The organism is Aestuariimicrobium sp. p3-SID1156, from assembly GCF_025144225.1.
In the GTDB taxonomy this organism is placed as follows: Bacteria; Actinomycetota; Actinomycetes; order Propionibacteriales; family Propionibacteriaceae; genus Aestuariimicrobium.
Genome location: NZ_JALXXB010000014.1, coordinates 1 through 46,297, shown reverse-complemented (window position 1 = coordinate 46,297; position 46,297 = coordinate 1). Strand labels below are relative to the sequence as shown.

Here is a 46,297-nt window from a genome sequence, read left to right as displayed (position 1 = left end):
CCCCCCCCCCCCCCCCGGGCCCCCCCCCGCTCCATGTCTGCTGGGGTCAGGACGCCTGCAGTCCCTGCATGATCTCCCGCATCAGCGCGGCGGTCTCGCTGGGAGAACGTCCAACCAGGACGCCGGCAGCCTCCAGCGCCTCCTTCTTCGCCTGCGCAGTTCCGGCCGAACCCGAGACGATGGCGCCTGCGTGCCCCATGGTCTTGCCCTCTGGCGCGGTGAACCCGGCCACATAGCCGACCACCGGCTTGGTGACGTGGTGCGCGATGTATTCGGCCGCCCGCTCCTCGGCGTCCCCCCCGATCTCACCGATCATGACGATGGCGTCGGTCTCGGGATCGTTCTGGAAGAGCTCCAGACAGTCGATGTGGCTGGTTCCCACGATCGGGTCACCGCCGATGCCGACCGCGGTCGAGAAGCCGAAGTCACGCAGCTCGTACATCATTTGGTAGGTCAGCGTGCCCGACTTGGAGACCAGGCCGATGCGTCCGGGGCCGGTGATGTTGGCCGGGATGATGCCCGCATTGGACTTCCCCGGGGAGATCAGCCCGGGACAGTTGGGCCCGATCAGGCGCGACCCGGACTCGGACACCTCGGCGAAGAACTCGGCGGTGTCACCGACCGGGATGCCCTCGGTGATGCAGACGATCAGCTCGATCTCTGCACGGAGCGCCTCCAGGACGGCCTGGCGGGTGTGGGCGGCCGGGACGAAGATCACCGACACGTTCGCCCCGGTGGCCTCCCGACCCTCCGCGACGGTGTTGAACACCGGCACCGGGTCCTCCTCGAAGAGGACCGACTGGCCACCCTTGCCGGGGGTGACGCCGCCCACGATGCGCGAGCCGGACATGATCATGCGCTGGGTGTGCTTGCGCCCCTCGGAGCCGGTCATGCCCTGGACGAGGATCTTGGACTTGGAGTCAAGCAGGATCGCCATCTCAGGCCCCCTTCTGCTCGGTCTGGTTCTGCGGGTCTTCGGACGAGGAGGCGGCGCTGGCCAGTTCGGCGGCCCTGCGTGCAGCATGATCCATGGTGTCGACCACGGTGACCAGCGGGTGGTCGAACTCATGCAGGATCTGGCGGCCGATCTCCACCGCGTTCCCGTCCAGACGAACGACCAACGGCTTGGTGGCACGCTCGCCGAGCATTTTCATGGCGGCGACGATGCCATTGGCCACCTCGTTGCAGGCGGTGATGCCACCGAAGACATTCACGAAGACCGACTCCACCTGCGGGTCGGAGAGGATGATCTCCAGACCGTTGGCCATCACCTGGGCGGAGGCACCGCCGCCGATGTCGAGGAAATTGGCCGGCCTGGGCGTTCCTGGCAGGTCCTCACCGGCCTTGGCGACCACGTCCAGGGTGCTCATCACCAGACCGGCGCCATTGCCGATGACTCCCACCGAACCGTCGAGCTTGACGTAGTTGAGGCCCTTCTCCTGGGCGCGGGCCTCCAGCGGATCGGCGCTGGAGGCGTCCTCGAAGGCGGCGTGTTCGGGGTGGCGGAAGCGGGCATTGTCGTCGAGGGTGACCTTGCCGTCGAGGGCGAGGATGTCGCCCTGCTTCGTCTTCACCAGGGGGTTCACCTCGACCAGGGTTGCGTCCTCGTCGATGAAGACCCGTCCCAGGGTGCCCAGCACGCGGGCGACCCGACGGCGGTCCTCCTCGGCGAACCCGGCAGCAGCCACAATCTCGTCGGCCTTGGCCCAGTCGATGCCAGTCCGCGGATCGACGGGGATACGGGCCAGGGCTTCTGGACGCTCCTCGGCGAGCGTCTCGATGTCCATGCCGCCCTCGACCGAGCACATCGCCAGGTAGGTGCGGCTGGCGCGGTCGAGCAGCAGGGAGAAGTAGTACTCCTCGGCGATGTCGGCGCCCTCGGCGACCATCACCTGCTCGACGACGTGTCCCTTGATGTCGAGCCCGAGGATCTCCCGTGCTCGATCTGCTGCTTCCTGGGGGTTGCGCGCCAGCTTCACGCCGCCCGCCTTGCCGCGTCCGCCCGTCTTCACCTGTGCCTTGACGACTACCACCGGGGTGCCCAGCTGCTCCATTGCTGCGGCCGCCTCCTCCGGTGTACGGGCAACCAGGCCCCGCAGGACCGGCACCCCCCGCCGTTCGAACAGGTCACGGGCCTGGTACTCGTAGAGATCCACCCTGATGTCCATTCGTGTTGTTGAGGTCTGAAACCTGCACCACGGTAGCAACATCGGAGCCCACCCAGGTGACCTTGCGCACATGGCCCTCGGACCGTCTGTGGGATGGACCCTGACCAGGCATGATGACCGGTTGTGCGATCGCTGTGCACAGATCTCGACCTGAAGTTTGAATCCTTCCTGAGAATTGCTAAGGTTTAGTCCGTTGCTTGGAACCTGAAGGGTTCCTGAGAGAACAGCCAGCCATCGAGGAGCACCGTGGACGAGACCACTGCACGACTTGCACTGCGTCGAACCTTTCGCACGAGGTCGGCCTCCTCGGTGACAGATTTTGAGAGCGCCAGCGAGTCGCGAAGCGTCGTCCGCCCCGCCCTGGTGGCCTTCGTGGTGAGCTCCCTGGGCATCCTGGGGGCCGGCGGCGTCGCCGTGGCCGCAGCTGCCAGCTCCACCGAACAGGCCAAGACGTCCCTCGTGACCGACAAGGACACCCCGGACACCTCCCAGGCCGCTCCTGAGGACATCAGCCTGGACGCCAACCAGAAGGCGGCGGCCGCACAGGGCTCCGACCACTCCGCTGGCCAGGACCAGGGCGGCCTACAGCAGTTCGGCCAGCGTGGCACCACCCCGAACCGCAATGGAGTGCGTTCCGCGCTCAACTCCCAGCTCGCGCACACCAAGAGCGCCCAGCGCAGCCAGAGCCTGCAGCAGACCAATATGTCCGTCGCGTCCGCCCAGGCCAAGGCTGAGGCCGCCGAACGCGAGCGCCTGATGGCGAAGGACGTTGCCAAGGTCAAGGCCGAGGCTGCCCGCATCAAGGAGGAGAAGCGCAAGGCCGCCGAGGCCCTGAAGAAGCTCCAGGAAGAGGCCAAGCGTCGCGCCGCTGCGCAGGCACGGTCCAAGCAGGCGTCCTCCCAGGGAGCCCAGGCTCCTGCTGCGGAGTCAGAGCCCGCTCCTGCTGACGGCGGCGCAGGCACCAAGCTCAACACTCAGGACCTCCAGTCCATCGCCAAGGGCGGCTCTGCGCTGCCGCTGCGCCCCGGCACGTACTCCACCGGCGCCTACTTCGGCAAGACGGGCTCCTGGGCCCGCTACCACACCGGCCAGGACTTCCCGGCGCCCACCGGCACCCCCGTCTACGCCGCCTCCTCCGGCATCGTCGGTGGAGACATGTCCGCTGCCGGCTGGGCCGGCGCCTACTACGTGACCATCCACCACTCCGGCGGCGGCTCCACTCTGTACGCCCACCTAAGTGCCCGTGTCGTGAGCGCCGGACAGGCCGTCAAGGCCGGCCAGCTCATCGGCTACGTCGGCAATGAGGGACGCTCCTTCGGCGCCCACCTGCACTTCGAGTACTACCCGGCCGGCACCACCCCCGGCGACGTGTACTCGGCCTCCGACCCGATGGCTTGGCTGCGCAGCCTGGGGCTGAACGCCTGATCCTTCTCCCTTCAGGCCCCAGAACTGGCCCCCGCTGAACTCCCCACAACGCCCCGCACCGCATGGTTGCGGGGCGTTGCGGTCTTCCGGGGCCTGACCAGCCCTCAGAGCTTCTCGATCGGCGCGTGCTTCAGCATGAAGCGCTTCACCCCCGCCGATCCGAAGTCGACATCGGCCTTGGCGTCCTGCCCCGCCCCACTGGCCGAGACCACGGTTCCCAGCCCGAAGGTGGTGTGCATCACGCGATCACCGGGGGCCAGTGCGGGGATCGGCTTCGTCGCCCGAGCCGCCGGCAGGGTTGGCATCCGACCATTCCCGGCCCCGAAGGCAGATCCCCCGCCGGAGCCGAACTCCTCGCGTCCCAGGCTCTGGCGGCTCTGCCAGTTGCGGGTCGCCGAGGAGGCCGCCCAGCTGGTGATGCTGGAGCCCAGTCGGCGCCAGTCGAGCAGGTGGGCCGGGATCTCGTCGAGGAAGCGGCTGGCCGGATTGTAGCTGGGCGTCCCATAGGCAGACCGCACGGCAGCACGGGAGAGGTAGAGCCGCTTGCGGGCACGCGTCAGGCCGACATAGGCCAGACGGCGCTCCTCAGCCAGTTCCGCAGGGTCGGCCAGAGCCCGCTGGTGGGGGAAGATACCCTCCTCGAAACCGGTCAGGAAGACGGTGTCGAATTCCAGGCCCTTGGCAGTGTGCAGGGTCATCAACGTCACCACCCCCTGCCCCTCGGCATCGGGGATCTGGTCGGCATCGGCCACCAGGGCAATTCGCTCCAGGAAGGCGCTCAGCGAGGGGTCCGCCTCCGGGCTCCCGGCGGCGAGGTCGAGACCATCGGCCGGGGTGTCGTCCTCAGTGATGTCCAGCGTGGAGGCCTGCGCCACGAACTCGCTCGCGATCGAGGTGAACTCGACCAGGTTCTCCACCCGGGTCTCGTCCTGCGGATCGCTGGAGCTCTCCAGCTCGGCCAGGTAACCCGACTCGCGAAGGATCGAGGTCAGGACCTCGTCGGCGCTGAAGTCGGCCACCACCATCTCGCGGTGACGCTCCATCACTGCCACGAAGGCCTCAATCTGGTTCCGGGACCGGGTCGCCAGCCCCGGTGCCTCCGAGGCGCGCTGCAATGCCTCGTAGAAAGGAATGCCGTGCTGGGCGGCGAGCATCTCGATCACTGCCTCGGCGCGGTCCCCGATCCCCCGCTTGGGGACGTTGAGGATGCGCCGCACCGACACGTCATCGGCGGGGTTCGCGATCGCCCTCAGGTACGCGATCGCGTCGCGGATCTCCTTGCGCTCGTAGAAGCGCAACCCACCGACGACCTTGTAGGGCAGTCCGGTGCGGATGAAGACGTCCTCGAAGGCACGCGATTGGGCATTGGTGCGGTAGAAGACGGCCACATCGGAGTACGTGTGGGAGCCTGCGTCCGCCAGCCGGTCGATCTCCTCGACGACGAACTGCGCCTCGTCGTGCTCGGTGTCGGCGACGTAGCCCGTGATCAGGTCACCGTCGCCGGCCTCGGTCCACAGCTTCTTCTCGGGACGCCCGGAGTTGCGCTGGATCACCGCATTCGCGGCGCTCAGGATGTTCTGTGTCGAGCGATAGTTCTGCTCGAGCAGGATGGTGCGGGCTCCCGGGAAGTCCGACTCGAAGTCGAGGATGTTGCGGATCGTGGCGCCCCGGAAGGCGTAGATCGACTGGTCGGAATCGCCCACCACCATCAGCTCGGGGGCTTCGACGACCGGGGTGCCCTCGACAAGCCCCGAATCAGCCGACCATTCCCCACAGAGCATCTGGATGAGCATGTACTGGGCGACATTCGTGTCCTGGTACTCGTCGACCAGCACATGGCGGAAGCGGCGCCGGTACTGCTCACGCAGGTCGGGGAAAGCCTGGAAGAGGGTGACGGTCAGCATGATCAGGTCGTCGAAGTCCATCGCATTGGCCGCGGTCAGGCGCTGCTGGTAGGTCTCATAGGCGGTGGCGTAGACCTGCTCGTTGCCATTGGCCGCCTCGGCCTTGGCCCGCTCGTGGTCGATGCACTCGTTCTTGCGGTCGGAGACCCAGTTCATCACCGCCCGCACCGGGTACTTCTTGGGATCGACGTTCATCTCCTTGAGCACCAGGCCCATCAGGCGCTTGGCGTCGGTGTCGTCGTAGATCGAGAAGGTCTTGCGCATGCCGAGCCGATCGACGTCGGCCCGGAGGATGCGCACACAGGCGGAGTGGAAGGTGGAGACCCACATCAACCTGGCGCGGTTGCCGACCACCTCCGACACGCGCGAACGCATCTCGGCGGCGGCCTTGTTGGTGAAGGTGATCGCCAGGATGGAGCCGGGGTGCACGTCGCGCTGGCTCACCAGCCAGGCGATGCGTCGGGTAAGCACCCTGGTCTTGCCCGAGCCTGCGCCTGCGACCACCAGGACCGGGGACCCCGCATGGAGGACCGCCTCGCGCTGAGGCGGGTTCAGCCCTTCCAGGAGCTCACCGGGGTCTGCCAGGCGTACCTGCCCCTCCATCGGGCGCGAGGCGTTGCCGTCGTCGGTGCTCTTCCTGACCGGGCGCTGGGGCGGGTCGGGGGCGAAGAAGGAGAACAGGTCAGGTTCGCTGGTCATGGCCCCTCAAGCCTAGTCGCCACGGTGCGGCTGCCCGCCCACGCTGGTCGGGCCACCACGGAGTGGGTAGTGTTCGCTCATGCGGATTCGGGAGTTCATGGCGAAAGTGCGCCGGAGCGTGCAGCTGGTGGCCACAGCCCTGGTGGGAAGCCAGGTGGCCGTCATGATCGGACTGACCGTCAACGACGTGGTCCGACGTCAGAACCGCAAGCTCTCCGCCTTCCCCGTGACCCCGCCAGCGCCCATCCGGGTCGGGGACGATCTTGTCACCGTGTACACCTTCGGCCGCGACCTCTACGCCGACATGCTGGCCTCCATCGATGCCGCTCGAGAGCGGATCTGCTTCGAGACCTTCATCTGGAAGGACGACGAGGTCGGCCACCAGTTCAAGGACGCCCTGGAGGCCGCGGCCGATCGCGGGGTGGAGGTGTACGTGGTCCACGACGTGTTCGCCAACCTGGTCGTGGACCAGTCCTTCTTCACCTTCCCCGACAGCATCCATGTCCGTCGGCACCCGCTGGTCGCCTCGCTGTGGCCCAGTATTCGCAATACCGGGCGTGACCACCGCAAGCTGCTCATCGTGGATGGCCATGACTCCTACATCGGCGGCTACAACATCGGTGACACCTACGCCGATCGTTGGCGCGACACCCATGCCCGCGTCCAGGGGCCGGCCGCGGCCGAACTGGAGAACGCGTTCGTGGACTACTGGAACATGCGCCCGATGGGTCTGCTCGTGCGCAGCCATGACCTGCCCGAACTCGCGCCGCCCCAGCGTCAGGGCTGGGAGTCCGCGATCACAGTGCACAGGAACATGCCGCGCTGGCGCATGTACCCGATCCGGGCTATGTACCTGGAGGCCATCGATCGCGCCACCCACCACATCTACCTCACCCAGGCCTACCTGATCCCTGACGACGACCTCATCCAGGCGCTCTTCCAGGCCGCCAAGCGGGGCGTGGACGTCCGGATCATCGTGCCGGCACAGTCCAACCACGTCGTCGCTGACTGGTTGAGCCGCGGCTTCTACGAGGAGATGCTCACCAAGGGCGTGCGGCTCTTCCTCTACCAGGGCGCGATGGTGCACTCCAAGACCGCGACCATCGATGGAGCCTGGTCCACCGTCGGCACCGCGAACCTGGACAGGCTCTCCCTGGCCGGCAACTACGAGGTCAATGCCGAGTTCACCAGCCCCGAGATGGCTGCGAAGATGGAGGAAGTGTTCGCCACGGACCTGAGAAATTGTTTAGAGCTGGATCTCACGAGGTGGCGCAGCCGATCCCCCGTGGCGAAGTTCACCGAGATCCTCCTGACTCCTTGGCGACCTCTGTTCTGACCATCATCTGGGCTGGTCAGCGGGGTTTACAGCCGGCGGATCCGGAAGGCTGGGATGGGTGACCCCGACCGCGTCGGGGCGTCGGCACCCTTCCTGAGAGAGCCCACCCTTTTGGGCGCTCACTCCGCATGGGATGCGCTGAATCTGCACATTCGGGAGCCAAGGCTGCGATTCTGGAGACATGGGTATTCTTGCTTGGATTCTTCTGGGGCTCATTGCCGGAGCCATCGCCAAGGCCATCCTCCCGGGTGAGCAGGGCGGCGGCTGGCTGGCCACCATCATCCTGGGCATCGTCGGCGCAATGGTCGGCGGTTTCCTTGGATCCGTTCTCTTCGACGTTGACCTCAACAAGGGCTTCTTCAACCTCAGCACCTGGATCTCCGCCATTGGCGGCTCGCTGATCGTCCTGCTGATCTGGGGCTTCATCCGCTCCCGCACCTCGCGCGTCTGATCCTGACGCGTCGCACATCGACCCGGGCACCGTGCCCGCAGGGGGCTGGCTTCGGCCAGCCCCTTTTTCATGCCCAGGAGTGCTCGAGGCAGGTGGGTCGAGGCTCAGACCAGCTTGCGGTCTGTGGCCCATTTGGTCAGCTGGTGACGATTCGACAACTGCAGCTTCCGCAGGACGCTGGACACATGCGTCTCCACGGTCTTGATGCTGATGTACAACTCACGCGCAACCTCCTTGTAGGCGTAGCCTCGGGCAATGAGCTTCATCACCTCGCGTTCCCGGGGCGAGAGGCGGTCCAGGTCCTCGTCGATACTGGCCACGTCGATCGCGCCGGAGAAGGCGTCGAGCACGAAGCCGGCCAGACGCGGGGAAAAGACCGCATCGCCGGTCGACACGCGTCCCACGGCCTCGACCAGCTCCTCGGAGCCGATGGACTTGGTCACGTAACCTCGAGCTCCGGCTCGGATCACGCCGATGACGTCCTCGGCGGCATCCGAGACCGACAGGGCCAGGAACCTGCTGCGGGTCGCCGGGTCCTCACCGGCCTCGACGGCGAGTCGTTCGCACTGCCGGATCACCTCGGCCCCACCCCCACCGGGCAGGTGTACATCGAGCAGAACCACCGCGGGGTGGGCCTGTCGGATGGCGCGCACGGACGTCTCCACGTCCTCGCCCTCCCCCACCACCTCAATGCGGTCGGCGAAGCGGGCCAGTTCATGTCGGACACCGGCACGGAACATGGCGTGGTCATCGACCAGCACCACGCGCACTGGCCAGTCGGGGGTTGCCCCGGGCGTCGGGTTCTCACTCACAGGTCCATCTCCAGTTTGATGTCGGTTCCCTCGCCGGGGGCGGAGCGGACGCGAGCCCGTCCACCGTGGCGTTCCATTCTGGCCAGGATCGAACCGCGCACACCCTGGCGGTCCTCCTCGACATCCTCGATGAGGAAACCACGCCCACGGTCACGGACGAACACTTCCACGTGGCCGTCCTCCACCTCGCCGTACACGTCGATCCTATCGGCGCCTGAATGCTTGGCAGCATTGACCATGGCTTCTCGTGCGGCACTGACCAGCGCGCAGAGGTCCGGATCCAGCTCGGCGTCCCCGACACAGACCACCTCGATCGGGATCCCCCGCTCGTCCTCGACCTCCTGGGCTGCGCGCGTGAGGGCTGCAGCCAGGTGGGTCTCCTCCGATCCACCAGCATGTCCACCGGCGTCACCGTAGAGCCAGGTCCGCAGCTCCCGTTCCTGGCGCCGGGCGAGATTGGACACCGCGCGTGGGTCACCGGCCTGCCGCTGGATCAGGGCCAATGTCTGCAGCACTGAGTCGTGCAGGTGGGCGGCCATGTCGGCTCGGGCATCGGCCAGGATCTTGTCCTCGCGGGCCTGGTCCATCTCCTGGCGCCAGCGATGGATCCAAGGGGCAGCCATGATGCCCACGCCGCCCACGATCACACCGCTGAGCAGCAGCAGGGGCGGGAGTTCCGACAGGCCAACCTGGCCGGCCACCACCGAGGAGGCCGCCATCACGACCATGCCTGCGCCGACCACGATTCGTGTGATGCCGGACCACCCGTGGGTGTTCACCAGAGGGGCCAACCACCGATTGGTTCCCTTGGCCGGCTTCGGGTCGGCGTCGGCCTGGCGCCAGATCAGGGCCAGACCCACAGCGCCGAACGCAAGGGGCCAGAACCAGTTGAGCGGAATGCCCAGACCGGCAACCTGGGTGAACCAGACGATCCCCACGCCCAGAACTGCCAGGGCGGTGGCCATCCCCGCGTCCCGCTTGCTCTCGGGCAGAGGTGGGCGCATGTTCGTGCGGGCAGCGGCCTCGAGCCCGGGCGCCTCGGACCCCTTGGGCCGTACCGGCATCAGGACCCACAGCAACCCGTAGACGACCGCGCCGATGAAGTTGACGAAGGTCAGCATCACGAAGCCGGTGCGCACGGCATTGATCGGCCAGCCCAGGTGGTTGGCGATGCCTCGCGCGACCCCGGCGAGCCAGGCTCCTTCGGTGTCCCGATGGGCCCGACGAACGGCGGCCGGAGGCTGCGTGGGTGCCGGTACGCCATTCTCGTTCGGCACCGCAGCCGAGGTCGGGTCCACCGGAGGCGCGGCGGCGTGCATCGGCTCTGCCGGGGCACCCCCGGGGGGCCCCTCGGCCGGGGACACACTGTTCTCGCGCACGACATCCATGGTCCCCCAAGCGTCACACGGCCAGGCCGGGGGGCCAAGCCCCACAATCTCAAGTCAGGCCCATCTCAGGGTCGACCCCCATGTCCCTGCGCGCAGAAAACAGCAAGGATGGAGCCATGAGCTCCCCGCGTCGCGATCTGCCGGGCTGGTCCACACAGGCGACCGGCCCCACGTCGTCGACTCCACCGATGCTCGCCCACCCCTTGCAGGATCCACCCCGTGAGGGTGCCCCTGATGGGCTTTTCACGATCGTTCGCGACCCGCGGGGCCCACTGGCCGGTGTCTGTGAGGGCATCGCCCGTCGCTTCCAGGTGGACCCGCTGCTGGTGAGGGTGGCCTTCGCGCTGCTTGCCCTCTCGATGGGGGTCGGCCTGGCCCTCTACACCATGCTTGCCCTGTTCATGCCCACCGCCGATGGTGAACGCCTGGCATACCGCTGGATGCCGGGAACCAGGAGCTGGAACTCCAGCCTGATCTGGTGGGTCACCGTGGGGCTCTGCATCGCCGGGATCCCGGTCTTTGGATCGGTCTCCCCCCACGGACCACTGCCGGCGATCGTGCTCGCAGTGGTGTGGTTGTACTCACGACGCTGGCAACGTCGCCAGCGATCACGACGACTGGACCGACACTGGACGGGCACGACGGAACTTGACGCGGCCTCGCGGGCCTGGCAGGCACGCCTGCACGAAGTGTACGAGCACACCAACCCCGCACCGACACCGGCACCCCCGACCGTTGGGCGCCCCGCCCCCGTGTACCACTCGTCGGCGGCCCCCTCCACTGTTCCCTTCCAGCCGAGCCACACCAGCCTCCCGGGCTCGGCGAGCGCCCCTGCCCCGAGGCCTGCTGCCCGCAGGGACGGACCGAGCTGGGCGGCGACCGGTGTCATGATCCTGATGCTGACCACAGCGACGATCCTCACCACGATCTGGGCACCGAACTCGCTCACCCTCCAGGCAGGTGTCCTGCTGGCCGTGGTGGCGGGGTGCCTCGTGGTGGGAGCGTTCTGGCGCCGACCGCGCCTGGCAGTGCCCATCGGCCTGGTCCTGGCCCTGCTCATGGGCGGCTCGATCGTGTTCCCGAACCTGTCTCCCGAGGGGCCCTCGGGCACCCAGGTGTACTCGGCCAGCCGGCCGATCCCCGATGACCTCACCATCACGATGCGCCAGACCACCCTGGACCTGGGTGGCCTCCCCCTCGACTCCGACCGCACCATCCGCGTGAACGTCACTGCCAGCGAGGTCCGCATCCCGCTGCCGGACAACGCCATCGTGGAATACACCCTGCATGCGGGCAGTCTGGTCACCCCCAGTGGGGAGACGACCGCGGAGTCTGGCACCTACCGGTCCCTCAGGCGCCCGGGCGAACCGGTACTCACCCTGCAGGTCACCGTGACCGCCGCGGAGGTGACGCTGCAGTGAGACGCCACCTCGACATCGCGTCCCTGATCTGGGGACTGCTCTTCGCGACCATGGCCGGCCTGGGCATCGCGGACGCCACCGGCTCCCCCATCAGCTGGCAGACCGTCGGCCTGCTCGCTCCTGCTGTGCTCATCGCACTGGGCGCTCTCGGCCTGGTGCTCCACCGGACATTTCCCCAGGAGAAACCATGACCCACGACCCCCTCCAGACCCCTACCCCCTACGGAGGAAACACCATGCCCCCCAGCAACGAGAGCTTCGTCCGCGACACCCAGAACAAGGCGGTCGCCGGAATCTGCTCGGCCCTGGCCCGCCGCACCGGCTGGGACCTCAACCTGATTCGCGCGGCCGTCGCCCTGGGTGCCGTCCTCACCAGTGGCACCGTCGCCCTCATCTACCTGGTCCTGTGGGCCGTGGTCCCGGCAGAGGGCGCCGACAAGACCGCCTTCAGTGAGGTAATGAAGGAGAGCCGCAAGTTCTACGACTCCCAGAAGGCCACCAGGGACGCCGGCCAGTCGAGTGCCGCTCCCGGGCCGGCGCCGCAGACCCCACGTCCCCAGGCTGCTGACCCGGACCCCTTCAACCTCTACAGGGACTGATCCCCACCCACCCCCAGAAAGGCAGATGCCCCCGAGGATGTCGGGGGCATCTGCCTTCTGTCACTCCCACTCGATGGTGCCCGGCGGCTTGGAGGTCACGTCCAGGACCACGCGATTCACCTCGCGCACCTCATTGGTGATGCGGGTGGAGATCTTCTCCAACACGTCATAGGGAAGTCGGGACCAGTCGGCGGTCATGGCGTCCTCCGAGCTGACCGGACGCAGCACGATCGGGTGACCGTAGGTGCGTCCATCACCCTGCACACCCACCGAGCGGACGTCAGCCAGCAAGACCACCGGGCACTGCCAGATCTCGCGGTCAAGCCCGGCCAGGGTGAGCTCCTCGCGGGCGATGGCGTCCGCGGCGCGCAGGGTCTCGAGGCGCTCGGCAGTGACCTCACCGATGATGCGGATTCCCAGACCGGGGCCCGGGAAGGGCTGGCGCCAGATCATGTGCTCGGGCAGGCCCAACTCCAGGCCGACGGCACGCACCTCGTCCTTGAAGAGGGTCCGCAGCGGCTCGATGAGGGTGAACTGCAGGTCGTCGGGCAGACCGCCCACATTGTGGTGGCTCTTGATGTTGGCCGCGCCCTCGCCGCCTCCGGACTCCACGACGTCGGGGTAGAGGGTGCCCTGGACCAGGAAGTCGATGTCGCGGTCGTTGTTGAGTTCGCGGGCGGTGGCCTCGAAGGTGCGGATGAACTCTCGGCCGATTGCCTTGCGCTTGGCCTCCGGGTCGGTGACGCCGGCCAGGGCGGTGAGGAAGCGCTCGCGCTCATCGGCGACGACCAGGTCCACCCCGGTCGCGGCGACGAAGTCGGTCTTGACCTGCTCGGCCTCCCCCTGCCGGAGCAGCCCGTGGTCCACGAAGACGCAGGTGAGCTGGTCCCCGACCGCGCGCTGCACCAGTGCGGCGGCAACGGCCGAATCCACGCCTCCGGAGAGGGCGCAGAGCACTCGCTTGTCGCCGACTGCCCCACGGATCAGGGCGACCTGCTCCTCGACGATGCTGGCGGAGTCCCAGTTCGGCTCCAGACCTGCCAGTCCGTGCAGGAAAGAGGTCAGGACCTCCTGTCCGTGCTCGGAGTGCAGCACCTCCGGGTGCCACTGGACGCCGGCGAAGCGCCGCTCCGGATCCTCGAAGGCCGCGACGGGTGCGCCGGCGGAGTGGGCCAGGACGGTGAAGCCATGGGGCGCCTTCGACACTGCGTCCCCATGGCTCATCCAGACATTGCCGGTCGATGACATCGAGGCCAACAGGCACCCGGGCTCGTCGACCGACACCGGGGTCCGTCCGAACTCGCTCAGACCGGTCTTGGCGACCACGCCGCCCAGAGCCTGGGTCATGGCCTGGAAGCCATAGCAGATGCCGAAGACCGGGATGCCGGCATCGAAGAGCGCGGGGTCGATCTGGGGCGCTCCGTCGGCGTAGACCGACTGTGGGCCACCGGAGAGGATGATGGCGGCGGGGTTGCGGGCCAGGATCTTCTCCACCGGCGCAGTGTGCGGCATGATCTCGGAGTACAGGTTGGCCTCGCGCACGCGGCGACAGATCAGCTGTGCATACTGGGCACCGAAGTCGATGACGATGACCGGCGCGTGCAGCGCCTCGCCACCGGTGGGGACCTGGGGGGTGTCGGGCATGTTCGCATCCTAGTGAGTTCACCAGAACGGGGCACCTTCACCCCTGCCAGCCCCGAGGAGGCCCGCCGGGCGGTGTGAGGGGCATCCCGCTCATCCCGCGTGTCCACTATGTGAGCACCGGGAACAAAGCCCAGCTACGCGATGTTGGCTCGAGTATGACCATCTTCAAGGACGTCACAGATCTCGTTGGACGCACCCCGCTGGTGCGCGTGAACCGACTGGCCGGCCAGAATGCGAATGTCGTTGCCAAGCTGGAGTTCTACAACCCGGCCAATTCCGTCAAGGACCGCATCGGCGTCGCCATGGTCGATGCCGCCGAAGCCAGTGGGCAGCTCCAGCCCGGGGGCACCATCGTCGAGGCGACCAGCGGAAATACCGGGATCGCGCTGGCCATGGTGGGTGCTGCTCGTGGCTACAAGGTGAAGCTTGCCATGCCCGACACCATGTCCAAGGAGCGTCGCGCCCTGCTGCGCGCCTTTGGCGCCGAGCTGGTGCTGACCCCGGGTGCAGAGGGCATGAAGGGCGCTGTCGCCAAGGCTGAGGAGATCGGTTCCGAGGAGGGCGCGGTCCTGGTACGCCAGTTCGACAACGAGGCGAACCGCAAGATCCATTACGACACCACCGGCCCCGAGATCTGGGCTGATACCGAGGGCAAGGTCGACATCCTCGTTGCCGGTGTGGGTACCGGCGGCACCGTGTCGGGTGCGGGACGCTACCTCAAGGAGCAGAACCCCGAGGTCAAGGTCGTCGCCGTGGAGCCCGCCGAGTCTGCGATCCTGTCCGGCGGTAAGCCCGGCCCCCACAAGATCCAGGGAATCGGCGCCAACTTCGTGCCCAGCATCCTGGACCGTGAGGTCATCGACGAGGTCATCCCGGTCAGCAGTGAGGACGCCATCAACACGGCCCGCGCCGCCGCCACCGACGAGGGACTGCTGGTCGGCATCTCGTCCGGTGCTGCCCTCAAGGCGGCCACCGACCTGGCAGCCCGTGAGGAGAACCAGGGCAAGACCATCGTGGTGGTCATCCCCAGCTTCGGGGAGCGCTACCTCTCCAGCGTGCTCTACTCTCACCTGCAGGACTGAGCCCCGCGAGGGGTGGCGAAGGGGGCCCGATGAGCAGGTTCACACGCGAGTTGCGTGAGGTGTTCCACCTCATCAGCGAGGATCTCGATGCGGCCATGGCCAATGATCCGGCTGCACGGGCCCGCCTTGAGGTGGCGCTGCTCTACTCCGGCGTCCACGCCGTGTGGGGCTACCGCATCGCCAACCACCTGTGGAACTACTCCCTGCTCACCAAGCCCCTGGGCAGGGCCCTCAGCCAGCTGGTGAGGGCCCTGACGCAGGTGGAGATCCACCCGGGTGCCACCATCGGGCGTCGCTTCTTCATCGACCACGGAAGCGGTGTCGTGATTGGCGAAACCGCGATCGTCGGCGATGACGTGCTGATGTACCACCAGGTGACTCTCGGTGGGCGTTCACTCGGCAGGGAGAAACGCCACCCCACCATTGGCAATCGCGTCCTGCTGGGCGCGGGAGCGAAGATCATCGGCGACATCACCATCGGTGATGACTGCAAGATCGGCGCCAACGCCCTGGTCGTGAAGGACCTCGAACCCGGCAAGGTCGTCGTCGGAGTGGTAGGCGTGGAGAAGGACGGGCCGGTCGTCGCCTGAGCGAGTCTCAGACCTGCTGCTCGCGAGCGATCTGCTCGTGGTGGCGGACTACCTCGGTGACGATGAAGGTCAGAAACTTCTCGGCGAACTCCGGGTCCAGGTTGGCATCTGCCGCCAGGGCCCGGAGTCGTTCGATCTGGCGCTGCTCACGCTCCGGGTCGGCTGGCGGCAGCCCGCCCTTCGCCTTGAGTTCCCCCACGGTGCGGGTGACCTTGAAGCGCTCGGCGAGCAGGTGCACCAGCGCGGCGTCGAGGTTGTCGATGCTGCCGCGCAGCTGCATCAGCCGTTCCAGGACGGCCGGGTCGGCTGCTGCCTTCTCCTGCTCGGTCATCAGTGCACCACGATCTCGATGCGCTGGAAGCTCTTCACGTCGGTGTAGCCCGTGGTGGCCATTGCCCGGCGCAGGGCGCCGACCAGGTTCATGGTGCCATCGCTGGTGCGCGAGGGGCCGATGATGATCTCCTCCAGTGATCCGACCGGCTGGAATCGCACCCGCGCACCACGAGGAAGGGACTCATGCCAGGCCTCGGCACCCCAGTGCCACCCACGACCGGGGGCCTCGGTGGCACGGGCCAGCGGCGTCCCCACCATGACGGCGTCGGCACCGCAGGCAATCGCGCGGGAAATGTCACCCGAGCGCCCAATGGAACCGTCGGCGATGACCTGAACGTAGCGGCCACCGGACTCGTCCATGTAGTCACGACGCGCCTCGGCGACGTCGGCGATCGCGGTGGCCATCGGCACCTCGATGCCCAGCACGTTGAGGCTGGCGTTGGCGGCAGCGCCTCCGAAACCGACCAGGACGCCGGCAGCCCCGGTGCGCATCAGGTGCAGCGCGGTGAGGTAGTTGGCGCAACCACCGACGATGACGGGGGTGTCGATCTGGTGGATGAACTGCTTGAGGTTCAGCGGCTCAGCCGTGTCCGAGACGTGCTCGGCCGAGACGGTGGTGCCGCGGATCACGAAGAAGTCGGGCTGGCTGGCCACGACATGCTCGGCGAACTCCTGGGTGTTCTGAGGCGACAGCGAGCCCGCCACCGGAACACCCGCCTCACGGATCTGGTCCATGCGCGCCCGGATCAGCTCCGGCTTGATCGGCTCGGAGTAGACCTGCTGGAGTCTGGCATTCGAGTCCGGCTCCGAGCAGTCCGCGAGCTCTTCCAGGATGGGCTTGGGGTCCTCGTAGCGAGTCCACAGGCCTTCCAGGTTCAGCACGCCCAGACCGCCCAGACGTCCCATCTGGATAGCGGTCTCGGGAGACATGATCGAGTCCATCGGGGCGGCGACCAGCGGGAAGTCGAGCTGGACGGCGTCGATCTTCCAGCTCAGGTCGACCTGCTCCGGACCGCGGGTTCGGCGGCTGGGCACGATGGCGATGTCGTCCAGGGAAAATGCGCGCGCGGCACGCTTGGAGCGTCCGATGTCGTACATGGTGGCCTCTCAGCGCTGGTAGTTCGGGGCGTCAGCAATGTTGGCGACGTCGTGCGGGTGGGACTCCTTGAGCCCGGCGGAGGTGATGCGGACGAAGCGGCCCTTGTCCTGCAGCTCGGGCAGGGTGCGGGCGCCGACGTAGAACATCGACTGGTGCAGGCCGCCGACGAGCTGGTGGACGACCTGGCCGACCGGACCGCGGTAGAGCACATTGCCCTCGATGCCCTCGGGGATGAGCTGGTCGTCGCTGGTGACGTCGGCCTGGAAGTAGCGGTCCTTGGAGTAGGACTTCTTGCCGCGGCTACTCATCGCACCCAGCGAGCCCATCCCGCGGTACTGCTTGAACTGCTTGCCGGCGATGAACACGGTCTCGCCGGGGCTCTCCTCGCAGCCGGCCAGCAGTGAGCCGACCATCACGGTGGACGCACCCGCGACCAGCGCCTTGGCGATGTCGCCGGAGTACTGCAGGCCACCATCGGCGATCACCGGGACGCCAGCCTGCTTGCAGGCCTGGGCCGCTTCGTACACGGCAGTCACCTGCGGCACGCCCACGCCGGCGACCACGCGGGTGGTGCAGATGGAGCCCGGGCCCACGCCGACCTTGACGGCGTCCGCCCCGGCCTCGACGAGGGCTGCGGCACCGGCGCGGGTGGCAACGTTGCCGCCGATGATCTGCACCCCGGCAGCGGCCGGGTCGGCCTTCAGGCGACGGATCATGTCGAGCAGCAGCTTGGCGTGGCCGTGGGCGGTGTCGACGACCAGGACGTCCACCCCGGCCTCGATGAGGCGCATGGCGCGATCCCAGGAGTCGCCGAAGTAGCCGACGGCGGCTCCGACCATGAGACGTCCCTGGGCATCCTTGGAGGCGTTGGGGAACTGCTCGGACTTCACGAAGTCCTTGACGGTGATCAGGCCGGTGAGCTTGTTGTCGGCGTCCACCAGCGGCAGGCGCTCACGCTTGTTGCGGCGCAGCAGCTCGGTGGCGTCCTCACGGCTGATGTCGCTGGGGGCGGTGAACAGCGGCGAGGAGGTCATCACGTCGCGGACCAGGGTGGTGGCCCATTCCTCCACCGGGGTGAAGCGCAGGTCACGGTTGGTGCAGATGCCGAGGAGGTGGTTCTGTTCGTCGACCACCGGCAGGCCGGAGATGCGGTACTGGCCGCAGAGGGTGTCCAGCTCTTCGAGGGTGGCGTCGGGCCCGATGGTGACGGGGTTGGTGATGCGCCCGGTCTGGGTCCGCTTCACCAGGTCAACCTGGTAGGCCTGGTCCTCGGCTGAGAGGTTGCGGTGCAGGATGCCCATGCCACCCTGGCGGGCCATGGCGATCGCCATTCGTGACTCGGTGACGGTGTCCATCGCCGCCGAGAGCAGCGGGATGCGGATGCTGAGCTCGCGGGTCAGTTGCGCGGTGGTGTCCACCTCGGAGGGAATGACGTCGGTCTCCCCCGGAAGCAGCAGCACGTCGTCATAGGTCAGTCCCAGGAAGTCGAAGGGTCCGGTTCCGGTCACTGATTCGCTCACTCTCCACCTCACGTCCCATGCAGCACGCCCGCTACCCCAGCGAGTCTACCGGTGCGCCAGAGGGCCGGTTCGCGACTGGTCAGGCCTTGGAAGCGCCCTCGAGCATGCCGCGGATGAAATGACGCTGCAGGAACAAGAAGACCGCGACGACCGGGAGCGCCACGATGATGGCTCCTGAAGCCAGCAGCGCGTTCTCGGCGGTGTACTGGCCCTGGAAATTGGCCAGGCCCAGCGGGGCGGTGCGCCTGCTCCCCGAGGGGGCCATCACCAGCGCGATCAGGAATTCATTCCGGGTCCAACCTGAACGCCCCGGGCACAACTTGTCGACACGGTGTCGCCAACCGGACCAGTGGTGTGGCCCGGTTGCTCCAGGGCGCGAGGTCAGGACTTGGTGACGAAGCGGAAGGTGGGGGTGATGCTGGGGTCAACGCCCTTGATGATGCCGCCATAGAAGGCTCGGGCCTGCTCCTCCAACGGCTCGCGGTTGTCGCGGACATGCTGCTGCTTGGCCTGGGCGTTGAGGATCTCTGTGATCAGGTTGGTCGTGTCGATCTCGGGGGTGCCCCAGCTCAGCACGCCGTTCTTCTCGACCGCAGTCTTGAAGCTCACGTCGTTGTAGCCGATGAACAAAAACTCGGGGATGTCCACGCGCACAGTCTTCGGCCCGGTCTGGGTGAGGGTGACTCCCTTGCCATCGACGCCGAGCAGGGCCCGGTAGTTGTGCTGGATGAACATGGTGCGCCGGGTTCCCGGGACCTCCTTGCCCCAGACCTTGCGCGTGACACTGCGCTCAGTGATGCCCTGGACGCCGAGGCTGAGCAGGACGACCTTCTCCTCGCGCTTGATGGACTGGACCACCTCATTCATGGTCGTGGAGGTCTCCACCGCGGTGGGGGCGGGCCGCGACTGGCGGCTGCGAAACCAGACGGCGGTACTGGTCACCCCGGCCATCAGCATGACGAACGCGAGCAGCAGCGCGTAGGGCTTCTTCATGGGTCCTCCCCCGGGGTCGGCGTCAACCAATTCTAGGGTGCAGCCCTCTCGTGGGCCTTGTTCGACGGATCAGCCTTCGGCGAAATGGACCAGCTGCGCAGCAGCGGCCCCGAACCGGGGCTCGGGGCCGCGCATTCGAAGAGACTCAGTGTCGGGTCGGCTTCAACTTCAGCACGTCCAGGACAACGGGTGCCTGGCCGGGGGAGTTGACGGGATGGATCCAGGAGGTGAGTTCTCCCGTGTGGGAATCGAACATCTGGAAGACCACGTGGAAGTTGCTGGCGACGTAGGGCAGCGGAGTACCTGCGGCATCGGTCAGCGGGTTGCGATTGGGGACAACCGGTTCCAGGCCTGCGGGGTCCTCCTGCGCGGGGTAGTTCTCGCCGAGCCAAGGGGCTGCCGGAACGTGCCGCTCACGCCCGGACAGTTCGGTGAACGCGTTGTAGGTGTTACCGGTGTTGGACGCCTCGAGGTAGTGCGTGATGCCGTTGTCGGCAGCGAAGCGGTTCCACAGGTGCGAGTGGCCGTTGTAGACCAGTTGGACGCCGGCAGATTCCAGGAGCGGGGCCAGGTCGTTGGCCAGGAAGTTGCGCCCCTGGCTGTACTCGTAGCGGACGCCGACGAGATTGCCTCGCTCATCCTTCTCCTCAATGCGCTCGGGATGGGCGAAGGGCGGGGTCATGTTGTCGCCCAGGCCGTGGGGGCCCTCGTGCAACTGCACGATGGTGTAGGCGGCGTCACGGCGTTCCTTGGAGCGCAGCTCACGCTTGAGCCATTCGTACTGCGCGGAGCCGATCGAGAGGTCTTCGAAGACGAACTCGCCGTATCCCTGCGACAAGGGGTCATCCAGGTGGGCGGCGGCCTCTTGGTAGCGGCTGTTGGCGGTGCGGGCGGCGGGATCGGCGTTGTTGTCGACATAGCGCCAGATACGGGTGGAGTACAGCGTGATCAGGCGGACATTGCCAATGGTGGTGGCGTAGTAGCGCCCCTTACCGGGGCCTGACTCGGGCAGGGTGAAGATCTCTTCGTAGGTGGTGGTGGAGAAGCTGTTGTCCTCGACCCACTGGGGCTTGCTACGACGTTCGGCTCGCTGGTCGCGGTTCTTCCATTCCTTTTCGGCGACCTCGCGGGGAACTGGCGCTCCGAAGGAGGCATTCAGCGAAGTCATGCCGTCGCGGCGTCCCTGAACCTCGTGGTTGCCGATGGCGGGGTAGATCGGCACGTTCTGGATGATGGCAGCACCCACACCCAGGTGTCCGCCACGGTCCACGCGGGCAGCAGCGCCCTGCAGCACCGGGAAGAAGGCACTGCCGCGGGCGTCATCGAACCACTCCGAGGCGCGGTCGGGAATGTTGACCAGATCGCCGGCAAAGATGACGGCGTCGAGCTCACCCATGGTGGCGGCAGCAACCTCAATATTCGTCGGGGTGTTCTGCATGGCCTGGTGATCACTGGTGAGCATGATGCGGGCACCCTCACCGGCCGGAAGTGCCGGGGTCAGGGTGTAGGTGGCAGACAGGACCGCCTCGCCGTTCTTGACCGAGGCCACGCGATAGGTGACGCGCTCCCCCGCCTTCAGGCCGTTGACCACTGCCTCGTGGCGGCGGACGGGCCGGGGCACGATGCCCTGCTCCGGGGTGGGCTTGACCGTCAGGAAGGACCCGGCGTCCTCGGCCGTGCGGGACAGGGCTCGGTCACTCGCGCGGAAGACGGTGACTCCGGCGCGCGGTTTGCGGCCGCGGCCCAAGGTGGCAACTTGCTCAGCAGTGAGCTGGTCGACGCCCTCACCCACGAGGACGACGTGCTCGCCACCCCTGATCTCGGTGAACCAGACGACGTTGACGCTGTGCTTGCGCGGGTCCTGCAGGAAGGGGTCGGTTAGCAGCGTGAGGTCAGGGCTGGTTGAGGTCTGGTCACCGGTGGCAGCGAAGGCAGCCAGGGGAAGGGATGCGACGGCGGCGGCGCCGATCGCGGCAAAACTGAACTGGCGGCGATTGATGGACATGCGTGCTCCTTGGAATGGCTATTTCGTATCACCGCTCAACCAACACCGAGAGGCCCACATCCACGTGAACAGACAACGAACGGAGCATGTACTGCGTGGGCACTTGTCATGAACCCACCGCCCCCACACCCCGGGGCGGACCTCGCCGGGAACCGGAAACGCCCCGAGCCGAAGCTCGGGGCGTCCCAGGTGCTCAGCAAGAGAGGATCACTCCTCGTCCTCCTTCTTGTCCACCACGAGGGTCTCGGTGGTGAGCAGCAGGGAGGCGATCGAGGCGGCGTTGGCCAGAGCCGAACGGGTCACCTTGACCGGGTCGATGACGCCGGCCTCGATGAGGTTCTGGTACTCGCCGGTCTTGCCGTTGTAGCCGGAGCCGGGCTCCAGCTCGGCGACCTTGGCCACGATGACGTAGCCGGGCTCGCCGCCGTTCTCCGCGATCCAGCGCAGCGGCTCGCGAACGGCCTTGGCCACGATCTGGACGCCGGCCTTCTCGTCGCCCTCGAGACCGAGTTCGTCCTCGAGCTTCTTGGCGGCGTGGACGAGGGCCGAGCCGCCACCGGCGACGATGCCCTCCTCGATGGCAGCGCGGGTCGCGGACACGGCGTCCTCGATGCGGTGCTTCTTCTCCTTCAGCTCCACCTCGGTGGCGGCGCCGACCTTGATCACGCAGACGCCACCGGCCAGCTTCGCGATGCGCTCCTGGAGCTTCTCGCGATCCCAGTCGGAGTCGGTGCGATCGGCCTCGGCACGCAGCTGCGCGACGCGAGCCTCGACCTCGGCACCCTCACCAGCGCCATCAACGATGGTGGTGGTGTCCTTGGTGACGACGACGCGCCGGGCGCGTCCGAGAACCTCGAGACCGACCTGGTCGAGCTTGAGGCCGACCTCGGGAGCAACGACCTGTCCACCGGTCAGGATGGCGATGTCCTCGAGCATGGCCTTGCGACGGTCACCGAAGGCCGGGGCCTTGACGGCGACCGAGGTGAAGGTGCCGCGGATCTTGTTGACGACCAGGGTCGAGAGGGCCTCGCCGTCCACGTCCTCGGCCACGACAAACAGGGTGCCGTTGGCGCCGATGACCTTCTCCAGCAGCGGGAGCAGGTCGTTCATCGAGGAAATCTTGCCCGAGTTGATCAGGATGTAGGGATCGTCGAGGACGGCCTCCATCCGGTCGGAGTCGGTGACGAAGTAGGGCGACAGGTAGCCCTTGTCGAACTGCATGCCCTCGGTGAACTCGAGCTCGGTGCCGAAGGTGTTGGACTCGTCGACGGTGATGACGCCGTCCTTGCCCACCTTGTCGAACGCCTCGGCGATCAGCGAGCCGATCTGCTCGTCACGCGAGCTGATGGTCGCCACGGCCGACATGTCCTCGGTGGTCTCGACAGGCTTGGCCATCGAGTGCAGTTCATCGGTGATGACCTGAACGGCCTGGTCGATGCCCCGCTTGAGGCCGACCGGGTTGGCCCCGGCTGCCACGGTACGCAGTCCCTCGTGGACCAGTGCCTGGGCGAGCACGGTGGCGGTGGTGGTGCCGTCACCTGCGACGTCGTTGGTCTTGGTGGCGACCTCCTTGGCGAGCTGGGCGCCCAGGTTCTCGTAGGGGTCCTCGAGCTCGACCTCGCGGGCCACGGTCACGCCATCGTTGGTGATGGTGGGGGCGCCGAACTTCTTGTCCAGCACGACGTAGCGGCCCTTGGGGCCGAGGGTCACCTTCACGGTGTTGGCGAGGGTGTCGACACCGCGCTCGAGCGAGCGACGTGCCTCCTCGTCAAACTGAAGAGTCTTGGCCATTGTCTGTTACCAGTCCTTGAAAGAGTCGGGGGTCGTCACTTGGTGACGACGGCGAGGATGTCGCGGGCACTGAGCAACAGGTACTCGGCGCCGTCGTACTTGACCTCGGTGCCGCCGTACTTGGAGAAGATGACGGTGTCGCCCTCGGCAACGTCCAGAGGGACGCGCTGGCCCTTGTCGTCGATGCGACCAGGACCGGTGGCGATGACCTTGCCCTCCTGGGGCTTCTCCTTGGCAGTGTCGGGGATGTAGAGACCCGACGAGGTCTGCTGCTCGGCGTCGAGGGGCTGGACGAGGACGCGGTCCTCGAGAGGCTTGATCGTGGCTGCCACGTCAAACACCTTTCTGTGTGTCCGCCCTGCCGCATGGGCCAGGGCAGGAAAGTAATGTCGAGGTGATCCGGCGGGACGTCGTCGCGGGTGCCGCCCCGGTCGGGGTTGGCACTCACCGGGGGCGAGTGCCAAGATCACGCTATACCTGCTTTGGCACTCCTTCAAGCCGAGTGCCAAAAAGACCTCTGGACGGAGTTGTCCACAGGCTGTCGAATGTGTCAGCAGTAGCTCCTACCGTGGGGACCATGATCCAGACACAGTCCCCCTCCCCCGTCGCCGACCGCGCCCTGCACGTCCTGCGGCGGCTGGTCGGGCGCGATGACGCGATCTTCCGTGACGGGCAGTTGGACGCGGTGCTCGCTCTCGTGGAAGATCATCGCCGCGTGCTGGTCGTGCAACGCACCGGCTGGGGCAAGTCGGCGGTCTACTTCGTCGCCACCGCCCTGCGCCGTGCGGAGGGCACCGGGCCGACCATCATCGTCTCCCCCCTGCTGGCGCTGATGCGTGACCAGATCGCCGCTGCCGAACGCGCCGGGGTCCGCGCGGTGACGATGAACTCTGCCAACGCCACGGACTGGCCCCAGGTGGCGGCTGCGCTCGCTGCCGACGAGGTGGACGTCCTGCTGGTCAGTCCCGAGCGGCTCAACAACCCCACTTTCCGCGCCGAGCAGCTGCCGGGGCTGGCTGCTCACTGCGGGCTGCTGGTGGTCGATGAGGCGCACTGCATCTCCGACTGGGGACACGACTTCCGGCCCGACTACCGCCGCATCAAGGACCTGCTCCACGGGCTACCGGCCGGCGTCCCGGTGCTGGCGACGACGGCCACCGCGAACGCACGGGTGGTGAGCGATGTGGCCGAGCAGCTGGGTGCCGGGGGTCACGAGGTGCTGACGATCCGCGGCCCGCTGGCGCGGGACTCGCTGCGGCTCGGGGTGCTGAACCTTCCCCATGCCGAATCCCAGGTGGCATGGCTGTGTGCCCATCTGGACGACTTTGCGGGCTCGGGGATCATCTACACCCTCACCGTGTCCGCCGCCGAGGACCTGGCTCGCGCCCTGACCGAATCGGGCCATGTGGTGCGGGCCTACACCGGACGCACCGACACCGCCGAGCGCGAGCACCTCGAGGAGATGTTGCGGGAGAACCGGCTCAAGGCGCTGGTCGCCACGTCGGCTCTGGGGATGGGCTTCGACAAGCCGGACCTCGGTTTCGTGGTGCACCTGGGTGCGCCCAGTTCGCCGGTCGCCTACTACCAGCACGTGGGCCGGGCGGGGCGTGGCGCGGTGAACGCCGACGTACTCCTGATGCCCAGCGCTGCAGACCGCGACATCTGGCACTATTTCGCGACCGCCTCCATGCCGGAGGAGGAGAAGGCACTGGCGGTCATCGACGCCCTGGCTGAGGCGGGCCGTCCGCTGTCCACGGCCGCACTGGAGACCCTGGTGGACCTGCGCCGCGCCCGGCTGGAGCTGCTGTTGAAGGTGTTGGACGTCGATGGTGCCGTGCGGCGGGTGAAGGGGGGCTGGGAGTGGACCGGGCAGCCGTGGGCCCATGACGCGGCGCGCTATGCCACGGTCGCCGAGGCCAGGCGCCGGGAACAGGAGTTAATGCTGGACTACCAGCGTGGCGAGCGCTGCCGCATGGCCTTCCTCACCGAATCGCTCGACGACCCCGACGTTCATGACTGTGGACGCTGCGATGTCTGCGCGGGGCCCTGGTTCGACGCTTCGCTGCCGGAGGCCGCTGTGGTCGCGGCACGGACCGCCCTGGGGCGGGCCGGGGTGCTGCTGGAACCGCGTGCGCAGTGGCCCACCGGCATGGAGCGCCTCGGCGTCCCGGTGAAGGGGCGGATCGCCGCCGGCGCCGAGGTGGGCCGGGTGGTGGCCCGGCTGAGTGACCTGGGCGCGGGTCAACGGCTGCGGGGGCTGTTCGCCACCCCGGACGCGCCAGTTCCCCAGGAGGTGGTGCAGGCCTGTATCCCGGTCCTGAAGGAGTGGAACTGGGCGCAACGGCCGGTGGCGGTGGCCCATGTGCCCTCGCGATCACGACCCCAGCTGGTCGAGTCCCTGGCCGGTGGGCTGGCGTCACTGGGCCGGATGGAGGATCTTGGACCACTCGAACTGGCGCACGGCGGCCCCACCGGGGAACCGGGTGGCAACTCCGCCTTTCGTCTGGCGGGGGTCTGGGAAAGGATCCGTGTTCCGGCTGCGATGGCAGACCGCTTGGCCGGGCTGAACGGGCCGGTGCTACTGGTCGATGACCTGGTCGACTCCCGGTGGACGCTGACCGTGGCGGCGGTGGCGCTGCGGGGGGCCGGCGCCGAGGCAGTCCTGCCATTCGCCCTGGCGCTACAGGCCTGAGCTCCTCCGCGATGCTCAGGAGTTCAGGTCGGGGGCCCCGCGCTCCCCGGCCGGCAGACGCAGGCGGGCCACGGTTTCCTGCTCGTCCATCTGGTGGGCTCGCGCCAGTTCGTCGAGCTGGTCCTGGATCCAGGCCTGGAGGCGAGCTGCCTCGTGCGCTGCCGGTTCATCGCCGGTGCGGCGGGCCGATTCCATGGCTTCGTCGAGGCGCTGGCGTGCGAGCGCGATCCGCTGGACCTGATAGTCCACGCGGGCGATGTCGATCAACAGCCGTGGTTCCCAGGCACGAGCCTCCGGATCCTTCGACGACTGGCACAGCGCAATCGCCTTGCGCAGGCTCGCGATCTGCTCATCGGCGGTGTCGGCGGCGCGGGCGCGCAAGCGCAGGGCCTCGATGTGCAGCCCGCCGAGCGGGGTGGTGTCCAGGTGTGAGGCCGTGATACCAGCCGCTTCCCGAGCCAGGTCGGCGGCACGATCGGGTGCGGTGTCGGAGTCCTCGTCCAGCACCAGCCAGGCGCGTTCGAGACTCAGCCGCGCCCGCGCCTCGATTCCGGTGGGGTTCTCCGCAGCGACCCGGTCCAGCAGTTCATGGGCGCGCCCGACTTCCCCCACCTTGCCCCACTCGCGGGCGGCGAAGGTCAGCACAACCAGCCGCTCGTCCCCCTGCAGGGGTTCGGCGATCTGGAGGAGTTCCTGAACGCGCTCTTGGCTCACGGCGACGAGCATAGGGCCGCCATCACCAAATGCTGAAAAATGCTCAGGAACTGTGGTTCGCTCGCTGGACGTGGAGGGCCGTCACAGCCCCGCCGATGCGGCAGAACATCACGGTCGCCGACTGGGTCCCGCGTGGTGCCAGTTGCCTGCGGAGAACAGCCGGGTCCAGGTCGAGCGCTCCCCCGCGTCCGCGCTTCTTGATCTCCAGGGTCCCGATGTCATGGTCCTTCACCCACCGCGCGAGGTGCTTGGGGCGTGGGTCCAATTGCTCGAGCACCGTGAAGCTGGTGGCGAACGGTGCGGGCAGCACCTGGTCCGAGGTGGCGTAGCCCGCGTGCGGGTCGAGTTGCACCAGGTCGGGCGCGAGCCTCCACACCAGCTCGGCGCGGCTGACCGCAGGGTCCGCCTCGTGGACGAAACGCCCCAGGGGGCCGACCGGGAGCGCCTCGGGCGGCCCGCTCAGGGTCCGGACCTCGTCCGAGACGAGCACCGCCTCCCCGATCCCGGGGCCCGCACCGCCGCCGAGGTCGAGGCCCGACCACAGCGTCGTCTCGACGGCGTCCCCGCGATGGCTGACATGGCTGGTGAACACCGCTGGCAACTCCGCGCGATCGACACCCGGGCCGAGTTTGACCACCGCCGGCTGCCCGCCGGTGACTAGGTCGAGCACGAATCCCCAGGACGGGGTGAGGTCCTCCAGCTGCCAGCTCCGCCCACGCGAAGTCCTCCGGGCGGGGTCGACGAAGGCAGCGACATCCGGGCGGGAGAGCAGCTCCGGCGCCAGGGCCAGGGCGTCCCCCACCCTCACCAACGCTTCAGCTGCCTCGCCGGTCGAGGTCTGGGCCCAGGACAGGTTGTGGGCGGCCAAGGCGGCGGTGTCCGGGTCGATCTCGACCGCGGTAACCCTCACGCCATGCTCAGCCATCACCATCGCGTCGGCCGCGATGCCGCACCCGAGGTCAACGACTTCTCGGACGCCGGCCGCGACCAGACGGCGGGCTCGCCACTCGGCCACCGGGCGACGGGTGGCCTGCTCCAGTCCCTCCGGGGTGAAGAGCATGCCCCGCGCCCGCTCCCCCAACTTGGCCACGGCCTTTCGACGCAACGCCTCCTGATGCAGCGCGGCTCCGGCCAGTTCGGGGCTGAACTCGCGCCGGAGCGCAGTGGCAGCGGCCAGGGAGGTCGGGTCGGAATGCTCGGCAGCCAGCTCCAGGGCTGCGCGCCCCTCATCGGTCAACAGGATCACGGCAGGATGCTCACCGACCAGGACTGCGGGTGCCCGTCGCGGTAGGGAAGCACGCCATGGAACTGGGGCACCTCGGGGTCGAAGACCAGCGGCAGGAAGTACCGGTCACCCTCCCACATGTCGAGCTCTCCCAGGAGGTCCACCGGCTCCCAGGTGAGCACGCCCTCCTCGTTCTCCGCAGGCACCTCACCGGTGAACTCGTCGACCACGAAGATGAAGCCGAAGTGGTCCGACCCGTCGCGCCCGAAGCCGGGCCAGCTGACCGTCCCCCGTAGCCGCAGCGAGGTCGCCTCGATCCCCGCCTCCTCGCGGAGTTCACGTCGAATGCACTCGACGACGTCCTCGTCGCGCTCGACCTTGCCACCGACGCCGTTGTACTTCCCGTGCTGGTCGTCGTCACTGCGGGCGATGCGATGGCACATCAGCACCCGTTCCCCATCGGGATGCATCACGAAGGCGAGCGTGGTCAGGATCGGACGGATCACGCGCGGCCCGCTTCGTCAGCCGCACCCAGCAATCGCTCCCGCAGCGCCGACGTGTCCGCCGTCGTCCAGGGGTCCTTCACCCGCTGGGCACGGAGCCACTGCTCAGCCCCCCCGGACTGGTCAAGAACCGTGAAGACGTCGTGGATCGACTCGGGCCGGGGCATGAAGACCTCCAACGGACGCCCCTCCAGGTTGGCACGGTAGGTCTCGCTGCCCATCATCCGTTCGATGATGCGTGGGATCCGCTCACCGGTCAGCAGGTAGTCGGCCAGGATCGCCTCCCGGTCGACACCAGCGAGGTCGAGGGCGAGGGCGACCAGGGTGCCGGTGCGGTCCTTGCCCGCCGCGCAGTGCACGAGGACACCGCCGTCGGCGTGGGCGATCGTCTTCATTGCCGCCACCACGGAGTCGGGCCGGTCGTGCAGGTAGGCGATGTAGACCAGTGGGGCGATCGCCTTCTCCACCGGCTGGTCCGTGGCCTCCTCGTCCTCGAGCTCGTCATGGTCGGGGATCGTGTGCCAGGGCATGATCTTGGCACCATCGACCTCGCGGAGCTCGTCGTCCTCCCTCGGGAGGAAGGACATCCGGTGCACGCGCACCGACGACTCGGAGTCCAGCGGCGCCGGCCCCTCGCACTCGCGCTCGGTGTCGGTGCGCAGATCGAGCACCTCGGTCACGCCGTGCTCCTCGAGCAGGGTCGCCACATCGGACGCGCTCAGGTCCTGCAGATGGTCAGCACGCAGCAGCCTCCCGGGCTGCACGGCACGACCATCACGGGTCGGCAGGCCAGCCAGCGAACGAGCATTGGTCGGGCCGTCGAGATCGAGCCAGCGGGAGTTCAGCCAGTCAGCGTCCATGCCCCTGACACTAGCGAGCCGGCGAGGGCGCCGCCTCAGACCAGGATGGTCGAGACCGGTAGCCCGGAGTTGGCCGAGATGTCCAGCGAGCTCGGGCGTCCCCCGGCCTTGATGACCTGGGCGCCCAGGGCGGCGATCATGGCGCCGTTGTCGGTGCACAATGCCGGCCTCGGGCGGCGCAGCTCGATGCCGGCGGCAGCGGTGCGCTCCTCCAGCAGCCCGCGCAGACGCGAGTTGGCGGCCACTCCCCCGCCGATGAGCATGTGGTTGACCCCATGGAACTGGGCAGCATCCACCGCCTTGCGGGTGAGCACGTCGGCCACTGCTTCCTGGAAGGAGGCGCAGACGTCGTTCACCGGAACGTCCAGCCCATCGCGTTGGCGCAACTCGACCCAGCGGGCGACGGCGGTCTTGAGGCCCGAGAAGGAGAAGTCGAAGCGGTGCTTCTCCAGGTCATGCCTGGCGGTCAGCCCGCGCGGAAAGTGGATCGCTTTCGGGTCACCCAGCTGGGCGGCCTTGTCGATGACCGGTCCGCCCGGGTAGGCGAGCCCAAGTAGCCGCGCGACCTTGTCATAGGCCTCGCCGGCGGCGTCGTCGATGGTCGCACCGAGTTCGGTGATCGTGGTGGCGATGTCTTCCACCAGCAGCAGGGAGGTGTGCCCGCCCGACACCAGCAGCGCGATGCAGGGCGTGGGCAGCGGGCCGTGGTCGAGCAGGTCGACGGCCACGTGGCCGGCGAGGTGGTTGACCCCGTAGAGCGGCTTGTCCAGCCAGGCTGCGAGCGCCTTGGCGGTCGACAGTCCGACCACGAGGGCTCCCATCAGGCCGGGGCCAGCGGTCACGGCGATGCCATCCAGGTCCGACAGGTCGACGCCAGCAGTCTGGCAGGCCCGTTCCAGGGTCGGGACCATCGCCTCCAGGTGCGCCCGGGCGGCGACCTCAGGCACGACGCCTCCGTAGCGGACGTGCAGGTCCACCGAACTGGCCACCTCGTGGGCGAGCAGCTCGTTGCCCCGGACGATCCCGACGCCGGTCTCGTCACAGGACGACTCGATGCCCAAGACGAGCGGTTCAGCAGGGGTCAGCGCGGTGTCAGTCATGGTCTGCTCCTCGCGGTCGAAGTGGAAGGTCGGCGCTCATCACCTGGGCGTCCAGCCCCGCACCGTAGTAGTCAGGGCGGGTATCGAGGGTCTCGAAGCCGAGCCTCCGGTAGAGCCCCAGGGCGGCGTGGTTGTCGTGGCGGACCTCCAGCAGCATCCTCTCCGCACCCCGCCCGAGCGCCCATTCGATGCCGGCGAGCACCAGCTGCTGTGCCAGCCCCAGCCCACGACGGCTGGGGTGGACCATCACGCGGTGCAGGTCAGCGGTGTCGACCACCTGCTGGAAGGTCGCGGCGGCGACGAGCTCGTGGGTGTCGCGTTGCACCACGACGAAACGGTCGGACGCCCGGAGTTCGTCCTCCCAGAGCTTCTCGCTCCAGCGCTCTCGGCCCTCGAAGCAGGCCTCGTCGAGGGACGCCAGGGCTGCCGCGTCGCCGGCTTCGGCGCGTTGGGGCATCACGGGCGTGGCCTGCGATCCCGGCGCGGGGCCAGCCGCTGCTCGGGGAGCAGGGTGGACTTGCGGCTGGTGGGCACGGCGGCATCCGGGGCGCGCAGGTAGAGGGCGTCCAGACCCATGTCGGGCAGCGACTGCCCGCGCAGCGCCAGAATGCCCGCGCAGAGCTGGTGCGGGCCGAACTGGGGGCGTCCCTCATCGGCAACCAGCGACGCACCGGGCCCGGTCACCGGGAGGCCCGGCAGGTCCTCGGGAGCGTTCACCGCCGGGCCCTCGAGCCGCTCCCCGGTGGCGGAGTAACGGGCCCAGTAGAGCTCCTTGCGGCGGGCGTCGATCACGGCCAGGAACTCGGCGGGAACCTCCGCTGAGGACTCGACGGCCTGCAGTGCAATGGCGTCCAGGCTGCAGATCCCGCGCGCAGTGACCCCTGCCAGCGCGGCGATGGTGTGGGCGGTGACGATGCCCACACGCAGGCCGGTGAAAGGGCCTGGTCCCACTCCGACGACGACCTCGTTGACCTGTGCCAACGCGATTCCCGCCTTGTCGCACAAGCCAACCACCATCGGCATCAGCTGTTCGGTGTGAGCACGGGTGTCGTCCAGTGAGTCCTCGGCGACGAGCTCCCCGTCATGGGCCAGGGCGGCGGTGACGATGGTGGAGGTGTCGATGGCCAGGGTCCAGGTGCTCATGCTCGTCCTCGGTGGTTGTTATGCGAACCGGCGCCTGCCAGGGCCTCACGCAGCGAGTCATGGACCCAGCGCTGACCCTCACCCCAGATCAGGACGGTGCGGGTCTCGTCCTCGGGGTCGGGTGAGCGCTGGATGTCGATGCGCAGGGCAGAATCCGACAGTCCCTCGGCCATCCCGACGCCCCATTCGACCAGCGTGATCGCGTTGGGGGCACTCGCGGCGAGGTCCAGGTCCTCCACCTCGACGGCGGAGCCGAGGCGGTAGGCGTCCACGTGGACCAGGTCCGGCCCTCCGCTGCGCGAACGGTGGATCCGGGAGATGACGAAGGTGGGCGAGATGACGCTGCCCTCCACATCGAGACCCTCGGCCAGTCCCTGGGTCAGCGTTGTCTTGCCCGCGCCCAGCCCGCCCGAGGCGATCACCAGGTCACCGGGTCGCAGCACCCGGGCGATGCGAGAGCCCAGGGCCTGCATCTCCTCCCGGGACGCGGCCAGCTCGCGCACGGGCAGTTCGCGGCGCATGATCCAGCCGAGCTCGACCTCCCGGTCGGCCTGGAAGCCGTGGGATTCCCACAGGTGCCGGTTCTGGGGGAACTCACGCCGGGAGAGCAACTCGATGTGGGTGGCGTCCAGGTCAACGGCCATGAGGATGGCTGCGCGGATGATCCGGCCGGCCAGACCGACCTGGCGGAAACCGGGCAGCACCGAGACGCGATGGATGCCCGCGACGCGGTCCTGCTCGCGTCCCATGCCGCTGCCGGGGACAGGGTCGCTGACGACAAGCGAAGCGGCGGGATGCCCGTCGACCTCGGCCAGGATGGTCTCGCCGGTCTCCATCCGGGCCACCACGTCCTCGACGGTGTCGCCCAGGGCGTCAGCGGGCGGGTCGACTGCCGGGCGGGCGCCGAAGGCCCGGTGGATCACGTCGAGGACGAGCGGCGCGTCCTCGGGGACCGCGATGCGGAGGCGCACCTCGGTGGTGGCCTCCGCACTGCTCTCATCTGCTGGTGTCACAGCGTTCGATCCTACGCCCGGGGGTCATGCCGATCCCCCGATGCCGGGTCAGCGATCCTTGTTCCAACCGCCGGACTCGGCAATGCGCGGGCTGCGACCGTAGCCACGTCCGCCATCGCGACCGCCACGACGACCGCCCTTCCAACCCCCACGGCCACGACCCTGGCCACCGAAGGCGCCGCGATCGTCCCGGTCTCGCTGGGCGCGGGGCTTGTGCAGGGGACGCGGTGCGACGAGCTTCTTGAAGTCCTCCTCGCTGATCGCCTCCCCGCTGGGCTTGGTGGCACCGGTCAGCTCATTCAGCTCGGGGTCCCCGAGCAGGATCTCGACGGGGTTCACCTTCACACCGGCGCTGCCGATCATGCGCAGGGTCTGGCGACGCTGGTGGGGCAGGACGATGGAGACCACCGCACCCTCCTCACCGGCTCGCGCTGTACGACCGGCGCGGTGGGTGTAGTCCTTGCCGTTCATCGGCGGGTCGAGCTGGAGCACCAGCGAGACCTCGTCGACGTGGATGCCACGGGCCGCGACGTCGGTGGCCACCAGGACGGGCAGGGTGCCCTCCTTGAAGGCCGCCAGGATGCGGGCGCGGGCGCCCTGGGTCAGGCCGCCGTGGAGGGCGCCGGCCATGACGCCGGCCTCACGCAACTGGTTGGCGACGCGGTCACTGCCGAGCTGGGTACGGGCGAAGATGACGGTGCGTCCCTCGCGGTTGGCGATCTGGGCGGTGATCGCGTTCTTCTCGTGCGGGCGGACCAGCAGCACGTGGTGGTGCATGGTCGCGACGCCGCCCTTGTCGGAGTCGACCTCATGGAGGACCGGGTCCTTGAGGTACTTGCGGACCAGGCGGTCCACGGCCCCGTCGAGGGTGGCGGAGAAGAGCAGCTTCTGGCTCTTGGGCGAGACGGCGTCCAGCAGGGTGGTGACGGCGGGCATGAAGCCAAGGTCAGCCATGTGGTCCGCCTCGTCCAGGACGGCCACCTGCACGTCGGACAGGTCCGCAGCGCCCTGCTCGAGCAGGTCGATCAGGCGTCCGGGAGTGGCGACGACGATGTCGACGCCCTTCTCGAAGGCCTTCATCTGCGGGCCGTAGCTCATGCCGCCGGCGACCAGCACCAGCTTGAGGCCGAGCGAGCTGGCCAGCGGGGAGACCACGTCAGCGACCTGGAGCGCGAGCTCGCGGGTCGGCACCAGCACCATCGCACGCGGGGTGCGGAAGGACTTGCCGTGGTTGCGCTTGTGCTCATCACCCTGGGAGAGGCGATGGACCAGCGGCAGGCCAAAAGCCAAGGTCTTGCCCGAGCCGGTCTTGGCACGACCGAGGACGTCGTGGCCCTCCATCGCGTCGGGGATGGTCGCGACCTGGATCGGGAAGGGGGTGGTGATGCCGCGCTGGGCGAGCAGGCCCACGATCTCAGCGGGTAGGCCGAGCTCGCCGAAGCCGACGGAGGTGTCCACGGTGGAGGTGTCGACCTCGACCTCCTCCTGCTGCCACTCCATCACGTCGAGCTGGGCCTCATCGGCCGACTCGTCGCGATCGAAACGGTCACGCTTCTCGAAGCGGTCGCTGCGCTCGAAACGCTCGGTGCGCTCGGGACGCCCCCAGGACCCGGTGCGGGAACGGTTGTCACGGTTCCACTCGCGGGGTCCACGGTCCTCGCCACCGAAGCGGTCCTTGCGGGGACGGTCATTGCGGGGACGGTCATTGCGGTCCCAGCCGCGCGAGCCGCGATCCTCACGGTCGAAGGAGCGCTGGGGACGGTCATCTCGGCCCCAGCTGCGGCGCTCGTCGGTGCGACGGTCGTCGCGGGGACGATCCTCGCGGTCGAAACCGCGCTGCGGGCGGTCCTGTCGCCCCCAGCTGCTCTGGCGATCGCCGCGCTGGTCACGCCGGAAGTCGTCACGGCGGAAGTCGTCACGGCGGAAGTCGTCCCGCCGGAAGTCGTCCCGCCGGAAGTCGTCACGACGGGCAGGACGCTCCGAACGCTGGGCGTCGCGCTCGAAGGAACGCTGTTCACCGCCCGACCGCGGGCGTCCCGAACCGAAACGGGGCTCGATGCCCTGACTGCGGACGCCACCGGAACGACGCGGGGCATGCCCGCGCTCGGCGCGCTCGGCGGCGCTCCAACGCTTCTTGGGGGTGCCATCGGCCTTGGAGGACTTGGGGCCCTTCTTCGAGTTGGCAGCCTTCGGGCCGCGAACCTTCTTGGGACGGGAATTGCTGTTGTTGAAAGACATGTGCTTCTACCCTTCACGCACGGAGGCGGACAGCCGCCCAGCTCGTGGGCAGCACGGTTCATCGCCAACGACGTCGGCGACACGGTTCAGCGCACCTGTCAGCGCGGCGTAGTCGTACCGGCCCGGTGGGCTAGGGAAATATCGAGGATGTAGGGGCGAATTGGTCGCACTCCCTCGTCCCCGTCCATGCGGGGCTCCCTGCAACTGATTCGCATCGCCTGCGGAGTTCGCTCCGTCAGGGTGGCCACCGGCATCGGGCCGGGCCGTCGGTCCACTCTACGCGATCATCCCGCCAGACTGAAATCGCGCGCCCGGGGGCCGGGGCGGGCCGCCACCAGGACTTCATCCAGAGTTCAACTCAACTGCCTCGCTTGGACGCCGGAGCCCCGACGGGGCCGGGTTAGACTCCGAGACATGCGCGTTGCGATTGTGGCCGAATCCTTCCTGCCCCAGGTGAACGGGGTCACGAACTCGGTCCTGCGTGTGCTGGAGCACCTGCGCGCCACCGGCCACGATGCCTTCGTGGTAGCACCGAACGACCCGGGCCGCACGCCCCGCCAGTACGCCGGTTTCCCCGTGATCACGGTGCCGTCGATGGGCCTGCCGGGCTACGCCGATGTCCGTGTTTGCGGGACGACCACCTTCGCGATGGCCAAGATCCTCCGCGACCACGAGCCCGATGTCGTGCATTTGGCCGCACCCTTCATGATGGGCTATAAGGCAGCGCTGGCCTGCGCCCATCTGGGCCTGCCGAGCGTGGCGATCTACCAGACCGAGGTGCCCACCTACGCGGCCCGCTACGGGGCTCCCCATCTTGAGCCGGTGTTCTGGCGCCGCCTGCGGCACGCCCACTCCCTGGCCACACTGAACTTCGCGCCCTCCACCCACGCCCGCCAGCAACTCATCGACCAGGGCATCCCGCGCGTCGGTATTTGGGCCCGTGGCGTCGACTCGGTCCGCTTCCACCCCGACAAGCGCTCCGAGGAACTGCGTCGGCAGTGGGCGCCCACGGGTGAGAAGATCGTAGGGTACATGGGCCGACTGGCCGCCGAGAAGCAGGTGGAGGACTTGCGTGTCCTCAGGGACCTGCCCGGCACTCGCGTGGTCGTCATCGGCGGCGGCCCGCTGCGTGGCTCGCTGGAGAAGCAGCTCCCCCAGGCCATCTTCACCGGCCCCAAGTCAGGCGAGGACCTGGCCATCTCGCTGGCGAGCTTCGACGTCTTCGTGCACACCGGCGAACTGGAGACCTTTGGGCAGACGATCCAGGAGGCGCAGGCCTCCGGCGTCCCGGTGATCGCGCCGCGTCGCGGTGGCCCGATCGACCTGGTGTCGCCCTCGCACACCGGATGGCTCTACGAACCCGGCGACCTCGAGGGGCTGCGCAGCTACGTGGCCGACCTGGTCGGGGACGACGCCAAGCGGGCTGCCTTCGCACGCACCTGCCGGGACACCGTGGAGCATCGCACCTGGTCGGCGCTCTGTGGCCAGCTCGTGGCCCACTACGAGCGGGCGATCCAGCTGGCCAGCCAGTCGGCTGAACGCCAGCCCCTGATCACCGCCCTCTGAGCCCACCGGGTCCCGGCAGCCCGGGATCAGTCGAGGATCTTGTGCAGCGGGCGGTAGTGCGCCACGACGGCCTGTCGGTAGGCATCGGCGTCTCCCGCCCGGAGGGCCTTCAGCATGTCGCCGTGCGCCTCGACGGTGTCGCGAATGTCGTCGGGGGCGGCGATGCCCAGCAGGGGGACGACGATCGTGTTGACCTCCCACAAGGCCACGACGAGCTCGGTGGCCAAGTCGTTGCCGACGTGGTTGAGCAACAGGCGGTGGAATTCCTGGTCCTCCTCCATGAAGGACTCCCCCGCCGTCGAGCGCTCGCGCATGCGTTCCACCAGAGCCTCGAGCTCCGGCATTTCCTCACCGCGCAGGCGCTCGACCAGTTGGAGGGCGACCATGGAGTCAATCCCCTCTCGCAACTGGACCACTTCCCGCAGGGTCGTCAGGTGGCCATCGGGATTGAGCAGGCTGCGAAAGACGAGCCCGGTGATGAAGGGTGCCAGCGACATGTTGCCGACGGTGGTGCCGTGGCCGTGGCGGACCTCGACCAGGTCCAGTGACACCAGGGTGCGGATGGCCTCACGCACCGAGGAGCGTGAGACGCCCAGTTCCTGCACCAACTCGGCCTCGGTGGGCAGCGGATCTCCCGGACGAAGCCCCCGGTCGAGAATGTGGGACTTGATCGCCTGCACAGTGGAAGAGCCCGTACCGCCCCGTCGGGGGATCGCATCCCGCGGGTTGGCCGCGGACGGTTCCTTGCTTCGAGACATGCAGTCCCACCCTTTCCCAGCCCGTCAAGGGATGAACATCTGGCGCTGGCCCGTCACGGACGCACGCGGTCGGGCCCCGTTCGGAGAATAGGTCATGTCCGGGCCCCCCTTGACCCGCCGGTCGGCGAGGTCGTAAGGTCATCCTATCCACATCAGACATCAGACGTCTGATGTTAAGCGGGACCCGCGAGCGCGGGGGCGCCGAGTGTTCCGGGACAGCCCGTGGCACGGACGATGACGCAAAGGAGCATCACCATGCAGTTCACCCACCAGCCCTCCCGCCGGGCCTTCCTGAGCATTGGCGGGGCCGCCGCGCTCTCGGCATCCCTGGCGGCCTGTGCCCCGGCGAACAAGGGCAGCAGTGCGACCACCCAGGCCCCCGCTGGCTCGGGGGCGGCCAAGCAGGAGGGGACCATCAAGGCTGCGATCTCCTACGAGCTCGGCACCAACGGCTACGACCCGATGTCGACCAGCGCCGCCCTCACCGTGGCGGCGAACTGGCACACGATGGAGGGCCTGACCGAGATCGAACCGGCCAGCCGCGAGACCTACGCAGCCCTGGCCAAGGAACTTCCCAGCGGAGACGGCAAGACCGTCGACGTGGCCCTGCGTGATGGGGCCACCTTCCACGACGGCAGCAAGGTGACCGCCGACGACGTGGTCTTCTCCTTCTCCCGTGTGATGGATCCGGCCAATGCCTCCCTCTACGCCAGCTTCATCCCTTTCATCGAGAAGGTGGAGAAGAAGGATGACCAGACTGTCACTTTCACTCTGGCCCACCCGACCTCGGTCCTGGCCGATCGCCTGGCCGTGGTGAAGATCGTGCCCAAGGCTGCTGTCGAGAAGGACGCCAAGGCCTTCGACGCCAACCCGATCGGCTCGGGCCCGTGGAAGATGACCGACAACGGCGCCACCTCCAAGAAGATCTCCTTCGAGCGCTTCGACGCCTACAACGGCCCCCGCAAGGCGCGCGCCAAGCTGATGGAGTGGCAGATCATCCCTGACGCCTCCACCCGCACCAACGCCATCCAGTCCAAGTCGGTCCAGGCGATCGACTCGGTGCCCTACCTATCGATCAAGCAGCTCCAGAGCAGCGCCCAGGTCGAGTCGGTGCAGGGCTTCGGGCTGCTCTTCGCGATGTTCAACAACGACAAGGGCAACCCCTTCTCGGACGTCCGCAACCGCCAGGCCTTCCTCTACGCCATCGACATGGACAAGGTGATCGCCACCGGCCTGCTCGGCCAGGCCGAGGCCGCCACCTCCTTCCTGCCCAGCAACCACCCGGAGTACAAGAAGGCCAAGGTCGTCTACTCCAAGGACGTCGACAAGGCCAAGCAGCTCTTCGGCCAGACCGGTCTGAAGAAGTTCCGGATGCTGTGCACCGACCACGACTGGGTGCAGAAGGTGACCCCGATCATCCAGGAGTCCCTCAAGGCCGCCGGCCTGCAGGTCGAGTTCGAGCAGAAGAAGTCCTCCGATGTCTACAACACCATCGACGGCAAGCCCGACGCCTTCGACGTGGTGATCGCCCCCGGCGACCCCTCGGTCTTCGGCAACGACCCCGACCTGCTGATGCGCTGGTGGTACGCCGGTGACACCTGGACCGACAAGCGCATGCACTGGAAGGGCACCGAGTCCTGGAAGAAGGTCCAGGACCTGCTGGCCAAGGGCCTCAACAACACCGACAAGGCGGCGCAGAAGACGACCTGGGGCGAGACCTTCGACGTCCTCAGCGAGAACGTGCCGCTCTACCCGCTGTTCCACCGCAAGACCCCCACCGCCTGGGACGCCAGCTCGCTGGTCGACTTCAAGCCGATCTCCCTGACCGGCCTGAGCTTCGTCAACGTCGCCAGCACCAAGTGATGCCCCACTGACACCCCGGCCCTTCGTGGTGGCCACCTTCTCCAGGTGGCCACCCACCGGGGCCACCCCGCCTGACACGCACCCAAGGAGTTGCTCCGTGTCGAACCTGCTCCGACTGATCGGCCGGCGTCTGGTCGCCTTCCCGATCATGGTCCTGGGGGTCACCCTGCTCGTCTTCGTGGTGATGTCCTTCTCCCCCTCTGATCCGGCACGGTTGGCGCTGGGCGAATCGGCCTCCGCGGAGGCCTTGGCCAACTACCGCGCCACCCATGGCCTGGATGACCCGCTGCTGACCCGCTACGTGCGCTTCCTGGGTGGCCTGCTGCAGGGCCGGCTCGGCACAACCAGCGGCAACACCCCGGTCACGGATGTGGTTGCCAAGGCCTTCCCCATCACCCTGCAGCTGACTTTCTTGGGCCTGGCGCTCGCCGTGGTGCTGGCGCTGGTGCTGGGCGTGGTTGCTGCCCTCTACCGCGACCGCTGGCCCGACCAGCTCATCCGCATCCTGTCCATCGCGATGCTGGCGACGCCCTCGTTCTGGCTGGCGATCCTGCTGATCCAGTGGCTGGGCACCGTCCCCGGCGGCTGGGGCAGCTTCCCCGCCCTGGTCACTGACTGGATCCCCTTCCGGGACAACCCGGCGGTCTGGGCGAACAACGTCACCCTGCCCGCCGTCGCCCTGGCCGTCCCCGTGGCCGGCTCGCTCACCCGCGTGGTACGCACCTCGATGGTCGAGGAACTCGACAAGGACTATGTCCGCACCGCCGTCGGTGGCGGTGTCCCCTACCCGGTCGTGGTGGCCCGCAACGTGCTGCGCAATGCGCTGATCAACCCGATCACCGTCCTGGGCCTGCGCGTGGGTTACCTGATGGGTGGTGCGGTGATCATCGAGATCATCTTCAACATCCAGGCCATGGGCCAGCTCATCCTTGACGGCGTCACCCGCAATGACGTCTTCCTCGTGCAGGGCGTGACCCTGACCGTCGCCATCGCGTTCATCGTGGTCAACATCGTGGTCGACATGCTCTACGTCCTCGTCAACCCACGGATCAGGAGCATCTGATGCGTCGCAAGCTCTCCACCCGACTCTCCTCCGTGCAGGGCGGACGTCTGGACTCCCTGCGCCGGTTGCCCTGGACCTCCAGGATTGCCGTTGGTTTCTTGCTGCTGATGGTCCTGGCTGCGCTGCTGGCCCCCCTGTTGAGCCGCTTCGACCCACTGGCCACTGGTCTGTCGACCGACCCCAGCATCGTGGGCACGGTCTCCCAGGAGGCCATGCAGTCCCCTGCCGTCGCCCCCAATGGCACCTTCTGGTTCGGCACGGACGCCTCCGGCCGCGACATCTTCTCCCGCGTCCTCCACGGCGCCCGCTCATCGCTCCTGATCGGCCTGTGCGCCACCGGCGCTGCGCTGCTGGTCGCCGCCGTGCTCGGCTCGATCGCCGCGACCGCCCACAAGTGGGTCTCCGAGGTCCTGATGCGCCTGCTCGACATCATCATGTCGTTCCCGGGCATCGCTTTGGCCGTGGTCTTCGTCGCCGTCTTCGGCACCTCACTGCCGGTGATCATCCTGGCCATCGGCTTCCTCTACGTCCCCCAACTGGCGCGCGTGATCAGGGCGAACGTGATCAGCCAGTTCGGCGAGGACTACGTCGCCGCCTCCAAGGTGATGGGCGCCTCGACCCCCTGGATCCTGATCAGGCATGTGGCCCGCAACTGCCTGGCCCCGATCATGGTCTTCGCCACCGTCCTGGTCGCCGACGCCATCGTCTTCGAAGCCTCGCTGTCGTTCATCAACGCCGGAGTCAAGCCGCCGAACCCGTCCTGGGGCAACATCCTGGCCGAGGGCAAGCAGCTGCTGATCTCCGGCCTGTGGTGGCCCACGTTCTTCCCCGGCCTGATGATCCTGCTCACCGTCCTGGCCCTCAATGTTCTCTCCGAGGGCCTCACCGACGCCCTGGCCAGCCCCACGATCCGCCGCAAGGTCGACGTCGAGGCCGACGAGAAGGCCATGCTGGTCGACCCGGTGGCCGCCACCGAGGAGGCCCTGGACGACCAGGTCCTCAGCCCCGCCCAGGGCGAGCGCCCGGCCGGCATCCTGCCGCAGGACGCGGAGGAGACCGCCCCAGAACTGCAGGCCACCGGCGTCCTCGGGTTGACCGACCAGGCGACCGCCACCCGGTTGCTGAACGAATCCCTGCAGTCCCTGCGCGTCCACGAAAGCGCCCGGACCGACCGGCTGGTGCTCGCCGACCAGGACGCCGCTCCCCTGCTCCAGGTCAAGGACCTCCGGATCGCCTTCCCGCAGGCCCATGGCGAGGTCGACATCGTGGACAACGTCTCCTTCGACGTCCGCCCCGGCGAGACCATGGGGCTGGTCGGTGAGTCCGGCTGCGGCAAGTCGATCACGTCCATGGCGGTGATGGGCCTGCTGCCGCGCACCGCACGCATCCAGGGCGAGATCCTCTTCGAGGGGCGCGACCTGCTCACCATGGGGCCTCGCGAGCGCAATGCCCTGCGCGGGCACGAGATGGCGATGGTCTACCAGGACGCGCTGAGCTCGCTCAACCCGTCGATGCTCATCCGCACCCAGCTCAACCAGCTCCTCCGTCGCGGCGGCACGCGCAGCGCGGAGGAACTGCTCGAGCTGGTCGGCCTGGACCCCAAGCGGATGCTGGCCTCCTACCCCCACGAGTTGTCCGGTGGACAGCGCCAGCGCGTGCTGATCGCCATGGCCCTGACCCGCAACCCACGCCTGGTGATGGCCGACGAGCCGACCACCGCCCTGGATGTCACGGTGCAGCGACAGGTCGTCGACCTGCTCCGTCGCCTGCAGGACGAACTGGGCTTCGCGATGGTCTTCGTCAGCCACGACCTCGCTCTGGTCGCCCAGCTGGCCCACCGGATCACCGTGATGTACGCCGGCCAGGTCGTCGAGCAGGCCACCACCACCGAACTGCTCATCGACCCCCGCCACGAGTACACCCGCGGCCTGCTCGGCTCGGTGCTCTCGATCGAGTCCGGCGCCTCGCGCCTGCACCAGGTCCCGGGAACCGTCCCGGCACCGCGTGACTTCGTCAAGGGCGACCGGTTCGCTCCCCGCTCCTCCCGGCCGGAGGTCGGGCTGGACATCCGCCCGCAGATGGTGCGCATCCCCGGCACCTCGCACTGGGTGGCGACCACCACTGCTGAAGGAGGACTCCGATGAGCGCGCCCACCAGCGGCACCACCCCGGTCATCGACCTGCGCAACGTCCACGTGGTGCACCGCCTGCGCACCGGCAAGCTGTTCCGCCCCGATCGCATCCGGGCCGTCGATGGAGTGGACTTCACCGTCCATCGCGGCGAGGTCGTCGGCATCGTCGGCGAGTCCGGCTGCGGCAAGTCCACCCTGGCCCGCGTCATGGTGGGTCTGCAGCCCCCCACCAGCGGCATGGTGCTGTTCAACGGTGCCGAGCTGGGCTCCCATCGCCACGCCCGCAAGCAATTGGGACGCTCGGTCTCGGTGGTCTTCCAGGACCCCGCCACGGCGCTCAATCCGCGCATGGTGGTGCGTGACCAGCTACTCGACCCGCTCAACGTGCACGGCATCGGCAGCCATGCCGAGCGCCTGGCCAAGGTCAAGGAGTTGTTGCACCTGGTCGGCCTCCCACAGTCCGCCCTGGACGTGCTGCCGCGCCAGATCTCTGGTGGCCAGCGCCAGCGCGTCGCGATCGCCCGGGCCCTCGTGCTGGACCCGGACATCATCGTCGCCGACGAACCGACCAGCGCCCTGGACGTGTCGGTGCGCGCGCAGGTGCTGAACCTGCTGGCCGACCTCAAGTCGACCCTGGGGCTCGGGCTGGTGTTCATCAGCCACGACATCAACACCGTGCGCTATGTCTCGGACCGGATCGCCGTCATGCTCGCCGGTCGCATCATCGAGACCGGCCCAGCCCAGGAGATCTTCGACAACCCGCGCGAGGCGTACACCCGCAAGCTGCTCGGTGCCACCCCCTCCCTGCTCTGACCCTCTGCCCACAACGTGCCCCCCTCCACGAAAGGTCCTGCCATGACCACCCCGCTGCGCGGTGTCATCCCCCCGCTGCTCACCCCGCTGACGGCCGACCGCGAGCTCGACCACGCCTCCTTGGAGAAGCTGGTCAACCGTCTCGTCGACGCCGGTGTCGACGGCATCTTCGCGCTGGGCTCCAGCAGCGAGGTCGCCTTCTTTGACGACGCCCGTCGCCTGGAGGTGTTGAGGACGGTCCTGGAGCTGGTCGCGGGCCGCGTCCCCGTGATCGCGGGAGCGATCGACATGCAGACCGATCGTGTCCTGCAGCACATTCGCGCCATGGAGGGGCTGGACATCGCCGGGGTCGTGGCCACTGCCCCCTTCTACGCCATCACCGGCCCCGAGGAGATCGACAGCCACTTCCGCATCCTTGCCGCGTCCACCGACCTACCGCTGTGGGCCTATGACCTGCCGGTCTGCGTGCACACCAAGCTCGCCCCGGCCATGCTGGTCAGGCTCGGACAGGATGGCGTGCTGGCCGGGGTCAAGGACTCCTCCGGTGACGACGTCTCCTTCCGATTGCTCGCGTCGCTGAACCGCAGGGCCGGCTCCCCCTTGAGCCTGCTCACCGGTCACGAGGTGGTCGTGGACGGCTCCTACCTGGCCGGCGCGGACGGTTCGGTGCCGGGTCTGGGCAATGTCGACCCCGCCGCCTATGTCCGCATGCACGCGGCCGCGATGGCGAGTGACTGGGAGGTCGTTGGCCGCGAGCAGGACCGTCTCGCCGAGTTGTTCGAGATCGTCTACCAGCCCGTCGGAAAGGTCGGTCCCGCAGCCGGCGTGGGTGCCTTCAAGACAGCCCTGCGCGAACTGGGGGTCTTCGACACCAACATGATGTCGCGCCCGATGAGCCCCCTCGAGGGCGAGGCCATCGGCGGGATCCGCGAGATCCTGGTCAGGACCGGACTGTTGTGAACCTCCTGGCCCTGGACCTGGGCGGCACCAAGACCACGGCCGCACTCGTTGAACTCAGCCCGGCGGGGGACGCCCGGATCCTGCAGCGGGTCACCTCCCCCACGCCGGCCCGGGAGGGCGCCGCTCGAGTGCTGGAGAATGCGCTCGAACTGGCCACCTCCCTGGCCGACGGCAGGGGCCGGGGGCATGAGCCGATACGCGCCGTCGGTGTCGCCTCCGCCGGTGTGGTGGACGTGCACCGCGGGGTGGTCACCCACGCCACCGACGCCCTGCCCGGCTGGCCGGGAACCGACCTGGTCTCAGCCTTCAGCACGCGTTTCGGGCTACCCGCCGTGGCGCTCAACGATGTCCACGCGCATGGTCTGGGCGAAGCGCGTTTCGGCGCCGGGGCCGGGCGTGGGAGCATACTGCTGGTCGCCGTCGGAACCGGCATCGGCGGCTGCCTGGTGGTCGAGGGCAGGCCGCTCTTCGGGGCCCGTGGCGTGGCCGGCCACCTGGGACACCTCGCCGTCCCCGAGGCTGACGGGGTGACCTGCAGCTGCGGACGCACCGGGCACCTGGAGGGCCTGGCGTCCGGACCCGGGATTCACGCCCTGTACCTGCGCCGGGGCGGTAGGGCAGCTGACACGCGTGAGATCGCGCAGCGCGCTGCGTCCGGGGAGGAACTGGCCACCGCCGTGCTGCGCGAGTGTGGCGTCGCGACCGGACGCGTGCTGGGCGGGCTGATGAACGCGATCGACCCCGAGGTCGTGGTGCTGACCGGTGGCCTGTCCCAGATCGGCGAGCCCTGGCTGGGAGCTGTTCGCGAAGGCATCACCCATGATGCGATGGACGCCGTGGCGGGCACCCCGGTGTTGCCCGCGCACGCAGGAGTGGAGGCAGCGCTGCTCGGTGCAGCAGCCTTCGCCCAGGACGAGCTGACCCGAGGAGAGGAAGTCTGATGCATCCGCTGCTGGAGGCCCTGCGCGGGCGACTGGTCGTGTCCTGCCAGGCCTATCCGGGGGAGCCGATGCGGCACCCGGACACGATGGCGCAGGTCGCCCAGGCCGTCGAGATTGGCGGGGCTGCGGCAGTGCGCGCCCAGGGCCTGGACGACATCCGCTGCGTGAAGCAGGTAGTTGACGTCCCGGTGGTCGGAATCTGGAAGGACGGCGCCGAAGGGGTGTTCATCACCCCCACCCTGAGGCATGCGGTGGCCGTGGCTGAGGCGGGAGCCGACATCGTCGGGATTGACGCCACCCTGCGCCCGCGACCGGACGGGCTGACCTTCGCCGAGACCGTGCGCCGGTTGCGGGAGCGCACGGAGGCCCTGGTGATGGCGGACTGTGATTCGGTGGAGTCGGCGCTGGCCGCGGCCGAGGCGGGGGCGGACATCATCGGCACGACCTTGTCGGGCTACACCGGCGCCAGGCCCTCGACGGTCGGGCCCGATCTGGAGCTGGTGCGCGAGCTGGTGGCGGAGCTTCCCGGTCATGCCGTCGTCGCTGAGGGACGCGTGCACACCCCCGCCCAGGCGGCCGCCGCCCTCGAGGCGGGGGCGTTCGCGGTGGTGGTGGGGACCGCGATCACCCACCCGACCTCGATCACGCGCTGGTTCGTGGAGGCACTGGGCTGACACCCCTTCTTTCAAACCCCTCAGTTCAGCTGTGGGCGAAACCCACCCCTTGCTTTGCATTCGTTCCTGTGTACGATTGAGACATGGACGACGGAGCGACGTGGCGGGTGAACACGGAACGGGCTGGGCAGTTGGCTTCCCAGCTCGCGCGCGTGCATGCCGAGCTCGTCGACTTCACGGCACACCTACTGGAGACCTCGGGCTGGTCCGGTGACGGCGTCCGCTCCCCCGAGCACTGGCTGCAGGTCTACACGGGGCTTTCGATCACCCAGTCGCGGCAGCTGGTACACCTCGCCGAGCGGCGGGAGGAGCTGCCGACCACCGTTGCTCTGGTCGAGCAGGGGCGGATGAGCCTGGACCAGGCGGCCGTGATCGCCCGCCACGTCCCGGGCTGGGCTGAGCAGCAGGTGGCCGAGCTTGGCGAGACCCTGTCGGTGACGCAGCTGGCACGGGTGGCCGCCAAGTACCCCTTCGAGCGCGAGCAGCGCAGCTACGAGGAGCCGCGCACTCCCCCGTCACGACGTGGGTCGGAGCTGACGATGAGCCGGCACGGTGACCGATTCAGGCTGCGCTTCGAGACTGACGCGGTGCAGGGCGCACTCGTGGAGCAGGCAATCCTCGAGGCCAAGGACGCGCTGTTCACTGCGGGCAATGGACGCGCGACGCTCGGGGACGGCCTGGTGGAGGTTGCCAGCCGGTCGCTGGACAGCGTCACCTCGCCAACTCGACGTGACCACTACAGGGTGATGATCCACCTGGACGTCACGGGTCGCGGGTGGGT

General features: G+C 68.2%; 42 protein-coding genes. 18 read left to right on the top strand and 24 right to left on the bottom strand.

Features of this window, described 5'->3' with window-relative positions; all coding sequences use genetic code 11:
* Window positions 1–46: 46 nt before the first annotated feature.
* Together sucD and sucC are read right to left on the bottom strand one after the other, a co-directional pair.
* Window positions 47–937: a succinate--CoA ligase subunit alpha gene (gene sucD, locus M3G03_RS12150; RefSeq protein WP_259810323.1), complete on the bottom strand. Its 891-nt coding sequence runs from the start codon at window positions 935–937 to the stop codon at window positions 47–49.
* A 1-nt stretch (window position 938) separates the two neighbouring features.
* Window positions 939–2,156, bottom strand: coding sequence for an ADP-forming succinate--CoA ligase subunit beta (gene sucC, locus M3G03_RS12145; protein ID WP_259810321.1), 1,218 nt, complete (start codon window positions 2,154–2,156; stop codon window positions 939–941).
* Between the two features lie 258 nt (window positions 2,157–2,414).
* On the opposite strand from sucC, the gene M3G03_RS12140 reads away from it, so the two are divergent.
* The gene (locus M3G03_RS12140) at window positions 2,415–3,593 is read left to right on the top strand and encodes a M23 family metallopeptidase (RefSeq protein WP_259810318.1); all 1,179 of its coding nucleotides are present in this window, start codon (window positions 2,415–2,417) and stop codon (window positions 3,591–3,593) included.
* 104 nt (window positions 3,594–3,697) lie between these two features.
* On the opposite strand, the gene pcrA is transcribed toward M3G03_RS12140, so the two are convergent.
* Window positions 3,698–6,196 (bottom strand): DNA helicase PcrA, encoded by a 2,499-nt coding sequence (gene pcrA / locus M3G03_RS12135; RefSeq protein ID WP_259810317.1) that lies wholly within the window; start codon window positions 6,194–6,196, stop codon window positions 3,698–3,700.
* Window positions 6,197–6,275: 79 nt separating this feature from the next.
* Here pcrA and M3G03_RS12130 point away from each other — a divergent pair, with 79 nt between their 5' ends.
* The gene (locus M3G03_RS12130) at window positions 6,276–7,532 is read left to right on the top strand and encodes a phosphatidylserine/phosphatidylglycerophosphate/cardiolipin synthase family protein (protein ID WP_259810316.1); all 1,257 of its coding nucleotides are present in this window, start codon (window positions 6,276–6,278) and stop codon (window positions 7,530–7,532) included.
* 181 nt (window positions 7,533–7,713) lie between these two features.
* Window positions 7,714–7,983 (top strand): GlsB/YeaQ/YmgE family stress response membrane protein, encoded by a 270-nt coding sequence (locus M3G03_RS12125; protein WP_259810315.1) that lies wholly within the window; start codon window positions 7,714–7,716, stop codon window positions 7,981–7,983.
* Between the two features lie 104 nt (window positions 7,984–8,087).
* On the opposite strand, the gene M3G03_RS12120 is transcribed toward M3G03_RS12125, so the two are convergent.
* Complete coding sequence (locus M3G03_RS12120) at window positions 8,088–8,795, bottom strand: response regulator transcription factor (protein WP_259810314.1); 708 nt, start codon at window positions 8,793–8,795, stop codon at window positions 8,088–8,090.
* On the bottom strand, window positions 8,792–10,174 hold the full coding sequence (locus M3G03_RS12115; protein WP_259810313.1) for a PspC domain-containing protein: 1,383 nt from the start codon (window positions 10,172–10,174) through the stop codon (window positions 8,792–8,794). Before M3G03_RS12115 ends, M3G03_RS12120 begins: the two co-directional genes overlap by 4 nt.
* 125 nt (window positions 10,175–10,299) lie before the next feature.
* Here M3G03_RS12115 and M3G03_RS12110 point away from each other — a divergent pair, with 125 nt between their 5' ends.
* Genes M3G03_RS12110 through M3G03_RS12100 form a run of 3 tightly spaced genes read left to right on the top strand, consistent with a single transcriptional unit; the run spans window position 10,300 to window position 12,202 of the window.
* Complete coding sequence (locus M3G03_RS12110; protein ID WP_259810312.1) at window positions 10,300–11,604, top strand: PspC domain-containing protein; 1,305 nt, start codon at window positions 10,300–10,302, stop codon at window positions 11,602–11,604.
* Window positions 11,601–11,795 carry a hypothetical protein gene (locus M3G03_RS12105; protein ID WP_259810311.1) on the top strand — a complete coding sequence of 65 codons (195 nt, stop codon included), beginning with the start codon at window positions 11,601–11,603 and terminating at the stop codon, window positions 11,793–11,795. Before M3G03_RS12110 ends, M3G03_RS12105 begins: the two co-directional genes overlap by 4 nt.
* A 44-nt stretch (window positions 11,796–11,839) precedes the next feature.
* Window positions 11,840–12,202, top strand: coding sequence for a PspC domain-containing protein (locus M3G03_RS12100; protein WP_259810310.1), 363 nt, complete (start codon window positions 11,840–11,842; stop codon window positions 12,200–12,202).
* 60 nt (window positions 12,203–12,262) lie between these two features.
* Here M3G03_RS12100 and guaA read toward each other — a convergent pair whose 3' ends face one another.
* A complete protein-coding gene (gene guaA / locus M3G03_RS12095) occupies window positions 12,263–13,846 on the bottom strand; it encodes a glutamine-hydrolyzing GMP synthase (protein ID WP_259810308.1) in 1,584 nt (527 codons plus the stop codon).
* 155 nt (window positions 13,847–14,001) lie between these two features.
* Between guaA and cysK the strand changes: the two genes are divergently transcribed.
* Window positions 14,002–14,928: a cysteine synthase A gene (gene cysK / locus M3G03_RS12090; protein ID WP_259810306.1), complete on the top strand. Its 927-nt coding sequence runs from the start codon at window positions 14,002–14,004 to the stop codon at window positions 14,926–14,928.
* Between the two features lie 29 nt (window positions 14,929–14,957).
* A complete protein-coding gene (gene cysE, locus M3G03_RS12085; protein ID WP_259810304.1) occupies window positions 14,958–15,518 on the top strand; it encodes a serine O-acetyltransferase in 561 nt (186 codons plus the stop codon).
* A gap of 7 nt (window positions 15,519–15,525) precedes the next feature.
* Here cysE and M3G03_RS12080 read toward each other — a convergent pair whose 3' ends face one another.
* The 8 genes from M3G03_RS12080 to groES all read right to left on the bottom strand — a co-directional run bounded on the left by M3G03_RS12080 (window position 15,526) and on the right by groES (window position 23,591).
* Window positions 15,526–15,849 carry a chorismate mutase gene (locus M3G03_RS12080; RefSeq protein WP_259810303.1) on the bottom strand — a complete coding sequence of 108 codons (324 nt, stop codon included), beginning with the start codon at window positions 15,847–15,849 and terminating at the stop codon, window positions 15,526–15,528.
* Window positions 15,849–16,949, bottom strand: coding sequence for a GuaB3 family IMP dehydrogenase-related protein (locus tag M3G03_RS12075; protein WP_259810301.1), 1,101 nt, complete (start codon window positions 16,947–16,949; stop codon window positions 15,849–15,851). The genes M3G03_RS12080 and M3G03_RS12075 overlap by 1 nt, the downstream gene beginning before the upstream one ends.
* 9 nt (window positions 16,950–16,958) lie before the next feature.
* On the bottom strand, window positions 16,959–18,470 hold the full coding sequence (gene guaB, locus M3G03_RS12070) for an IMP dehydrogenase (protein WP_259810299.1): 1,512 nt from the start codon (window positions 18,468–18,470) through the stop codon (window positions 16,959–16,961).
* Between the two features lie 79 nt (window positions 18,471–18,549).
* Window positions 18,550–18,735 carry a hypothetical protein gene (locus M3G03_RS12065; protein ID WP_259810298.1) on the bottom strand — a complete coding sequence of 62 codons (186 nt, stop codon included), beginning with the start codon at window positions 18,733–18,735 and terminating at the stop codon, window positions 18,550–18,552.
* 116 nt (window positions 18,736–18,851) lie between these two features.
* Window positions 18,852–19,463: a hypothetical protein gene (locus tag M3G03_RS12060; protein WP_259810297.1), complete on the bottom strand. Its 612-nt coding sequence runs from the start codon at window positions 19,461–19,463 to the stop codon at window positions 18,852–18,854.
* A gap of 145 nt (window positions 19,464–19,608) precedes the next feature.
* A complete protein-coding gene (locus tag M3G03_RS12055; RefSeq protein ID WP_259810295.1) occupies window positions 19,609–21,468 on the bottom strand; it encodes a metallophosphoesterase in 1,860 nt (619 codons plus the stop codon).
* A gap of 207 nt (window positions 21,469–21,675) precedes the next feature.
* On the bottom strand, window positions 21,676–23,259 hold the full coding sequence (gene groL / locus M3G03_RS12050; protein WP_259810293.1) for a chaperonin GroEL: 1,584 nt from the start codon (window positions 23,257–23,259) through the stop codon (window positions 21,676–21,678).
* Window positions 23,260–23,294: 35 nt separating this feature from the next.
* Window positions 23,295–23,591: a co-chaperone GroES gene (groES, locus tag M3G03_RS12045; protein ID WP_259810291.1), complete on the bottom strand. Its 297-nt coding sequence runs from the start codon at window positions 23,589–23,591 to the stop codon at window positions 23,295–23,297.
* Window positions 23,592–23,836: 245 nt separating this feature from the next.
* Between groES and M3G03_RS12040 the strand changes: the two genes are divergently transcribed.
* Window positions 23,837–25,951, top strand: coding sequence for an ATP-dependent DNA helicase RecQ (locus tag M3G03_RS12040; protein WP_259810289.1), 2,115 nt, complete (start codon window positions 23,837–23,839; stop codon window positions 25,949–25,951).
* Between the two features lie 15 nt (window positions 25,952–25,966).
* Here the strand turns inward: M3G03_RS12040 and M3G03_RS12035 are convergent, their stop codons facing one another.
* Genes M3G03_RS12035 through M3G03_RS11995 form a run of 9 tightly spaced genes read right to left on the bottom strand, consistent with a single transcriptional unit; the run spans window position 25,967 to window position 34,747 of the window.
* Window positions 25,967–26,665, bottom strand: a complete 699-nt coding sequence (locus M3G03_RS12035) for a hypothetical protein (protein WP_259810287.1) — start codon at window positions 26,663–26,665, stop codon at window positions 25,967–25,969.
* A 43-nt stretch (window positions 26,666–26,708) separates the two neighbouring features.
* Complete coding sequence (locus M3G03_RS12030; RefSeq protein ID WP_259810285.1) at window positions 26,709–27,911, bottom strand: THUMP-like domain-containing protein; 1,203 nt, start codon at window positions 27,909–27,911, stop codon at window positions 26,709–26,711.
* On the bottom strand, window positions 27,908–28,396 hold the full coding sequence (locus M3G03_RS12025; protein ID WP_259810283.1) for an 8-oxo-dGTP diphosphatase: 489 nt from the start codon (window positions 28,394–28,396) through the stop codon (window positions 27,908–27,910). Before M3G03_RS12025 ends, M3G03_RS12030 begins: the two co-directional genes overlap by 4 nt.
* Window positions 28,393–29,253 carry a tyrosine-protein phosphatase gene (locus M3G03_RS12020; protein WP_259810281.1) on the bottom strand — a complete coding sequence of 287 codons (861 nt, stop codon included), beginning with the start codon at window positions 29,251–29,253 and terminating at the stop codon, window positions 28,393–28,395. The genes M3G03_RS12025 and M3G03_RS12020 overlap by 4 nt, the downstream gene beginning before the upstream one ends.
* Window positions 29,254–29,288: 35 nt before the next feature.
* The gene (gene tsaD / locus M3G03_RS12015) at window positions 29,289–30,353 is read right to left on the bottom strand and encodes a tRNA (adenosine(37)-N6)-threonylcarbamoyltransferase complex transferase subunit TsaD (protein WP_259810279.1); all 1,065 of its coding nucleotides are present in this window, start codon (window positions 30,351–30,353) and stop codon (window positions 29,289–29,291) included.
* On the bottom strand, window positions 30,346–30,810 hold the full coding sequence (locus M3G03_RS12010; protein ID WP_259810325.1) for an N-acetyltransferase: 465 nt from the start codon (window positions 30,808–30,810) through the stop codon (window positions 30,346–30,348). Before M3G03_RS12010 ends, tsaD begins: the two co-directional genes overlap by 8 nt.
* Window positions 30,810–31,496 (bottom strand): tRNA (adenosine(37)-N6)-threonylcarbamoyltransferase complex dimerization subunit type 1 TsaB, encoded by a 687-nt coding sequence (gene tsaB / locus M3G03_RS12005; RefSeq protein WP_259810277.1) that lies wholly within the window; start codon window positions 31,494–31,496, stop codon window positions 30,810–30,812. The genes M3G03_RS12010 and tsaB overlap by 1 nt, the downstream gene beginning before the upstream one ends.
* Complete coding sequence (gene tsaE, locus M3G03_RS12000) at window positions 31,493–32,509, bottom strand: tRNA (adenosine(37)-N6)-threonylcarbamoyltransferase complex ATPase subunit type 1 TsaE (RefSeq protein ID WP_259810275.1); 1,017 nt, start codon at window positions 32,507–32,509, stop codon at window positions 31,493–31,495. Before tsaE ends, tsaB begins: the two co-directional genes overlap by 4 nt.
* Window positions 32,510–32,557: 48 nt before the next feature.
* Window positions 32,558–34,747 carry a DEAD/DEAH box helicase gene (locus tag M3G03_RS11995; RefSeq protein WP_259810273.1) on the bottom strand — a complete coding sequence of 730 codons (2,190 nt, stop codon included), beginning with the start codon at window positions 34,745–34,747 and terminating at the stop codon, window positions 32,558–32,560.
* 414 nt (window positions 34,748–35,161) lie between these two features.
* Here M3G03_RS11995 and M3G03_RS11990 point away from each other — a divergent pair, with 414 nt between their 5' ends.
* The gene (locus tag M3G03_RS11990) at window positions 35,162–36,313 is read left to right on the top strand and encodes a glycosyltransferase family 1 protein (protein ID WP_259810271.1); all 1,152 of its coding nucleotides are present in this window, start codon (window positions 35,162–35,164) and stop codon (window positions 36,311–36,313) included.
* 26 nt (window positions 36,314–36,339) lie between these two features.
* Here the strand turns inward: M3G03_RS11990 and M3G03_RS11985 are convergent, their stop codons facing one another.
* A complete protein-coding gene (locus M3G03_RS11985) occupies window positions 36,340–37,071 on the bottom strand; it encodes a FadR/GntR family transcriptional regulator (RefSeq protein WP_259810269.1) in 732 nt (243 codons plus the stop codon).
* Window positions 37,072–37,326: 255 nt separating this feature from the next.
* On the opposite strand from M3G03_RS11985, the gene M3G03_RS11980 reads away from it, so the two are divergent.
* The 8 genes from M3G03_RS11980 to M3G03_RS11945 form a co-directional block, all read left to right on the top strand.
* Window positions 37,327–38,934 carry an ABC transporter substrate-binding protein gene (locus M3G03_RS11980; protein ID WP_259810267.1) on the top strand — a complete coding sequence of 536 codons (1,608 nt, stop codon included), beginning with the start codon at window positions 37,327–37,329 and terminating at the stop codon, window positions 38,932–38,934.
* Window positions 38,935–39,031: 97 nt separating this feature from the next.
* Window positions 39,032–39,997, top strand: coding sequence for an ABC transporter permease (locus M3G03_RS11975; protein WP_259810265.1), 966 nt, complete (start codon window positions 39,032–39,034; stop codon window positions 39,995–39,997).
* A complete protein-coding gene (locus M3G03_RS11970; protein ID WP_259810263.1) occupies window positions 39,997–42,141 on the top strand; it encodes a dipeptide/oligopeptide/nickel ABC transporter permease/ATP-binding protein in 2,145 nt (714 codons plus the stop codon). The genes M3G03_RS11975 and M3G03_RS11970 overlap by 1 nt, the downstream gene beginning before the upstream one ends.
* Window positions 42,138–42,941 carry an ABC transporter ATP-binding protein gene (locus M3G03_RS11965; RefSeq protein WP_259810262.1) on the top strand — a complete coding sequence of 268 codons (804 nt, stop codon included), beginning with the start codon at window positions 42,138–42,140 and terminating at the stop codon, window positions 42,939–42,941. The genes M3G03_RS11970 and M3G03_RS11965 overlap by 4 nt, the downstream gene beginning before the upstream one ends.
* A gap of 42 nt (window positions 42,942–42,983) precedes the next feature.
* Window positions 42,984–43,901, top strand: coding sequence for a dihydrodipicolinate synthase family protein (locus M3G03_RS11960; RefSeq protein ID WP_259810261.1), 918 nt, complete (start codon window positions 42,984–42,986; stop codon window positions 43,899–43,901).
* Complete coding sequence (locus M3G03_RS11955) at window positions 43,898–44,842, top strand: ROK family protein (RefSeq protein ID WP_259810260.1); 945 nt, start codon at window positions 43,898–43,900, stop codon at window positions 44,840–44,842. Before M3G03_RS11960 ends, M3G03_RS11955 begins: the two co-directional genes overlap by 4 nt.
* Window positions 44,842–45,516: an N-acetylmannosamine-6-phosphate 2-epimerase gene (locus tag M3G03_RS11950; RefSeq protein WP_259810259.1), complete on the top strand. Its 675-nt coding sequence runs from the start codon at window positions 44,842–44,844 to the stop codon at window positions 45,514–45,516. The genes M3G03_RS11955 and M3G03_RS11950 overlap by 1 nt, the downstream gene beginning before the upstream one ends.
* Before the next feature lie 83 nt (window positions 45,517–45,599).
* On the top strand, window positions 45,600–46,297 hold a 698-nt coding region (locus M3G03_RS11945), incomplete at its 3' end, for a 13E12 repeat family protein (protein ID WP_259810258.1).

Bases quoted from the DNA above. Each gene is read 5' to 3' on its own strand.
- M3G03_RS12100 (WP_259810310.1), top strand. From the start codon at position 11,840: ATGCCCCCCAGCAACGAGAGCTTCGTCCGCGACACCCAGAACAAGGCG.
- cysE (WP_259810304.1), top strand. From the start codon at position 14,958: ATGAGCAGGTTCACACGCGAGTTGCGTGAGGTGTTCCACCTCATCAGC.
- M3G03_RS12055 (WP_259810295.1), bottom strand. From the start codon at position 21,468: ATGTCCATCAATCGCCGCCAGTTCAGTTTTGCCGCGATCGGCGCCGCC.
- M3G03_RS12020 (WP_259810281.1), bottom strand. From the start codon at position 29,253: ATGGACGCTGACTGGCTGAACTCCCGCTGGCTCGATCTCGACGGCCCG.
- guaA (WP_259810308.1), bottom strand. From the start codon at position 13,846: ATGCCCGACACCCCCCAGGTCCCCACCGGTGGCGAGGCGCTGCACGCG.
- M3G03_RS12040 (WP_259810289.1), top strand. From the start codon at position 23,837: ATGATCCAGACACAGTCCCCCTCCCCCGTCGCCGACCGCGCCCTGCAC.
- M3G03_RS12010 (WP_259810325.1), bottom strand. From the start codon at position 30,810: ATGCCCCAACGCGCCGAAGCCGGCGACGCGGCAGCCCTGGCGTCCCTC.
- M3G03_RS12130 (WP_259810316.1), top strand. From the start codon at position 6,276: ATGCGGATTCGGGAGTTCATGGCGAAAGTGCGCCGGAGCGTGCAGCTG.
- M3G03_RS11960 (WP_259810261.1), top strand. From the start codon at position 42,984: ATGACCACCCCGCTGCGCGGTGTCATCCCCCCGCTGCTCACCCCGCTG.
- pcrA (WP_259810317.1), bottom strand. From the start codon at position 6,196: ATGACCAGCGAACCTGACCTGTTCTCCTTCTTCGCCCCCGACCCGCCC.
- M3G03_RS11950 (WP_259810259.1), top strand. From the start codon at position 44,842: ATGCATCCGCTGCTGGAGGCCCTGCGCGGGCGACTGGTCGTGTCCTGC.
- M3G03_RS11990 (WP_259810271.1), top strand. From the start codon at position 35,162: ATGCGCGTTGCGATTGTGGCCGAATCCTTCCTGCCCCAGGTGAACGGG.
- groL (WP_259810293.1), bottom strand. From the start codon at position 23,259: ATGGCCAAGACTCTTCAGTTTGACGAGGAGGCACGTCGCTCGCTCGAG.
- M3G03_RS12075 (WP_259810301.1), bottom strand. From the start codon at position 16,949: ATGTACGACATCGGACGCTCCAAGCGTGCCGCGCGCGCATTTTCCCTG.
- M3G03_RS12065 (WP_259810298.1), bottom strand. From the start codon at position 18,735: ATGGCCCCCTCGGGGAGCAGGCGCACCGCCCCGCTGGGCCTGGCCAAT.
- M3G03_RS11985 (WP_259810269.1), bottom strand. From the start codon at position 37,071: ATGTCTCGAAGCAAGGAACCGTCCGCGGCCAACCCGCGGGATGCGATC.
- M3G03_RS11980 (WP_259810267.1), top strand. From the start codon at position 37,327: ATGCAGTTCACCCACCAGCCCTCCCGCCGGGCCTTCCTGAGCATTGGC.
- M3G03_RS12060 (WP_259810297.1), bottom strand. From the start codon at position 19,463: ATGAAGAAGCCCTACGCGCTGCTGCTCGCGTTCGTCATGCTGATGGCC.
- tsaD (WP_259810279.1), bottom strand. From the start codon at position 30,353: ATGACTGACACCGCGCTGACCCCTGCTGAACCGCTCGTCTTGGGCATC.
- cysK (WP_259810306.1), top strand. From the start codon at position 14,002: ATGACCATCTTCAAGGACGTCACAGATCTCGTTGGACGCACCCCGCTG.
- M3G03_RS12080 (WP_259810303.1), bottom strand. From the start codon at position 15,849: ATGACCGAGCAGGAGAAGGCAGCAGCCGACCCGGCCGTCCTGGAACGG.
- M3G03_RS11965 (WP_259810262.1), top strand. From the start codon at position 42,138: ATGAGCGCGCCCACCAGCGGCACCACCCCGGTCATCGACCTGCGCAAC.
- M3G03_RS11995 (WP_259810273.1), bottom strand. From the start codon at position 34,747: ATGTCTTTCAACAACAGCAATTCCCGTCCCAAGAAGGTTCGCGGCCCG.
- M3G03_RS11970 (WP_259810263.1), top strand. From the start codon at position 39,997: ATGCGTCGCAAGCTCTCCACCCGACTCTCCTCCGTGCAGGGCGGACGT.
- tsaB (WP_259810277.1), bottom strand. From the start codon at position 31,496: ATGAGCACCTGGACCCTGGCCATCGACACCTCCACCATCGTCACCGCC.
- M3G03_RS12125 (WP_259810315.1), top strand. From the start codon at position 7,714: ATGGGTATTCTTGCTTGGATTCTTCTGGGGCTCATTGCCGGAGCCATC.
- sucD (WP_259810323.1), bottom strand. From the start codon at position 937: ATGGCGATCCTGCTTGACTCCAAGTCCAAGATCCTCGTCCAGGGCATG.
- M3G03_RS12110 (WP_259810312.1), top strand. From the start codon at position 10,300: ATGAGCTCCCCGCGTCGCGATCTGCCGGGCTGGTCCACACAGGCGACC.